This window comes from Amphritea opalescens (assembly GCF_003957515.1).
GTDB lineage: Bacteria > Pseudomonadota > Gammaproteobacteria > Pseudomonadales > Balneatricaceae > Amphritea > Amphritea opalescens.
The window spans coordinates 403699-461369 of record NZ_RQXW01000001.1; the positions used below are offsets into that span (position 1 = coordinate 403699).

45 protein-coding genes and 2 pseudogenes (2 of these 47 only partly in view) are annotated in these 57671 nt (G+C 49.7%); 21 read left to right on the forward strand and 26 right to left on the reverse strand.

The window, feature by feature from the left end; translation table 11 throughout:
• From purB to EH243_RS01780, 4 genes are all read right to left on the reverse strand, one after another.
• Positions 1 to 378: the 5' portion of an adenylosuccinate lyase gene (purB, locus tag EH243_RS01765; protein WP_126156911.1), read on the reverse strand. The gene continues 987 nt to the left of window position 1, outside the view; the window shows 378 of its 1365 coding nt (coding positions 1–378); the start codon lies at positions 376 to 378; its stop codon lies off the left edge, out of view.
• Positions 379 to 483: 105 nt separating this feature from the next.
• Complete coding sequence (hflD, locus tag EH243_RS01770; RefSeq protein WP_126156912.1) at positions 484 to 1155, reverse strand: high frequency lysogenization protein HflD; 672 nt, start codon at positions 1153 to 1155, stop codon at positions 484 to 486.
• A gap of 18 nt (positions 1156 to 1173) precedes the next feature.
• Positions 1174 to 2286 carry a tRNA 2-thiouridine(34) synthase MnmA gene (gene mnmA, locus EH243_RS01775; RefSeq protein ID WP_126156913.1) on the reverse strand — a complete coding sequence of 371 codons (1113 nt, stop codon included), beginning with the start codon at positions 2284 to 2286 and terminating at the stop codon, positions 1174 to 1176.
• 71 nt (positions 2287 to 2357) lie between these two features.
• On the reverse strand, positions 2358 to 2816 hold the full coding sequence (locus EH243_RS01780; protein ID WP_126156914.1) for an NUDIX hydrolase: 459 nt from the start codon (positions 2814 to 2816) through the stop codon (positions 2358 to 2360).
• A gap of 127 nt (positions 2817 to 2943) precedes the next feature.
• Here EH243_RS01780 and moaE point away from each other — a divergent pair, with 127 nt between their 5' ends.
• Positions 2944 to 3399: a molybdopterin synthase catalytic subunit MoaE gene (moaE, locus tag EH243_RS01785; protein WP_126156915.1), complete on the forward strand. Its 456-nt coding sequence runs from the start codon at positions 2944 to 2946 to the stop codon at positions 3397 to 3399.
• 6 nt (positions 3400 to 3405) lie between these two features.
• On the opposite strand, the gene EH243_RS01790 is transcribed toward moaE, so the two are convergent.
• The gene (locus EH243_RS01790; protein ID WP_126156916.1) at positions 3406 to 4059 is read right to left on the reverse strand and encodes a pseudouridine synthase; all 654 of its coding nucleotides are present in this window, start codon (positions 4057 to 4059) and stop codon (positions 3406 to 3408) included.
• Positions 4060 to 4161: 102 nt separating this feature from the next.
• Between EH243_RS01790 and icd the strand changes: the two genes are divergently transcribed.
• Positions 4162 to 5415, forward strand: coding sequence for an NADP-dependent isocitrate dehydrogenase (gene icd / locus EH243_RS01795; RefSeq protein WP_126156917.1), 1254 nt, complete (start codon positions 4162 to 4164; stop codon positions 5413 to 5415).
• 232 nt (positions 5416 to 5647) lie between these two features.
• On the opposite strand, the gene EH243_RS01800 is transcribed toward icd, so the two are convergent.
• Positions 5648 to 5884 (reverse strand): cold shock domain-containing protein, encoded by a 237-nt coding sequence (locus EH243_RS01800; RefSeq protein ID WP_126156918.1) that lies wholly within the window; start codon positions 5882 to 5884, stop codon positions 5648 to 5650.
• A gap of 243 nt (positions 5885 to 6127) precedes the next feature.
• On the opposite strand from EH243_RS01800, the gene clpS reads away from it, so the two are divergent.
• Together clpS and clpA are read left to right on the forward strand one after the other, a co-directional pair.
• Positions 6128 to 6484: an ATP-dependent Clp protease adapter ClpS gene (gene clpS, locus EH243_RS01805; RefSeq protein ID WP_126156919.1), complete on the forward strand. Its 357-nt coding sequence runs from the start codon at positions 6128 to 6130 to the stop codon at positions 6482 to 6484.
• Between the two features lie 13 nt (positions 6485 to 6497).
• Complete coding sequence (gene clpA, locus EH243_RS01810) at positions 6498 to 8756, forward strand: ATP-dependent Clp protease ATP-binding subunit ClpA (RefSeq protein WP_126156920.1); 2259 nt, start codon at positions 6498 to 6500, stop codon at positions 8754 to 8756.
• Between the two features lie 64 nt (positions 8757 to 8820).
• On the opposite strand, the gene infA is transcribed toward clpA, so the two are convergent.
• The 4 genes from infA to trxB all read right to left on the reverse strand — a co-directional run bounded on the left by infA (position 8821) and on the right by trxB (position 11658).
• Entirely contained in the window at positions 8821 to 9039 is a 219-nt protein-coding gene (gene infA / locus EH243_RS01815; RefSeq protein ID WP_091359137.1) for a translation initiation factor IF-1, read from the reverse strand.
• A 244-nt stretch (positions 9040 to 9283) separates the two neighbouring features.
• On the reverse strand, positions 9284 to 9994 hold the full coding sequence (locus tag EH243_RS01820) for an arginyltransferase (protein WP_126156921.1): 711 nt from the start codon (positions 9992 to 9994) through the stop codon (positions 9284 to 9286).
• Entirely contained in the window at positions 9991 to 10704 is a 714-nt protein-coding gene (gene aat / locus EH243_RS01825) for a leucyl/phenylalanyl-tRNA--protein transferase (RefSeq protein ID WP_126156922.1), read from the reverse strand. The genes EH243_RS01820 and aat overlap by 4 nt, the downstream gene beginning before the upstream one ends.
• Positions 10705 to 11658 (reverse strand): thioredoxin-disulfide reductase, encoded by a 954-nt coding sequence (trxB, locus tag EH243_RS01830; protein ID WP_126156923.1) that lies wholly within the window; start codon positions 11656 to 11658, stop codon positions 10705 to 10707.
• 324 nt (positions 11659 to 11982) lie between these two features.
• Here trxB and EH243_RS18850 point away from each other — a divergent pair.
• From EH243_RS18850 to serS, 6 genes and pseudogenes are all read left to right on the forward strand, one after another.
• Positions 11983 to 12591: pseudogene (locus EH243_RS18850) on the forward strand (DNA translocase FtsK 4TM domain-containing protein); the annotation flags it as partial.
• A gap of 696 nt (positions 12592 to 13287) precedes the next feature.
• Positions 13288 to 14769, forward strand: a pseudogene (locus EH243_RS18855) (DNA translocase FtsK); the annotation flags it as partial.
• A gap of 2 nt (positions 14770 to 14771) precedes the next feature.
• Entirely contained in the window at positions 14772 to 15428 is a 657-nt protein-coding gene (lolA, locus tag EH243_RS01840; protein WP_126156925.1) for an outer membrane lipoprotein periplasmic chaperone LolA, read from the forward strand.
• The gene (locus EH243_RS01845) at positions 15428 to 16771 is read left to right on the forward strand and encodes a replication-associated recombination protein A (RefSeq protein WP_126156926.1); all 1344 of its coding nucleotides are present in this window, start codon (positions 15428 to 15430) and stop codon (positions 16769 to 16771) included. The genes lolA and EH243_RS01845 overlap by 1 nt, the downstream gene beginning before the upstream one ends.
• 3 nt (positions 16772 to 16774) lie before the next feature.
• Positions 16775 to 17149, forward strand: coding sequence for a fluoride efflux transporter CrcB (crcB, locus tag EH243_RS01850; protein WP_126156927.1), 375 nt, complete (start codon positions 16775 to 16777; stop codon positions 17147 to 17149).
• A gap of 22 nt (positions 17150 to 17171) precedes the next feature.
• Positions 17172 to 18443 carry a serine--tRNA ligase gene (gene serS, locus EH243_RS01855; RefSeq protein WP_126156928.1) on the forward strand — a complete coding sequence of 424 codons (1272 nt, stop codon included), beginning with the start codon at positions 17172 to 17174 and terminating at the stop codon, positions 18441 to 18443.
• 130 nt (positions 18444 to 18573) lie between these two features.
• Here serS and EH243_RS01860 read toward each other — a convergent pair whose 3' ends face one another.
• Complete coding sequence (locus tag EH243_RS01860) at positions 18574 to 18798, reverse strand: hypothetical protein (protein WP_126156929.1); 225 nt, start codon at positions 18796 to 18798, stop codon at positions 18574 to 18576.
• A gap of 268 nt (positions 18799 to 19066) precedes the next feature.
• A complete protein-coding gene (gene metH / locus EH243_RS01865; RefSeq protein WP_126156930.1) occupies positions 19067 to 22780 on the reverse strand; it encodes a methionine synthase in 3714 nt (1237 codons plus the stop codon).
• Positions 22781 to 23185: 405 nt separating this feature from the next.
• Here metH and panD point away from each other — a divergent pair, with 405 nt between their 5' ends.
• The 3 genes from panD to EH243_RS01880 all read left to right on the forward strand — a co-directional run bounded on the left by panD (position 23186) and on the right by EH243_RS01880 (position 26774).
• The gene (panD, locus tag EH243_RS01870) at positions 23186 to 23620 is read left to right on the forward strand and encodes an aspartate 1-decarboxylase (protein WP_126156931.1); all 435 of its coding nucleotides are present in this window, start codon (positions 23186 to 23188) and stop codon (positions 23618 to 23620) included.
• Between the two features lie 345 nt (positions 23621 to 23965).
• Positions 23966 to 25855, forward strand: coding sequence for a propionyl-CoA synthetase (locus EH243_RS01875; protein WP_126156932.1), 1890 nt, complete (start codon positions 23966 to 23968; stop codon positions 25853 to 25855).
• Between the two features lie 316 nt (positions 25856 to 26171).
• Positions 26172 to 26774, forward strand: a complete 603-nt coding sequence (locus EH243_RS01880) for a hypothetical protein (RefSeq protein ID WP_126156933.1) — start codon at positions 26172 to 26174, stop codon at positions 26772 to 26774.
• 48 nt (positions 26775 to 26822) lie between these two features.
• Here the strand turns inward: EH243_RS01880 and EH243_RS01885 are convergent, their stop codons facing one another.
• Both EH243_RS01885 and EH243_RS01890 read right to left on the reverse strand, forming a co-directional pair.
• A complete protein-coding gene (locus EH243_RS01885) occupies positions 26823 to 27665 on the reverse strand; it encodes an SDR family oxidoreductase (protein WP_126156934.1) in 843 nt (280 codons plus the stop codon).
• Between the two features lie 143 nt (positions 27666 to 27808).
• Complete coding sequence (locus tag EH243_RS01890) at positions 27809 to 31069, reverse strand: EAL domain-containing protein (RefSeq protein WP_164549019.1); 3261 nt, start codon at positions 31067 to 31069, stop codon at positions 27809 to 27811.
• 347 nt (positions 31070 to 31416) lie between these two features.
• On the opposite strand from EH243_RS01890, the gene fahA reads away from it, so the two are divergent.
• On the forward strand, positions 31417 to 32727 hold the full coding sequence (gene fahA / locus EH243_RS01895) for a fumarylacetoacetase (protein WP_126156936.1): 1311 nt from the start codon (positions 31417 to 31419) through the stop codon (positions 32725 to 32727).
• Between the two features lie 62 nt (positions 32728 to 32789).
• Here fahA and EH243_RS18505 read toward each other — a convergent pair whose 3' ends face one another.
• Both EH243_RS18505 and EH243_RS01900 read right to left on the reverse strand, forming a co-directional pair.
• Positions 32790 to 32960: a hypothetical protein gene (locus EH243_RS18505; RefSeq protein ID WP_164549020.1), complete on the reverse strand. Its 171-nt coding sequence runs from the start codon at positions 32958 to 32960 to the stop codon at positions 32790 to 32792.
• Between the two features lie 45 nt (positions 32961 to 33005).
• On the reverse strand, positions 33006 to 34094 hold the full coding sequence (locus EH243_RS01900) for a site-2 protease family protein (RefSeq protein ID WP_126156937.1): 1089 nt from the start codon (positions 34092 to 34094) through the stop codon (positions 33006 to 33008).
• A gap of 778 nt (positions 34095 to 34872) precedes the next feature.
• Here EH243_RS01900 and EH243_RS01905 point away from each other — a divergent pair.
• The 3 genes from EH243_RS01905 to fadB all read left to right on the forward strand — a co-directional run bounded on the left by EH243_RS01905 (position 34873) and on the right by fadB (position 40433).
• A complete protein-coding gene (locus tag EH243_RS01905) occupies positions 34873 to 36513 on the forward strand; it encodes a fatty acid--CoA ligase (protein WP_126156938.1) in 1641 nt (546 codons plus the stop codon).
• A gap of 412 nt (positions 36514 to 36925) precedes the next feature.
• The gene (gene bktB / locus EH243_RS01910) at positions 36926 to 38110 is read left to right on the forward strand and encodes a beta-ketothiolase BktB (RefSeq protein WP_126156939.1); all 1185 of its coding nucleotides are present in this window, start codon (positions 36926 to 36928) and stop codon (positions 38108 to 38110) included.
• Between the two features lie 196 nt (positions 38111 to 38306).
• Positions 38307 to 40433, forward strand: coding sequence for a fatty acid oxidation complex subunit alpha FadB (gene fadB, locus EH243_RS01915; RefSeq protein WP_126156940.1), 2127 nt, complete (start codon positions 38307 to 38309; stop codon positions 40431 to 40433).
• A 377-nt stretch (positions 40434 to 40810) separates the two neighbouring features.
• On the opposite strand, the gene EH243_RS01925 is transcribed toward fadB, so the two are convergent.
• The 3 genes from EH243_RS01925 to EH243_RS01935 form a co-directional block, all read right to left on the reverse strand.
• Entirely contained in the window at positions 40811 to 41179 is a 369-nt protein-coding gene (locus tag EH243_RS01925) for a hypothetical protein (protein ID WP_126156941.1), read from the reverse strand.
• 69 nt (positions 41180 to 41248) lie between these two features.
• Positions 41249 to 42118, reverse strand: coding sequence for a hypothetical protein (locus EH243_RS01930; protein WP_126156942.1), 870 nt, complete (start codon positions 42116 to 42118; stop codon positions 41249 to 41251).
• Between the two features lie 294 nt (positions 42119 to 42412).
• Positions 42413 to 43810, reverse strand: coding sequence for an aminotransferase-like domain-containing protein (locus EH243_RS01935; RefSeq protein ID WP_126156943.1), 1398 nt, complete (start codon positions 43808 to 43810; stop codon positions 42413 to 42415).
• A 114-nt stretch (positions 43811 to 43924) separates the two neighbouring features.
• Between EH243_RS01935 and ccoG the strand changes: the two genes are divergently transcribed.
• Both ccoG and EH243_RS01945 read left to right on the forward strand, forming a co-directional pair.
• Positions 43925 to 45298, forward strand: coding sequence for a cytochrome c oxidase accessory protein CcoG (gene ccoG, locus EH243_RS01940; protein ID WP_126156944.1), 1374 nt, complete (start codon positions 43925 to 43927; stop codon positions 45296 to 45298).
• A 46-nt stretch (positions 45299 to 45344) separates the two neighbouring features.
• Positions 45345 to 45995 (forward strand): glutathione S-transferase, encoded by a 651-nt coding sequence (locus EH243_RS01945; protein ID WP_126156945.1) that lies wholly within the window; start codon positions 45345 to 45347, stop codon positions 45993 to 45995.
• A 549-nt stretch (positions 45996 to 46544) separates the two neighbouring features.
• Here EH243_RS01945 and umuC read toward each other — a convergent pair.
• From umuC to EH243_RS01965, 4 genes are all read right to left on the reverse strand, one after another.
• Positions 46545 to 47813: a translesion error-prone DNA polymerase V subunit UmuC gene (gene umuC / locus EH243_RS01950; protein WP_126156946.1), complete on the reverse strand. Its 1269-nt coding sequence runs from the start codon at positions 47811 to 47813 to the stop codon at positions 46545 to 46547.
• Between the two features lie 3 nt (positions 47814 to 47816).
• Positions 47817 to 48254: a translesion error-prone DNA polymerase V autoproteolytic subunit gene (gene umuD, locus EH243_RS01955; RefSeq protein ID WP_126156947.1), complete on the reverse strand. Its 438-nt coding sequence runs from the start codon at positions 48252 to 48254 to the stop codon at positions 47817 to 47819.
• Between the two features lie 791 nt (positions 48255 to 49045).
• Positions 49046 to 50494 carry a TrkH family potassium uptake protein gene (locus tag EH243_RS01960; RefSeq protein WP_126156948.1) on the reverse strand — a complete coding sequence of 483 codons (1449 nt, stop codon included), beginning with the start codon at positions 50492 to 50494 and terminating at the stop codon, positions 49046 to 49048.
• Between the two features lie 185 nt (positions 50495 to 50679).
• Positions 50680 to 51480, reverse strand: coding sequence for an ion transporter (locus EH243_RS01965; protein WP_126156949.1), 801 nt, complete (start codon positions 51478 to 51480; stop codon positions 50680 to 50682).
• 165 nt (positions 51481 to 51645) lie between these two features.
• Here EH243_RS01965 and EH243_RS01970 point away from each other — a divergent pair, with 165 nt between their 5' ends.
• Entirely contained in the window at positions 51646 to 52557 is a 912-nt protein-coding gene (locus tag EH243_RS01970; RefSeq protein WP_126156950.1) for a dienelactone hydrolase family protein, read from the forward strand.
• Positions 52558 to 52768: 211 nt separating this feature from the next.
• Positions 52769 to 54010, forward strand: a complete 1242-nt coding sequence (locus EH243_RS01975) for an MFS transporter (protein ID WP_126156951.1) — start codon at positions 52769 to 52771, stop codon at positions 54008 to 54010.
• Between the two features lie 114 nt (positions 54011 to 54124).
• On the opposite strand, the gene EH243_RS01980 is transcribed toward EH243_RS01975, so the two are convergent.
• The 3 genes from EH243_RS01980 to EH243_RS01990 all read right to left on the reverse strand — a co-directional run.
• Entirely contained in the window at positions 54125 to 54790 is a 666-nt protein-coding gene (locus EH243_RS01980) for a carbonic anhydrase (protein WP_126156952.1), read from the reverse strand.
• 106 nt (positions 54791 to 54896) lie between these two features.
• A complete protein-coding gene (gene oadA, locus EH243_RS01985; protein ID WP_126156953.1) occupies positions 54897 to 56702 on the reverse strand; it encodes a sodium-extruding oxaloacetate decarboxylase subunit alpha in 1806 nt (601 codons plus the stop codon).
• 68 nt (positions 56703 to 56770) lie between these two features.
• A protein-coding gene (locus EH243_RS01990; RefSeq protein ID WP_126157012.1) for an acetyl-CoA carboxylase biotin carboxylase subunit crosses the window boundary here: on the reverse strand, positions 56771 to 57671 show its 3' portion. 515 nt of this gene lie beyond the right edge of the window; only the last 901 of its 1416 coding nucleotides appear in the window; the start codon falls outside the window, past its right edge; the stop codon is at positions 56771 to 56773.

A 57671-nucleotide genomic window follows, 5' to 3' on the forward strand; every position in this document is an offset into this window, starting at 1 on the left:
AATATCTTCAGAGGTGCAGGCAAAGTGAACAAACTCACTGACGGCGGCGAGTTCAGCGTTGTCTGCAATCGACTCTTTAATCAGGTATTCAACCGCTTTCACATCGTGGTTGGTGGTGCGCTCAATCTCTTTTACGCGGTTAGCCTGTGCTTCGCTAAAGTTATCAACCAGCGCGTCAAGCACAGCGTTAGCGGCCGCGCTGAGTGGTGGCACTTCTGTAATTTGCGGGTGTTCGGCAAGTTTCTGCAACCAACGAACTTCGACCGTTACACGGGCGCGAATCAGACCAAACTCGCTGAAGATAGGGCGTAGATCAGCGGTTTTGCTACCGTAACGACCATCAATAGGGGAGATCGCAGAAAGAGACGTAAGATCCATATCGAGTAAATACCTGACTGGGTTAAATTTTGAGGGCGGATTATAGCTAAAATAGGGCCGCAGGGAAAATCTGGCGGCTATTTATTTGTCGCTGCTGAATTAAGACTAGTTGCGACCGGTGATCAGCTTAACGGATGGTCGTAGTCGAGATTTGAAAAATAACAGATGCCAGCGCTTCCCACCGACTTGGCGCCACAGCATCGCAGCCCGAACGCCAGCCAGTAACAGAGCACGAATTTTGGCGGCATTTTCGGCATTTTGTAGATGGCGGGGTTCGCCCGTTACCTGAATGCGAAAGCTGAAGGTGCTCAGCGTATCCTGATAGAGGCTGGCAATGTTAGCGACCACTGTAGGATGCGTGAAAGCGGCGGGATTATCTTTTAAATCGGTGCCTTCTTCAGCGAAATAACGGGCTTGCTGGGTAATCTTGTCGAGCCGTTCACCAATGTTCTGTAACAGGTCAGGCCGTTTATTCAGCTTGCGTTCCAGATGAATAATGCTAAGGCCGTAACGAATCACATCTTTATTCTGCTCGGCTTTGCTTTTGTCGAGTAGTTCATTGAGGCCACGAAACCCCTGACTCAGATTGATCGGCAGGTCATGTACGCCGCCATAGATCTCTTCAGTCGTGTCGGGGTTGGTGACGAAAAGGCTGGCCAATGAGGTTTCGAAACTGTTCTGTGGCACCATACCGCGGGTGGCAATTTGCTCCACCAAACTGGCTGCCTGAAACAGGCCTGCCAGCGCGATAGCTTGTTGATCTTCTGCTCTAGACATATGTGTGAATCGCTCTACTTACGCTTTTCCGGTCGTTTCGATGACACCACCGCCGAGGCAGACTTCATCACAATAGATGACGACTGACTGGCCGGGGGTGACGGCTCGTTGGGGTTGCTCAAATTCGATGCGATAACCGTCACCATCGGCGAATACGGTACAGCCTTGATCGGACTGACGGTATCTAACCTTAGCACGGCAAGTGAGCGGTAGGGTGGGTTTCTCACCACTGATCCAGAAGATATCGCTGGCGGTAAGCCAGTGGCTGAATAATAGTTCATGTTGCTGACCTTGGACCGCGACCAAGACATTACGGTCGAGATCTTTTTCGGCCACAAACCAAGGCTCTTCTGGGTAATCTTTTAAGCCACCGATGCCGAGACCTTGGCGCTGACCAATGGTGTGGTACATCAACCCTTGGTGCTGGCCGATAATATCACCGTCTGGGGTTTCTATATTGCCGGGTTGGGCTGGCAGATACTGTTTCAAGAAGTCGGTGAAACGGCGTTCGCCGATAAAACAGATACCGGTGCTATCTTTCTTGTTGTGGGTAATCAGATCGTGTTGTTCGGCGAGACGGCGAACTTCAGGTTTTTCCAGTTCGCCAACAGGGAAGAGGGTTTGTGACAACTCTTCAGCGCCGACCTGATGCAGAAAGTAACTTTGGTCTTTGTTGTTGTCGAGCCCTTTTAGCAAGGTGGCTTTGCCGTTAGTCTCGCCTCGGCGGACATAGTGACCGGTGGCGATCTTATCGGCGCCTAGCATTTTGGCGTATTCGAGAAAGGCTTTAAATTTAATTTCCCGATTGCAGAGGATATCTGGGTTAGGGGTGCGACCGGCCTTATACTCCTCAAGAAAGTGCTCGAAGACATTATCCCAGTATTCCGCCGCAAAATTAGCGGTGTGCAGCTTGATATTGAGTTTGTCACTCACCGCTTGGGCGTCCGCAAGATCATCCATCGCGGTGCAGTAATCAGTGCCGTCATCTTCATCCCAGTTTTTCATAAACAGGCCTTCCACCTGATACCCCTGTTGCTGCAGTAGCAGGGCTGAAACGGATGAATCCACACCGCCGGACATGCCGACAATGACTTTGGTTGTTGCAGGGGTAGTGTTAGCGGCGTCTGACATGGGAACTGTATATGACCTTAAAACTGACAATGTTTAGTGTATATGCGACCAGAGTCACAGATTTCAATGCTTTAGTGCTGTTCGGGCTCAACGATAACCGATAATGGAAAACGGATACCGGCCAGATAATCATCAATGCAACGGGTGACCATCGGGCTGCGTAGTTGATTCTGCCGCGCGTCGAGCTCGGCACGGCTGAGCCATAGGGCGCGTTCAATCCCGGTATCGAGTGGCCGTGTCGGATCATGGCTGTCGGCTTGGGCTGCAAAACAGTAGCGATGATAGGTGATACCGTTAGCGGGTGCGGTGTAGACATAAATACCAATCAGCGCTGTCGGTGTTACGTGCCAGGCGGTTTCTTCTAAGGTTTCTCTGACCGCCGCCGCGACGAAACTTTCATCTGCTTCGATATGGCCCGCTGGCTGATTAATCACCAGCTGCCCTTGAGAGACTGATTGCTCTTCTACGCAGAGAAATTTGCCATCCTGCTCAATAATGGTTGCCACGGTGGCATGGGGTGTCCAACGCATTTCTCATCCCGTATATTAAGGGCAGATGATCCGCCCATTGAGTTTAACTGCCTGCGATTTACGCAGTGTCCTATGGCGGGCAATCTTACCATTTTTGACCGCATTTGGCTGTATTTTGGAGTGACCTTTGTATAAAGATAGTGTTTCGGTTCAGGTTGAAGATTTTTCCATCGCCCACCTGTGTCAGCAAATCCGGGCTGATGACGTCAGTAATGGCGCGATTGTTACCTTTACCGGTATTGTTCGAGAATTATCGGATGATCCTAAGCTAAAGGCGATGTATCTCGAACATTACCCCGGTATGACGGAGAAAGCCCTCGCCAATATTATCGCTCAGGCGCGTCAACGCTGGACGCTGGGAAATGTAGTGGTGGTGCATCGCATAGGGCATCTGCTGCTGAACGATAATATTGTTTTCGTTGGTGTTGCTAGTGCCCATCGTGTCGCCGCGTTTCAGGCGGCTCAATTTATCATGGATTATCTCAAACGGGATGCACCGTTCTGGAAAAAAGAGATTACTACCGCTGGGGAGTATTGGGTTGAGGCGAAGCAATCAGACCTCGATGCCGCCGATAGTTGGTGAGCGCGCTTAGCGTTGCGGGTTCCGTTTGCCGCGGGGCTTATGTCGATTCGTCGAGCGGTTGCGGCTGGGTTTTTTTGGCTGGGCTTTTTCGCCGCGGGCAAGGGCTGGGGCCGCAGGGAGTTCAACCTGTTCTGTGCGATATTCCCCCGGCTTAAGCTGTTCTAATGACCAGTTACCGATCGCTGCGCGGATCAGCCTGAGTGTTGGAAAACCGACGGCAGCAGTCATGCGTCTGACCTGGCGGTTTTTACCTTCGCTAATTTTAAGCTCTACCCAGCTGGTCGGTTGGTTTTGCCGTTGCCGTATCGGCGGCGTGCGTGGCCAGATTGAGGGTTCGGGGATTTTTTTCGCCTTGGCTGGGCGAGTCACGCCATCCTTTAATGTGACCCCTTTGCGCAACTGCGAGAGCGCGTGGTCATCGATATCACCTTCAACCTGCGCCCAGTAGGTTTTTTCAAGTTTAAACTTGGGGTCGGCTAAACGGTGCTGTAGCTGGCCGTTGTCGGTCAGAATTAGCAGACCTTCAGAATCATAATCGAGCCGTCCCGCCGCATAAACACCTTTACGCTTAATATAATCCCCGAGAGTGGGGCGGCCTTCACTGTCGGTAAACTGGGTGAGTACCTGAAACGGTTTGTTGAACAAGATTATTTCTGACATTAGACTTTTCCGACAGGTCATCTGAATTGAACGGGCAGGCAGGTTATCAGCGTCTATACTGTGTCTGCAAGGTCAGAGTCTTAGAAAATGTTGGAGCAGAAAATGGCATACAAAAAAATCACGGTGCCTGAGGGCAGTAAGATTACAGTGAATGATGATTACTCGCTGAATGTCCCAGACCATCCCATTATTCCGTATATCGAAGGCGATGGTATTGGTGTTGATGTTTCGCCGGTGATGCTAGAGGTCGTCGATGCCGCCGTCAGTAAAGCCTATGCGGGAACGCGTAAAATTGCTTGGATGGAGGTCTATGCAGGCGAAAAAGCCACCGCGGTCTATGATCAGGATACCTGGCTGCCAGAAGAGACGATGAACGCTTTCAAAGAGTTTGCGGTGGGTATCAAAGGGCCGCTGACGACACCGGTGGGCGGTGGTATTCGCTCGCTGAATGTGGCGCTACGTCAGGAACTAGATCTGTATGTGTGCCAGCGTCCTGTCCGTTGGTTTACAGGGGTGCCTAGCCCCGTCAAACATCCCGGTGATGTGGATATGGTGATCTATCGGGAAAATTCCGAAGATATCTATGCCGGTATTGAGTGGCAGGCGGGCAGCCCAGAGGCCGACAAGGTGATTCGGTTTCTAAAAGAGGAGATGGGCGTTACTAAAATTCGCTTTGATACCCAGTGTGGTATTGGTATCAAGCCGGTCTCGGAGGCGGGAACAAAGCGGTTAGTCAGACGAGCGCTCCAATATGCCATCGATAATGACCGTGAATCCCTGACCTTAGTGCATAAGGGCAACATCATGAAGTTTACCGAGGGTGCTTTTAAGGATTGGGGCTATGAGGTCGCTAAAGATGAGTTTGGTGCGCAGCCACTCAACGGTGGGCCTTGGATGAGCTTTGTTAATCCGAATAATGGCAAGCAGATCGTGGTAAAGGATGTCATCGCTGATGCGATGCTGCAGCAGATTTTACTGCGTCCGGCTGAATATGATGTGGTCGCCACGCTTAACCTGAATGGTGATTATATTTCCGATGCTTTAGCGGCTGAAGTGGGTGGGATTGGTATTGCCCCTGGGGCGAACTTATCAGATAAGGTCGCTATTTTTGAGGCGACTCACGGTACGGCACCAAAATATGCGGGTAAAGACAAAGTGAATCCGGGTTCGATCATTCTCTCTGCCGAAATGATGCTGCGGCATATGGGTTGGCTTGAAGCGGCCGATTTGATCATTAAGGGGGTAGAAGGCGCTATTGCGGCTAAGACCGTGACCTATGACTTTGAACGTTTGATGGAGGGGGCTCAGTTACTTAGCTGCTCAGCCTTTGGTAAGGCGATTGTTAAGCATATGTGAGTGTCGCTGTTTTGCGGAGCACGCTTTTAGGTTGCCTGCATTAGCTGATGTTGAGGTATTTAGCGGTATTGAGTAGAGGCATTAAAGAGAGGGCTTACAACAAGAACTTATAACAAGAGCTCATAACAAGAGAAAGGCAGTACATCTGCCTTTCTCTAATTTTTACAATCAATGTGCAGTGCGGTCACTGCAAACTCCCACGTCGACAGACTGGGAGTCTGGGTCTGTCCTATCAGCTGAACTCCTTTACTTCTTCTTCCGGCACTGTTAACAATCGAATGTTAACCGCATGTATCCCTTTAGGGCCGGGGGTTGTGTCAAACTCAACCGCCTGTCCTGCTTTTAGGCTCTTATAACCTTCTGACTGAATGACAGAATAGTGAGCAAATAAATCTTCGTCAAAATCCGGTGAAACAATAAAGCCAAAACCTTTAGCATTATTGAACCATTTGACTTTCCCTGTGTGCATTGGCATCCCCCCAATATCCGAATTACTTCGACCTGAACGACTCTAGGCCTGTTGCCACGACAAACTCTCTTGTTACAATGCTCAGACAAGAGAAAATGCCTGTAGTTAAAATGCAGGGACATCCGATACAACACATACTCTTAACTCCTGCAGATACATTATAGCATTAGGCTGGAGAGCCTATCGGGTATGGTTTGCCCATAATGGGATGTAAATAATTGATTCTTCTTTCAGAGATATGATATGTGGCAAGTAGTTTGTGATATAAAACTTTCAGGTGAGCCAGATGATTTTGCTGACCACAATGATACCGGTGTCGTAACGGAGGAGGCGAAGCCTGAGTTAAAAAGGCCTTCGATGTATCGGGTGGTATTGCTAAATGACGACTATACTCCAATGGATTTCGTTATTCAGGTTCTGATGGGGTTCTTTGGTATGAATCAGGAAAAAGCGACACAAGTGATGTTAGCAGTCCATACTCAAGGTAAAGGTGTGTGCGGTGTGTTTACCCGCGATGTGGCAGATACGAAAGCTGCCTTAGTTAATCAATGTGCCAGAGAGAATCAACATCCTCTTCTGTGTGACGTAGAACAAGCCTAGCGGAGCGTTAAGTATGTTAAATAAAGAGCTTGAAGATACGCTTAGCATTGCCTTTAAAAATGCGCGCGCTAAGCGACATGAATTTATGACCGTTGAGCATCTGCTATTAGCGTTGCTTGATAATACAGAGGCCCGTGCGGTATTAGATGCCTGTGCGGTCGATCTCGATAAGATGAGGCAGTTGCTGAGTACTTTTATTGACGATACGACGCCACTGTTGCCAGACAATATTCCCGATGCCGAAACGCAGCCAACGCTGGGCTTTCAGCGAGTCTTGCAGCGGGCGGTGTTTCATGTGCAGTCATCGGGTCGTGCTGAGGTGAATGGGGCCAATGTCTTGGTCGCCATTTTTAGTGAACAGGAAAGTCATGCGGTCTATGTGCTGAATCAGCAAGGTATCGAGCGGATCGATGTCGTTAATTATATTTCTCATGGGATCTCTCGGGTTGAGGAAGACGATAGTCGCCCGGCGGATGAAGGGTTGCTAGAAGGCGAGCCTGCGGCAGAGAAAGAGAAGAGCCCCTTGGCTAACTTTGCCGTTAATCTTAATGAGCAGGCAAAGGCAGGGCGTATCGATCCGCTCGTTGGTCGTCATTCGGAGGTTGAGCGGGTCGTGCAGATACTCTCTCGGCGTCGTAAAAACAACCCGTTGCTGGTCGGTGAAGCTGGGGTGGGTAAAACGGCGATTGCGGAAGGCCTAGCTAAGCTGATCGTTGAAGGGGAGGTGCCGGATGTTATTGCAGAGAGCATTGTCTATTCTCTCGATCTGGGCGCATTGCTAGCCGGTACTAAGTATCGAGGCGACTTCGAAAAACGCCTGAAAGGGCTTTTGAATGAGATTAAGGAGCAGGAGCACGCGATCCTGTTTATTGATGAAATTCATACCATTATCGGTGCTGGTGCAGCATCCGGTGGTTCAATGGATGCATCGAATCTGCTGAAACCTCTGTTAAGTTCTGGCCAGTTACGCTGTATTGGTTCGACAACCTTTCAGGAGTTTCGTGGCATTTTTGAAAAAGATCGGGCGCTGGCCCGTCGCTTTCAAAAAGTGGATGTCTTGGAGCCTTCCGTTGATGACACCTATCGAATCCTGCAAGGGCTGAAGAGTCGTTTCGAAGATCATCACCATGTGACCTATACCGATGAGGCTTTACGAGCGGCCGCTGAAATGGCTGATCGTTATATCAATGATAAGCATATGCCGGACAAAGCGATCGATGTAATCGATGAAGCTGGGGCTTATCAGCAGCTGGTATCGTTAGAAGAGCGTAACTCGGTGATCGATGTGGCTGAAGTTGAGATCGTGGTGGCTAAGATTGCCCGAATTCCGGCTAAGAGCGTTTCCGTCTCGGATAAAGAGCAGCTGAAGAAGCTCGATAGTAACCTTAAAATGGTTGTGCTGGGGCAGGATGAAGCGATCAATACCCTATCAGCGGCGATTAAGCTGTCCCGTGCGGGTCTTAATGAACCGAATAAGCCGGTTGGATCTTTCCTGTTTGCTGGCCCGACAGGGGTGGGTAAAACCGAGGTGACCAGTCAGCTTGCTCGGATTATGGGGATTGAGCTGATTCGCTTCGATATGTCGGAGTATATGGAGCGTCACACGGTCTCACGGCTCATTGGTGCGCCTCCTGGCTATGTCGGCTATGATCAGGGTGGTTTGCTGACTGAGGCGGTTACTAAGTCGCCTCATGCGGTATTGCTGCTAGATGAGATTGAGAAAGCTCATCCAGAAGTCTTTAATCTATTGCTGCAGGTGATGGATAACGGCACCCTGACCGACAACAATGGTCGTAAAGCTGATTTCCGTAACGTGATACTGGTGATGACAACCAATGCCGGTATCGAGCAGATGACCCGCGCATCGATTGGCTTTAGTCATCAAGATCATACAACGGATGGTATGGAGGCGATTAAAAAGCTCTTTACGCCGGAGTTTCGTAACCGTTTGGATGGCATTATTCAGTTTAAAGCGCTGTCGCCAGAAGTGATTACCGGTGTGGTTGATAAGTTCTTAACCGAGTTGCAGGCACAATTGGATGACAAGAATGTTGTGCTGAACATCGATAATGCCGCCCGTCAGTGGTTTGCTGATAACGGTTATGATGCCAACATGGGGGCTCGGCCAATGAAACGCTTGATTCAGGAAAAGCTGAAAAAGCCGTTAGCCGAAATGATTCTGTTTGGTGAGCTTGCCGATGAAGGGGGTGAGGTGGATATCACCGTTAACGCGGATAATGATATTGAGATTCATGCGGAGGTGGCGGTTTGACCGTCATCACGCAAAAATGAGATATAAAAAAAGCGACCCTTGGGTCGCTTTTTTTATAAGCTGCTTACCGTGCGCGGTAAGTGATACGGCCTTTAGTCAGGTCGTAAGGTGTTAATTCAACCTTAACCTTATCACCGGTCAGGATGCGGATATAGTTTTTGCGCATCTTGCCAGAGATGTGCGCTGTAACAACATGACCGTTTTCCAGTTCTACCCGGAACATTGTGTTAGGCAGTGTGTCGGTCACAACGCCTTCCATTTCAAAGCTGTCTTCTTTAGACATTCAGTACCTACCTAAGTTGATTAGTTGCAATACTACATTTTGCAGCGCAGTATTTTGCCTTATTTTGTTAATTATATCAAAGAGATTTGCCGGATTTAATCAAGTAATCGCCAAAACGGGTTAGAACTTATATGGATCAGCCGGGTGTTGCTAGCAGAATCATAAGGTGAATGCCGCGATAATAGTCCTTTGTGACGCAGCCTTACAGCGCGCTGGCGATGTTTTGTGACGCTGAGTTATCGAGTCAGTCGACAACAACCCATTGTCCGTTAAGCAGCATCTCAAGGGGCGTATAAGCGATTTTATAGGACATCTTCTGGCACTCCTGTATCCAATAGCCGAGATAAAGATACTCCAGTTCTAATCGCTGCACCTCTTTAAGTTGCCAAAGAATTGCGTAACTGCCCAAACTGCGTGACGCCTCTTGTGGATCAAAAAAGGTATAAATAGCCGACAAACCCTGCACCAAGTAATCGGTGACGGCTAGCGCGACAAGTTTGCCACTCGGGTCGCGAAATTCGTAAAAGCAGCCTTTCTGTTCACCTTCAATCAGAAAAGCGCTGAACTGTTCCGGTGTCGGTGGATACATATCACCATCACTGTGACGAGCATTGATATAACGCTCATAGAGTGAGTAATACTCATCGGTGAACTGTGGCGGGGCGGTGGTCACCTGCAGATCTTTGTTTTTATTAATAATACGCTTCTGGCTTTTGCTTGGAGAGAATTCTCGAGCATTGACCCGTACAGAGATGCAGGCCTGACAGTTGCTGCAGTAGGGGCGATAGATATGCTTGCCGCTGCGGCGAAAGCCTAAGTCAGATAGCTGACTGTAGGCGTCAAAATTAATGACTTCCTGAGGGTCAACAAATAGCGTTTTGGCTTCCAGCCCTTCGAGATAACTACACTCGTGTTCCGGTGTCGCATAAAAATGCAGGGTTCTCAGATTACTCACTCAGTTCGTACCACGTCTTCTTTATCAATATCAAACTGCCACGGATGATCCAATGTCGTGGTCAGGTGTTGTGCTAGATATTGTTGAAATTCGATTCTGGGAATGCACTGGGCACCCAGACTGGTCAGGTGACTATTTTCAACCTGACAATCAATTAAAGCATAGCCCCATTTTTGCAGCTGCTTAGCGAAGTAGGCAAATGCGATTTTTGAGCTGTTGGTCGAACGACTAAACATCGATTCACCAAAAAACAACCGCCCCATGGCAATGCCGTAAAGACCACCAGTGAGTTCGCCGTTTTGCCATAGCTCTACCGAATGGGCAACGCCCCGTTGATGCAGGTCGATATAAGCGTTCTGTATCGGCGTGCTGATCCAGGTGTCTTCGCTATAGTTTCTTGGTGCTGCACAAGCTTTGATGACATCACTAAATGCTTGATCAAAGCTGATGTCAAACGCCGTATGACGAATCGCTTTGCGCAAACTTTTTGAGATGTGAACCTGTTCCGGCACCAAGGTGCAACGGGGATCGGGCGACCACCACAAAATGGGCTCGCCGGGGTTGAACCAAGGAAATATTCCTTGTCGATAGGCGGCTATTAGTCGTTCAGCACTGAGATCCCCGCCGGCGGCTAGCAAACCATTAGGGTCGTCTAGCGCCTGACTAATTGGGGGAAATGCAGTGCTGTTTGGGTCTAACCAAGGCAGCATTTAGGCTTGATCATCCAGATAACGCTCGGCATCCAGTGCGGCCATGCAGCCAAAGCCTGCTGAGGTAATCGCCTGACGGTAGATATGATCAGCCACATCGCCGGCGGCAAAGACGCCTTCAATCGATGTTTGTGTCGCATTACCATGGGTGCCTGTTTGAATGCTAAGGTAGCCATTTTCCATCGCAAGTTGATCACCAAAGATCTCTGTATTCGGTTTATGGCCGATGGCAATAAAGACGCCTTGCAGTTCCAGTGTTTGCATAGCGTCATCTTCAGTGCTCTTGATGCGGATGCCGGTGACGCCCATATCATCGCCTAACACTTCATCAAGCTGGTGATTCCAAATAATATTGATATTGCCATTTTTGGCCCGCTCAAAAAGCTTATCTTGCAGGATTTTCTCTGAGCGTAGCGAGTCACGACGGTGAATCAGGGTGACTTCAGCAGCGATGTTCGATAGGTAGAGCGCTTCTTCGACAGCGGTATTGCCGCCACCGATAACCGCCACTTTTTGGCCACGGTAGAAGAAACCATCACAGGTCGCGCAGGCGCTCACGCCTTTGCCCATAAAGGCTTCTTCCGATGGCAAACCGATATACTGGGCAGATGCGCCGGTACAGATAATCAAAGCATCGCAGGTATATTCCGCCATATCGCCTTTTAGACGAAAAGGGCGGTTCTGTAGATCGGTTTCACTGATATGATCAAAGATAACTTTGGTGTCGAAGCGTTCGGCATGGGCTTGCATTCGCTGCATTAGCTCGGGGCCCTGTACGCCATCGACATCTCCAGGCCAGTTATCGACATCAGTGGTGGTGGTTAACTGGCCACCGGCTTGCATACCGGTGATCACGATAGGGTTCAGATTGGCGCGGGCCGCGTATACTGCAGCAGTGTAGCCAGCGGGGCCGGACCCAAGGATAATTAATTTATGGTGCTGTGTTTCGCTCATGATTCGTTCTCTGTTCACGCATGGTATTGAGGGCTAATATTGACGCCTCATCTTGAGGTCTATTATTGAGATCTATTATGCCCCTTTAGCGAGGCGGACAAAACAGGGATTGAGGTTGAATTTTTTAACTTGCTGCGGGTCTGAGAGGGTTTGTCCCTTTTTAAATCATATCTGACAGGATAATTAGCCCTGTTGTAGCACTAAATAGCGCCTAGGATTGTTCAGTTCCTGCTCAGTCTGAGGGGGTATGCTGAATAAAGCGGGTAAAAGTCCGCTTTGTGTCTGGGGAGTAGGGCCTAAATATGTTATTTTTCAGGCCATTTTATGGATAGTTGTAAGGATATTTTCTTGTCGCATCGTAGCCAAACAGATAGAAACCAGACTCGAAGCCAAGCTAAGAGTCATGATGCGGGCGTTAAAGCCCGTTCGGGAGAGGACAAAATCGTCTCTTTTTCTGATCTACTCGCACGGATTGCAAAAGAGGGCGGACTGATTCTAGTGATCGGTTTCGCGCTTTTTTTGCAGTTGGCGCTGTTTGGCTATGATCATCGGGACCCAGGCTGGTCCCATTTGGGTTATCAACCGCTGGCGCATAATTTCACAGGGCTGGTGGGTGCTTGGTTAGCTGATCTGGCGTTGTCGATATTTGGTGTGGCCGCTTGGCTGATCCCGTTGATGTTGTTGATTCCGGCTATTCGCTTTATGTTACGCCGCGGTATCTCTTTATTGGATGGCATCCCTTTTATGATGCTGCGCTTTACGGGGGCCGTATTGTTGTTGCTCTGTCTGGCGACGTTTGCTGCGATTCACCTCTCGAATGCTGCAGGGCATCTGCCGTTTAGTATGGGGGGGCTGGTCGGCCAAGCGTTGGCTGATGTTGCGGTCTCTTTGTTTAGTCTGATCGGTAGTTCCATTGTGTTGGCCACGGCGATGCTGTTTGGTATGACTCTGATGTTTGAACTGTCTTGGTCTCAGTTACTCGAGCGGTTAGGTCGCAGTTTGTTTGCATTAGTGCATCGAGTTAAGACTAAAGCTCAGCCGCGTGAACCTGAACATCAACGTGAATATCAACGCGAAAGAGTAACACCCGTTTCTGACCCCTATGCGGCGGCGGATGAAGAGAAACGGCATCTGCTGCGTGCGGCAGCCCGTCATGGCGTTGCAGCCGACGCGGTACAGGCGGATGCGGCGACCGTTAGTGCGCTACAGGTACCGAATGTGCGGCGAGAGCCGGTATTTGAACAGCCAGTCGAGCAGCCTCCGGCTTATGAGCCATTGGCTGAACCTGCGGTGGAGTGGGAACATTACGATGTTGACCAGTTAAGCTCTGTCGAGAGAGGGCAGGATATTCCGCTGGTCACTGAACGTGCCGACCAAGAGTTTGCTAATCCAACAGATGTACCTCAGCGTCCCGTTGCTGCGCCTCAGCAGGAGGTACAGCACAACGCTGCGCCGCGTACGGCTCGGTCACCAGTTGAGCCGATACCTGCTCAACAAGCTGCGGAGATGGATCGTAAAGGCGTCAAAGTGGTGCCTTTATCGGAAGCCCACACGCCGATGAAAGATAGCGAGCTCGGACTTGATCATCAATCGCAGGCGGTTGTGCGCCGAGAGCCTCGTCGACGTATTCCTTCATTGGATCTGCTGGATCCGCCTGAACTGAAACAGGGGCACTGCTACAGTGATGAGCAGCTCGAAGATATGTCCCGCTTGTTAGAGAGTAAGCTGAAAGATTTCGGCATTGTCGCCGAGGTTGTAGAGGTCAATCCTGGGCCGGTAATTACTCGTTTTGAGATGCAGCCCGCTCCCGGCGTGAAAGCCAGTCGAATCACCAATTTGGCCCGCGATTTAGCGCGTTCCATGGCGGTCATGAGTGTCCGGGTGGTGGAAGTCATTCCGGGTAAATCGGTGATCGGGATTGAAATTCCGAACGAAGAGCGCCAGATGGTTCGCCTCAGCGAAGTGCTCAACTCAAAACCCTATAAAGAAGCGTCTTCTAAGTTAACCTTGGGGCTTGGTAATGATATTGCCGGTAACCCAGTGGTGGCCAATTTGGCCAAGATGCCTCACTTATTGGTGGCGGGTACCACAGGTTCTGGTAAGTCGGTGGGTGTTAATGCGATGCTGCTGAGCTTGCTCTTCAAAGCAACGCCGGACGAAGTTCGCCTGATGCTGGTTGACCCGAAAATGCTAGAGCTCTCGGTCTATGAAGGCGTGCCTCATCTGTTGGCGCCGGTTATTACCGATATGAAAGAAGCCGCGGGTGGATTGCGCTGGTGTGTGGCTGAGATGGAACGTCGCTATAAGCTCATGTCGAAAATGGGCGTGCGGAATATCGCGGGCTATAACGATAAGGTCAAAGCGGCCCGCAATAAAGGTGAGCCTTTGCTTGATCCGCTCTGGAATCCAGAAGAGATGGGCTTGCCGGCGGATGCGCCAGCACCTTACCTGGAAACATTGCCCTATATCGTCGTTTGTATCGATGAATTTGCCGATATGATCATGGTTGTCGGCAAGAAAGTAGAAGAGTTGATCGCCCGAATTGCTCAGAAAGCGCGGGCGGCGGGTATTCACCTTATTCTCGCGACTCAGCGCCCCTCTGTGGACGTTATTACTGGTTTGATTAAGGCTAACATCCCGACACGTATCGGCTTTCAGGTCTCCTCTAAGATCGACTCCCGCACGGTGCTAGATCAGAGTGGTGCTGAACACCTACTCGGTAACGGTGATATGCTCTATCTGCCCGCGGGTAGTAGTCTGCCTAACCGAGTACATGGCGCCTTTGTCAGTGATGATGAAGTCCATCGCGTGGTCGAGGCTTGGAAGAAGCTCGGTGCTCCTGAATACCTGATCTCAGACCTGTCTGAAGTGGTTGAAGGCGCCGGCATGATGGGCGAGAGTGATGATGAGCAAGATGCGCTCTATGATGAAGCGGTTGCCTTTGTGACACAAACCCGTAAAGCGTCGATCTCTTCAGTACAGCGTAAGCTTAAGATTGGCTATAACCGGGCTGCCCGGATGATTGAATCAATGGAAGCGGCGGGGGTTGTTTCTACCGCTAGCCACAACGGTGCCCGTGAAGTGCTGGCACCACCACCGCCTAAGGATTAAACATGGTATTTAAAAAGATAGCTGCGGTTGCCTTGCTCGGTTGTTCACTGAGCTTTTCAGCGTTAGCCGAGATTCAAGAAGGGGCCGGTGAGCGGCTGAACAGTCTGCTGGCCACCTTTGATAGCTTGAGTGCTGATTTTGATCAGGTGTCCGGTAGCGATGATTCCCGGCGAATGGATAGTTCCCGCGGAACCTTGCTGCTAGCGAAACCTAACCGCTTTAGATGGATTGCCAAAGAGCCGTTTCCGCAGACGCTGGTCAGTGATGGTGAAACATTATGGATCTATGATCCTGATCTTGAGCAAGCCACCGAGCGTAAGGTTTCAGAAGGTGATTCTGGGGTGCCTGCGTTGATTTTGAATGGTCAGATTGAGCAACTTCAATCGCAATATAAGATCCGTTTACTGCAGGAAAAGGATGATAGTCAGCTGTTTGAGCTGCTGCCGTTAAAAGAAGCAGAGGTCTTTACCCGCATTCGTTTACTGTTTACCAAAGGGGTGATCAACGAGTTGCAGATGGAAGATTCGCTAGGGCAGAGAACTTCGATACTATTTAAAAATCAAAAGCTTAATCCTAAGTATGAAGAAGATACTTTCACTTTTACACCACCGGAAGGAACCGATGTAATTGTCGAAAGCAGCCCGGAGTCTAGTGAATAATGGCCGATCTGTTTGATGAGCTTCAGCCCGACTACGAGCCCTTAGCGGCGCGGATGCGGCCGCAATCGTTAGAGGAGTATTGTGGGCAACAGCACCTACTAGCTAAGGGTAAGCCACTACGTAAAGCGCTGGAGCAAGGCTCGGTGCATTCCATGATTCTGTGGGGGCCTCCCGGTGTGGGTAAAACTACCTTGGCCCGCTTATTGGCCCATCAGGTTGATGCCCATTTTATTATCCTTTCTGCGGTCTTATCTGGGGTAAAAGATATTCGCGCCTCGGTGGATCAGGCTTTGCAGGTGAAAGCCCAATCTGGACGTAAAACGATTCTGTTTGTCGATGAGGTGCACCGTTTTAATAAGTCACAACAGGATGCTTTTCTGCCCTATATCGAGGATGGAACCTTCCTGTTTGTCGGCGCCACCACGGAAAACCCTTCGTTTGAACTGAACAACGCATTGTTATCCCGTGCGCGGGTCTATCTACTGCGTAGCCTAGAGCAAGCCGATATCGAAGTGCTATTACAGCGGGCCTTGAGTGATAAGGCTCGAGGGATTCCGCAACAGCCGTTGGTCTTTGCCGATGGTGCCCTAGAACAGTTGGCTGCAGCGGCCGATGGTGATGGCCGGCGTGGGCTTAACTTGCTGGAGATCGCCGCCGATTTAGCCGATTTCGATGGCACTGAATATAAAATAGGCCCGCACATTATCGAAGAGGTGCTGAAATCCAGCGCCCGCCGTTACGATAAGCAGGGTGATCTGTTCTATGACATGATCTCTGCTTTCCATAAATCGGTACGGGGTTCATCCCCGGATGGAGCGTTATATTGGTATTGTCGCATGCTTGATGGCGGCTGCGATCCGCTCTATATCGCTAGGCGGCTGGTGGCCATCGCTTCGGAAGATATCGGTAATGCCGATCCACGAGCGATGCAGATGGCGCTTAACGCTTGGGATGCATTCGAGCGGGTTGGTCCGGCAGAAGGTGAGCGGGCGATTGCCCAAGCGGCCATTTATTGCGCCAGCGCCCCTAAGAGTAATGCGGTGTACCAAGCATTTAATCAGGCGATGGCGGATGTTCGCAGTGAGCCTGGCTATGATGTGCCGGAACATTTGCGTAATGCCCCCACCAGCCTGATGAAGGATCTTGGTTATGGGGCTGAATATCGTTATGCTCATAATGAGCCCGATGCCTATGCGGCTGGAGAATGCTATTTGCCGCCGGAGATTGCGGATCGGCAGTATTATCACCCGGTCGCGCGGGGCCTCGAGATTCGTATTGGTGATAAGCTTGATCACCTCAAAGCACTGGATCAGTCCAGTGACAAGCAACGATACAGGGAATAGCCCATGCTGCACCTTATTTCAGTCGCCGCTGGCGGCGCTGCTGGCGCGTTAGCCCGTTATTGGGTGAGCGGGATTTTGATCAGCAATGCTCAGTTCAAACTGCCATACGGCACAATGATCTGTAATGTATTAGGGTCTTTTCTCATGGGTGTTTTCTTTGTTTTGATTATGGAAAAGGCGCGTATTAGCCCAGAATTACGGCCATTATTGATGGTGGGCTTTTTGGGCGCTTTCACGACTTTTTCCACCTTCTCGCTGGAAGCCGTGACCATGCTGCAAGAAGGGCATATAATGTCCGCCGCAATTTACATATTAATGAGCGTAGTGCTCTGCATGGTCGCCCTGTATAGCGGCTTATGGTTTACTCGCCTGTTCTGACTTTAAGGTTGTTTCTGACATCATGCTAGATCCTAAATTTATACGTTCTAATCCAGAAGAAGTAGCTCAGCTACTGGTCAAAAAGGGTTACAAGTTCCCGGTTGACGAATTTAATGCCCTAGAAAACCAGCGTCGAGACGTGCAGGTTGAGGCCGAGCGTTTACAGAGTGAGCGTAACACTCGCTCCAAAAATATCGGTAAAGCCAAATCGGCCGGTGAAGATATCGCGCCATTGCTGGCTGAAGTCGGCACCCTAGGTGAACAACTCGATGCCGCTAAAGAGCGGTTGACCGTTGTTCAGGACCAGATGGACGCGTTGCTGATGGGGATGCCTAACCTGCCGCATGAGTCTGTGCCAGCGGGTGTCACCGAAGATGACAATATCGAAATTCGCAAATGGGGCGAGCCTACGCAACTGGGTTTCGAAGCGAAAGACCATGTTGATCTAGGCGAGCAGAATGGCGGCTTAGATTTCGGTACCGCTGCTAAAATCACCGGCGCTCGGTTTGCTGTACTGCGTGGCGGTATCGCGCGTATGCACCGAGCTCTGATTCAGTTTATGCTGGATACCCACACAGCGAAACATGGCTATGAAGAGACTTACGTCCCTTATCTGGTCAATGCCGATTCGCTACGGGGCACTGGGCAGCTACCTAAATTTGAAGAAGATCTGTTTAAGGTGCCGGGTGAGCGTGATTATTACCTCATTCCGACAGCCGAAGTACCTGTGACCAACATTGTTCGCGATGAAATTATTGATGCAGCCCAAATGCCGCTGAAATTTGTCGCGCACACGCCTTGTTTCCGTAGCGAAGCGGGCAGTCATGGTCGCGATACCCGCGGTATGATCCGTCAGCATCAATTCGAAAAAGTTGAGCTGGTCCATATTGTTGAGCCAACCAAATCTTGGGAAGCGCTGGAAGAGTTGATCGGCCATGCAGAAAAAATCCTGCAGATGCTGAACCTGCCTTACCGTGTAGTGACCCTCTGTGGTGGTGATCTGGGCTTCAGTGCGGCGAAAACCTACGACATTGAGGTTTGGTTACCTGGTCAGCAGAAATACCGTGAGATCTCCTCTTGCAGTAACATGGAAGACTTCCAAGCTCGTCGGATGCAAGCGCGCTGGCGTAACCCTGAAACCGGTAAGCCCGAGTTGGTGCATACCTTGAACGGTTCTGGTTTGGCGGTAGGGCGTACCTTGGTGGCGATTCTTGAAAACTACCAAACCGCTGATGGTCATGTGAAAGTGCCAGAAGTGTTGTTGCCTTACATGGGCGGCATTACTGAACTGTAATTACTGCGCTTAAATATCCGTGCTGAGCACTTTTCCTAAGTTCTTTGTTTAAGAGCTTTTTTAAGGGCTTAGCCAGATACAAAAAAACCGCTACAAAATGGCTGAACATTGCCGTTTTGTAGCGGTTTTTTTATGATTCCCGTAGGATGCGGTGAGCTTCGCGAACCGCACCGAAATGCCAGAAGCCTCTGCAGTTATTTGCCTTAGCCTCATAATATCGCCGCCAGAGGCGGCTCCTACAGAGGGTTTTGGCGGCGTGGTTGGCCACCAGTGTGGGAGCCCCTTCTAGGGGCGATAGGATGAATGTTGGCCACAACACAAAGCCAGCATCTGTCGCGGCAATGGTGCGGTTCATTCTTCACCTCACCCTACACCTTTCCGTAGGTTGTGGTGAGCTTTGCGAACCGCACCGAAATGCCAGAAGCCTCTGCAACTATTGGCCTTAGCCTTATAATATCGCCGCCAATATCTGTCTCGGCAATGGTGCGGTTCATTCTTCACCTCACCCTACACCTTTCCGTAGGGTGTGGTGAGCTTCGCGAACCGCACCGCTAATACCAAAAACCTTTGCTATCGGTGCAAGTCATGGTGCGGTTCATTCTTCACCACACCCTACACAACACTTAACTATCATCCGGCTCATAGCCAAGGTTAGGGGATAACCAGCGCTCGGCGACGGTTTTTTCCATGCCGGTACGTTTGGCATAGGATTCCAGCTGATCTTCGCCGATCTTCGCTACACCAAAATACTGTGATTCTGGATGGCTGAAATACCAGCCGCTGACCGAGGAGGTCGGCAACATGGCAAAGCTATCGGTGATGGTCATGCCGATGCGTTCTTCAACATCCAGCAGCTTCCAGAGTCGTGCTTTCTCGGTATGTTCGGGACAAGCGGGATAACCGGGAGCTGGGCGAATACCCTGATACTTCTCTTTGATCAGTGCTTCATTGTCTAACGCCTCATCGGCGGCGTAGCCCCAGAATTCACGACGGGTACGGGCATGCATATACTCGGCCAGCGCCTCGGCGAGACGGTCAGCCAGGGCTTTGACCATGATGCTGTGATAATCATCATGGTCGGCTTCATAGGCATCAATCATCACCTGATCACCAAAGCCGGTACTCACCGCGAAGGCGCCAAAGTAATCGGCTTTGCCGCTCTCTTTCGGTGCAATAAAGTCGGTTAAGCACATGTTGGACTTATCTGCGGTTTTCTCGACCTGCTGACGCAAATGGTGCAAGGTCATCAGAACTTCTGAACGGCTGTCATCGGTATACAGTTCGATATCGTCATCATTGATGCTATTGACTGGGAATAGACCGATAACGGCGCGGGCTTCTAGCTTTTTGTTATCAATGATATCCGTCAGCATCGCCTGTGCATCGGCGAACAGCTTTGTGGCCTCTTCACCGATGATTTCGTCGGTGAGAATACGTGGATAACGCCCAGCCAGCTCCCAAGAGTGGAAGAAGGGGGTCCAATCGATATAGTCACGCAGCGCGTCCAGTTCGATATGCTCGAAGGATTGAATACCCAGTTGAGCCGGTACCGGCGGGGTGTAGTTACTCCAATCGATCTTGTATTTGTTCGAGCGCGCTTGAATCAGTGACACTCGGCGAGCTTGGCTCATCCGATCTGCATAGCGTTGTCGAACCGCGGCGTAGTCGTCCTGTATCTCTTTCACATAGGCGGGTTTTCGCTCGGCGGAGAGTAGGGTGCTCGCCACGTTAACAGCACGGGAAGCGTTAGTGACATGCACCACCTGATCCCGCTTGTAGGCTTTATCGATTTTAACCGCCGTATGGGCCTTGGAAGTGGTTGCACCACCAATCATCAACGGAATATCGAAACCCTGTCGCTCCATCTCTTTTGCTACATGCACCATCTCATCGAGTGATGGGGTGATCAAGCCGGACAGACCTATAATATCGACATTTTCTTCACGGGCCGTGCGCAGGATTTTCTCTGCAGGCACCATCACGCCGAGATCAATAATCTCGTAGTTATTACATTGCAGCACGACGCCAACGATGTTTTTACCGATATCGTGAACATCACCCTTAACCGTGGCCATCAGAATCTTACCGGCGGTTTCGCTAGCCGCACCGGCTTTTTCGGCTTCGATAAAGGGCATCAGGTAGGCGACCGCTTTTTTCATCACCCGGGCGGACTTAACCACCTGAGGCAGAAACATCTTACCGGCACCGAATAGGTCCCCAACAACGCCCATACCGTCCATCAATGGGCCTTCGATCACTTGTATCGGACGCTCAAATTGATGACGGCACTCTTCGACATCATCGTCGATATATTCGGCGATACCTTTAACCAGTGAGTGAGAAAGCCGTTCCTTAACAGGTAGGCTGCGCCATTCTTGGGTTTTCTCCTCAACTTGGGCACCATCACCGCGGTATTTCTCTGCGATCTCCAAGAGGTTTTCGGTGGCCTCATCGGAGGTGTTCATGATGACGGCTTCAACGGCGACGCGCAGTTCTTCCGGCAGGTCATCGTAGATGGCCAGCTGTCCGGCGTTAACAATACCCATATCCATACCCTGCTGAATAGCATGGTAGAGGAACACGCAGTGGATCGCTTCACGTACCGGATTATTACCCCGGAAAGAAAAGGACACGTTGGAAACGCCGCCAGAGATCATGGCATAGGGGAGATTCTTCTTGATCCAGCCCGTAGCGCGGATAAAGTCCACCGCATAGTTATTGTGCTCATCGATACCGGTCGCCACCGCAAAGATGTTAGGGTCGAAGATGATATCTTCCGGAGGAAAGCCAACCACTTCGGTGAGCACTTTATAAGAGCGGGCACAGATCTGTGTTTTACGTTCTTCGGTATCGGCTTGGCCATCTTCATCAAAGGCCATTACCACCACGGCTGCACCATAACGGCGGAGCAGGTTGGCTTGATAGATAAACTTCTCTTCACCCTCTTTGAGGCTGATAGAGTTAACGATACCCTTACCTTGGATACACTTAAGACCGGCCTCGATCACTTCCCATTTAGAGGAGTCGATCATAATCGGCACACGGGAGATATCAGGCTCAGAGGCGATCAGGGTGAGAAAGCGCACCATGGCGGCTTCCGCATCCAGCATCCCCTCATCCATATTGATATCGATAATCTGGGCGCCGTTTTCAACTTGCTGACGAGCCACATCGAGGGCGGTTTCGTAATCACCTTCTTTAATCAGACGTTTAAACATCGCCGAGCCGGTGACGTTAGTCCGTTCGCCGACGTTAACAAAGAGGGTGTCTTTATTGATATTTTGCGGCTCAAGGCCGGACAAGCGACACTCAATGGGGATGTCTGGAATTTGTCGTGGTGCCGATTCATTCGCGGCTTTACCCATCGCGGTAATGTGCGCAGGTGTGGTGCCGCAACAACCACCGATAATGTTCAGGAAGCCTGCTTGAGCCCACTCGCGGATCTCGGCGGCCATCTGTCTTGGTGTTTCATCATAGCCACCAAAGGCGTTCGGCAAGCCAGCGTTCGGGTGGGCAGACACATAGGTATTGGCAATACGGGAAAGCTCTTCCACATACTGACGTAGTTCGTTTGGCCCCAAGGCACAGTTAAGGCCGATAGAAAGTGGCTTAATATGGCGAACCGAGTTCCAAAACGCTTCGGTGGTTTGGCCAGAGAGTGTGCGACCAGACGCATCGGTAATGGTGCCGGAGATCATCACCGGTAGACGCATCTGATGATCTTCAAAATATTGATCAACGGCGAAGATTGCCGCTTTAGCATTCAGGGTATCGAAGATGGTTTCGATCAGAATAATATCCGCGCCACCATTCACCAAGCCGTCGATGGATTCGGTATAGGCTTCGACAAGCTGATCGAAGCTGACATTACGAAAGCCGGGATCGTTAACATCGGGCGAGATAGAACAGGTACGGTTGGTAGGTCCTAAAACCCCTGCAACATAGCGGGGTATACCGGTTTCCGCGCTAACCTCATCGGCTACTTCGCGTGCTAACCGTGCCGCCACCAAGTTGATCTCATGGCTGAGGGATTCCATTGAGTAATCGGCCATCGCGATCGAGGTGGCGTTAAAGGTATTGGTCTCAATGATATCCGCGCCTGCTTCGAGATAAGCGCGATAGATACTGCTAATAATTTTAGGCTGGGTGAGCACTAATAGGTCATTGTTGCCTTGCAGATCAGTTTCCCAGTCAGCAAAGCGGTCACCGCGAAAGTCAGCTTCATTCAGTTTATGGTCCTGAATCATGGTGCCCATGCCGCCGTCAAGAACCAGAATGCGTTCTGCCATGGCTTGCTTAAGCTGCTCGGTCTTGTCTGTCTGAATTACTGCTTGCACGCTAAAAACCTATTATAACCTGTTGTAAAGGCGGCTATTTTATAGCAAAAATTCAGCGTTTGGGTGACTTAGCTGCATATCGTCATGAAAATCCTTGGAGTTAAAGGCGCAGCACAGGGTAATACTGCCTTAGGAGGAGGCCTTTCGGGCTAGTATGAGCAATATTTATCTCAGCATTTGCTTGATTAGGTCTTAAATTTTTAACGGTTGCTGATACAATGGCCAACGCTTAAAGGTAAGTTATTTTATAACTAAAGATATAATATAGATTACCTATAAGTAGGGGCCACTAGGTCTATGTCAGTGATCGCTGTGGTTAGGATGATTGACAGAGAGAGGCTGAAGCTATTTTCAGCTGTGTGAACGTCCGGCTTGTCCGGCCAATGAGAGACTTAGGTCATTAATATGTTGCAAACATTCTTAAAAACTAAATTGCACCGCGTTACCGTTACCCATGCTGAACTTTACTATGAAGGCTCATGTGCCATTGATGGCGTATTGCTTGAGCGTTCCGGCATTAAAGAGTACGAACAGATTCATATTTATAACGTCAACAATGGCGAACGCTTTACGACTTACGCGATTCGTGCCGAAGATAACAGCGGTATCATCTCGGTGAATGGTGCTGCGGCTCACCGTGCATCGAAAGGTGATCTATTGATTATCTGCTCTTATGTGCAACTCGATGAGCAGGAAGCTGAAGGCTTTAAACCCACCCTGTGTTACTTTGAAAACGCTAAGAACGAAAATGACGCCCATCGGGTTCCCCAAGAAGCGCTGTATGAGCGCAATGTGATGACCGGTATTAAAAACAGTATTAAGGTGCAGCGTAGCGATTGATCTATTGGTTGCCAGCGTCACGCTATTTATCAAAAAGCCGCCTTCGGGCGGTTTTTTTTGGTTTTTTTGCAAGGGCGTTAGATAAATAGTGGAGTACAGGATTGTCGACAATTGATGTAGATCATTATTTTAGGCGGGCTTAAATGATCTAAATAGCAGGTTTTATCAGCTATTCATCGCGACATCGTAGACAATATAGCCTTTTGTAGTAGTTCCATTTACCCGCATCTCGGTTAGAGTGTGCCTCAAGTGGTTCACGCCGGCGTCGTCGCATAATTGAGTTAAATTAAGCGGATATGGTCGGTTTGACACATATAATAAGGGTTACACCGAAGGACCAGTGCTATGTCATATAAAGAAGAATACAGAAAATCAATTGAAACGCCGGAAGCCTTCTGGGCAGAAAAAGCAGAAGCACTCAAGTGGTTCAAGAAGCCAGAGACCATCCTGAGCAAGGATGAAAATGGCATTGATCGCTGGTTTGCTGATGGCGAGATGAATACCGCATACCTAGCGCTGGACTACCATGTTGAAAGTGGTCGAGGCGATCAAGATGCGTTGATTTATGATTCTCCTGTGACGGACACGAAGCAGCGCTATACCTACTCAGAACTCCGTGATGCCGTGGCTAAATTTGCTGGTGTTCTAAAAGCTCAGGGCGTTGAGAAGGGCGATCGAGTGGTTATCTATATGCCGATGATCGCGGAATCTGTGATTGCGATGCTAGCAGTGGCCCGTCTCGGTGCCATTCATTCGGTGGTCTTTGGTGGCTTTGCTCCCCATGAATTAGCGGTACGTATTGATGATGCCGAACCGAAAGTCGTGGTTACATCCTCTTGCGGTATCGAGATTGAAAAAGTAATTGCCTATAAGCCGCTATTAGATGAAGCGATCGAGAAATCCGCTCATAAACCGGATAGCTGCATTGTCTTCCAGCGCCCACAGGTTAAGGCTGAGATGATGGCTGGCCGCGATATCGATTGGGCCGATGCTGTCGCGACGGCTGAACCTGCTGATTGTACGCCGGTGAAAGCGACGGACCCGCTCTATATTCTGTATACCTCCGGAACCACCGGTAAGCCTAAAGGGGTGGTACGTGATAATGGTGGTCATGCGGTAGCGCTGAAATACAGTATGAAAGCGATCTACAACATGGAACCCGGTGAAGTATTCTGGGCGGCATCGGATGTCGGCTGGGTAGTGGGTCACTCTTATATCGTTTATGGCCCCTTGCTCGCCGGTTGCACCACCATTGTGTATGAAGGCAAGCCGATTAGAACACCAGATGCGGGCGCTTTCTGGCGTGTCTGTGATGAATATGGCGTTAAAGCCTTGTTTGCGGCCCCAACCGCTTTTCGGGCGATTAAGAAAGAAGATCCAGAATCTGACATGCTTAAGGCTTATGATCTTAGTAAACTGGAAACAGTCTTTATGGCCGGTGAGCGCCTCGATCCACCGACTTACCACTGGACCAAAGAAATACTGGGTAAGCCGGTTATCGATCACTGGTGGCAGACTGAAACCGGTTGGGCTATTTGCGGTAACTTAACCGGCGTCGAAATGCTTGAGCCTAAGCCTGGTTCATCAACGGTACCGGTAACCGGATTTAATATTAAAATTCTCGACCATGAAGGTAATGAGTTACCGAATGGGGAGCAGGGGAATATTGCGATTAAGCTGCCTTTGCCACCGAGTTGCTTGCCGACGGTATGGGGCGATTTTGAGCGTTTCCGTACCGGTTATCTATCCGAGTTTCCGGGATATTACTGTTCCGGTGATGGGGGCTATAAAGATGATGATGGTTACATCTTTATCATGGGCCGTACCGACGATGTGATCAATGTTGCGGGTCATCGCTTGTCGACGGGAGAGATGGAAGAGATCGTTGCGGATCACCCATCCGTGGCTGAGTGTGCGGTTATCGGTATTAATGATCCGTTGAAAGGACAGCAGCCGATCGGTTTGGTGTTGTTGAAAAACGGTGTTGAGACCGACGAGGCGCAGATTGAAGCAGAGTTAGTCGCGATGGTGCGTAAAGAGATCGGTGCCGTGGCCTGTTTCCGACGTGCCATTGTGGTTCAGCGTTTACCGAAAACCCGCTCCGGTAAGATTCTGCGTAAACTGTTGCGTCAGATCGCCGATGGCAAAGAGTACAACATTCCCTCAACGATTGATGATCCGGCTTCTTTGCCTGAAATTGAAGAGATCATGGGCCGTAATGGCTTGGTGAGTTAAGGCTTTGGCTATTGATGGTGCGGTTCGTTCCTCACCGGCACCCTACGAATCGACTCCTGTAGGGTGCCGGTGAAGAATGAACCGCACCACTGACGAGATGAATCGCTACACCGCAATGACTGAGATTTCTCGATCGTAAGCTCTCCGACATCTTATCGCCCTCGAAGGGGCTCCCAAATCGCTGGTAAAACGTGCATCCAAACTTTCTGGTAGGAGCCGCCTCTGGTGGCGAGATGGTTGCATTGCCGCTGTGATCGATAAAACTGGTGCGGTTCGTTCCTCATCTGCACCCTACGCGAAAAGTGGCTCCCACTAGATGAGCCACACTATGGTTTATTTGGGTATTCATCATCTATCGGTTCGGTTAAGCTGGCAGCAAGCTTCGTTGGGCACAATGGCCATTCCTAATCGCTCGATCTATCCATGGGTTTCTATGCTGCACATAACCACTTTACCTCTGCTTGCCTTCTTGATCTCTTTGTCTACTGCGGTTCAAGCTGATGAGCCAAACGCCTTCAAACAGGCCGATATCTACGGCCGTTGGCATTGTGAGCATGCAATGGTTGATGGGCCGACGCGGATGAATATTGATTACAACGTCGATTACTTGGCGGATGGACAGTCAAATGGCTTAGGTACACTGGTGCTTAAAATACCTAACTTTCCTGAGATGGAATATGGTGTTTCTCATCAATCTCGCTGGGCAATGAAAGAAGGGACGCTGACCTTTACCTCGCCAGCACTAAGGTTGATCAATCGAAGTCACCCTCAGTTAAATAGTTTTCTTGATTTAGAAAACCTGTTTCCTCCTAAGCAGGTAGAATCCTCGACGATACTCGAGTTGACTCAGACAAAGCTTGTCGCTCGGTCTGATTCCTATGGTGGCGTTTATGCGTGTGCCAAGGTGGCAGCCCGTTAACCCGTCTGTTTAATCCTGCTGCGGTTGCGGTATTAAGAAGACTAGCCCTTATTTGTTTTCTACGCTGGATGCCTTTAGCAGTATCCAATCAAGCAATCGAGTGGACAATATCCGTCGAAGAAACCCAAAAAGATGGGTGGGAAAGGTTACGTAATAACGGGCTTTAGGCCGCTTACTCTCCAGCGCATGGATCACTTTGTCCAACACCGCCTCAGGACCTAGGGTGAAGGGGTCGTCGCCTTTGTCTTCGGTACTTAATCGCTGCAGTACTTTTTTATAACTCTTGCGAAAGGGGCTGGCCTCCACATCAATATTCGCCTTGAAGGCTTTTAAGCCATTGGCTCTAAATTGACTCTTAACGGGGCCGGGCTCAATCAGTGAGATATGGATGCCAGTGCCGGTGAGCTCTTGTCGTAGGGTGTCCGTATAGCCTTCTAGGGCAAACTTGCTGGTGTTGTAAGCCCCACGAAAACGCATCGCAATCAGCCCCAATACGGAACTGTTTTGAATAATCCGCCCGAAGCCTTGCCGCCGCATCAGTGGTAGCACTCGGCAGGTGAGTTCGTGCCAGCCTAATAGGTTGATCTCAAGTTGCTGTCTGAGCACCTCTCGGCTTAGGTCTTCGATGGCGCCAGGCTGACCATAGGCACCATTATTAAACAGCGCAAAGAGCTCACCGCCGGTTTGTGTTTCAATCCAATCCATCGCCTGTTGAATCGACTCAGAGTATTGGAGGTCGAGCTGGATTGATTCCAATCCTTGTTGTTGCAAGCGTTCGACATCCTGCTGTTGCCGAGCGGTGGCGATCACCCGGTAGCCCCGTTGTTGCAGGCCAATAGCAACATGATAGCCAATGCCGCTGGAACAGCCGGTAATCAGTACTGTTTTCATAAATGTATTTTCATTGTTATCTGTTGGTCGGTGAGCTTGCGGTTATTCGTTAATATCCGCGTTGATACTATGGCTGGGCATCTTAGCATGGTTGGCCAGCCCTAACTTGAGGGCTGGTCGTTAATGAGCGAGCAGGGACTAGACTAGTGTCTGTTTAATAACGCCAGAAACTCTTCTTCGGGCACGCCTTTGCTGAATAAAAACCCTTGAGCGTAGAGGCAGCCTTCATCAATTAGAAATTGTCGCTGTTGCTCGGTCTCCATGCCTTCGGCGATGACTTCTAATCCAAGGCTATTGCTGAGGGCAATCACGGCACGGGCGATGGCTTGATCATTCTGATCTTCAGGAATATCTGTAATAAATGAGTGGTCGATCTTTAAGCGGTCGAGAGGTAGGGATTTTAGGTAGCTGAGGGAGGAGTAGCCGGTGCCAAAATCATCGATCGCCAGGCGGATACCCATATCACGTATCTGCTTAAGCTCTTTTCCTGCTCGGGCGGGGTTGTTCAGAATCACCCCTTCGGTAATTTCCAACTCGATCATGTCGCTGCTGCATTGGTTGCGCTTGAGTATGGTTTCGACGTCGCTAGGTAGGTTATTCGTACCAAAGTGGCGGGCTGAAATATTGACCGAAATGCGGGGAACCTGATACCCCGCTATTTGCCATTGACGAATATTGCGGCACACGGTGTCCAGTACCCAAAGATCAATGATTTTAATCATGCCGTTTTTTTCGGCGAGGGGAATAAAACGATCGGGAGGAATGAGGCCGAGTTGTGGGTCTTTCCAACGAATCAGCGCCTCTGCGCCAATAATACGGTTATCGGTGATATCAATCTGTGGCTGATAATGCAGGATAAACTGATCATGTTCTATGGCGTTACGCATGGCGCCGAGCATCATTATGCGTTCTAAGGCCTGATCGGTCATCTCATGGGTGTAAAACTCATAGCGGTTTTTGCCAGTGGATTTCGCGCGGTACATGGCAGTATCTGCATTGCGAACTAAGTCTTCAGGCTGCTCGGCATCATCGGGGAAGACGCTGATACCGATACTTAAGCTGATATGCAGTTGCTGCTCTTCCAGTATGATCGGTTCATTGAATGCGGTTTGCAGGTTTTGCGCAATGAGAGCGAGATCGTCCGGGTGTTGGATATCTTCGACGATAATGGTGAACTCATCGCCGCCGAGGCGTGAGATCGTATCGTAATCACGCACATGGTGCTGTAAGCGTTCGGAGACCTTGATCAGTAGTTGGTCGCCTAGGTTGTGGCCAAAGCTATCATTGATCCCTTTGAATTCATCAAGGTCAATAAACAGTAGGCCGACGGTTTTGTCTAAACGTTTCGCATGTAGCAGTGCTTGTTTGAGCCGGTCATTAAAGAGTAAGCGGTTCGGTAGTTTAGTCAGGGTGTCGTGATGCGCCAAGAAATCGAGGCTTTTTTCTTTTTCCTGCAATGATTTTTGTATAGCGATATGGTCGGTAATGTCTCGACTGGATTCAACCAACCCGGTGATATTACCCTCGGTGTCATAGAGAGGGCTGGCCATTAGCTCAAAGGTACGGGTTTCGCCATTTGCCAATGCGTGCTCGTGAATACGGGTGGTGGGTTTTTGGCTTTCCATGACATCCGTCAGCGGGCAGATGTCACAGGGGGAACCATGCTGATCGACAGAGCGGTAACAGGGTTTATCGTCCTGCTGGAGGCAGTGGTAAAAGTAATCATCCGCGGCGCGATTGGATTTAATGACTCGGTAGTCTGTACCGATCACCGTCACGGGGTCGCCGATACAGTCGATGACAGCTTGTAAAAAGTCACTTTCCTGACGGGATCTCTTTTCGATTAATTTACGTTCCGTGATATCTCTGACCGTGGATAATACGATCTGTTCGCCATCGAGATTGAGCACGGTTGAGCTGATCTCTACCGGTACCTCACGACCATCGACGGTGCGATGTACCGATTCAAATATACTGTTTTGGGTATTCGACAGAAGTATTTTTAAAATGCGCTGCCAGCTGTCTAGATCTTGGTGTGTGGCGCTGAAGTCGATGACGCGTGTGTTTAATAGTTGCTCTCGGCTATAGCCTAAATAATCGCAACTCGCCTGATTGATATCGATAATACGGGCGGTTTTAGCGTTGATGACAAAGAGCGCATCATTACTGTGGTCGATCAATTGGCGAAATAAACGCAACTGAGCATCGACTTTGTGTTTTTCGGTTAAGTTGGTGAGCAGGCAGTGGGTTTGGGCAAAACCAGTGGCTTCATTATGTACGACCCGGCCATCAAGCTGAACATCTACCCGATCGCCACTTTTAGTGACTAGACGGTAGTAAACGTTTTCAATATGACCCTGTTGTATAAACTTAGCGAAATTGAGTTTGAATTGTTGTTCCTGCTCCGGCTCCAATACAAGCAGAAAGGATTTGCCAATCACTTCGCTATTTTCATAGCCCAATAATGTTCGCCAGCAGGCGTTAATTTCAAGAAAGTTACCCTCGGCATCTAGCGAGTGGTAGGCCAATGGCGAGCTCTCAAAAAAGCCGTGATAGTGTTCCGCTCTGTGCTGGCTAATCAGTAGTTTTTGATTAAGGGTTTCGAGGGCATTACGCATGACCTTAACGAAATGGGTTTGCAGCTTATCTAGTAGGTGTTGGCGGGTTAATAGACCAACAATATGGCCCTCGGCATCACTCACCAGTAATCGTCGAATCGATTGGGTTTGCATGATCTGTCGCGCTTCGAGTAATGACTCTTTGGCGTCAACGATAGTGACAGGCGTGCTCATATGTTGCTCGACGGTGGTATTAAGATCGATCTTGTCGTCGAGCAGTCGTATCACATCCCGTTCTGTCAAAATACCATCGGCTTGATGATGTTCACCCACCACCACACAGCTGATCATGTTTTGGTTCATCAGGGTAAATGCTTGGCGCAGTGTCGCCTGTGGCGAGATAAACTGTACCACCCGTTCCATCACCGCATCGACATGTTTTATTTCGGCTAAATACTCTACCCCAAGGTGCTGAATAAAGTCTGTTTCGGTGGCGATGCCGTTGAGGCTGCCATCCCGATTAATCACCACGATGTGACGCAGATTATCCCGTTGCATCTGTTCGTAAGCTTGTTGAAAGTCACAATCACTCTGCATGGTTTTAACGGGGGAGGTCATGATATCGGCAGCGGTGAGGGGGGCGAGGTCCTGTTTTGCGCTACTGACTAATCGGAGTATGTCTTTTTCGGTGATGATGCCCAGCGGCTCTTGATGATCCATGATGACAATAGAGCTGACATTTGATTGGCGCATCCGGTGCAGGATATGCAATGCCGCATCCGTGGGTTGAGCGTGTAAAACCGCTTGGCTACAAATGCTCTCCAACGAGACAATTGATTCCGGCATATGATTGTGTCCTTTTCCCATATCCTTAATAAGCCCTTATCGGGGGTAACGCTTTCGTTCCATTCATCAGGTTATACATTCCGTTGCGGTGGCCTATAACGGATAGATTAACCTACCATAAGGCGGGGAATAATGTATTTAGGTGATGAGTTTAGGTCACCATTTAGTGTATTTTTAAGCATTATTTACCTAATGGAATTAATGTATTTATCCCTTACACCTTGATGCACGTCGGGCTTCTGCTACCGTACGGGTGAATAATAAAAAACTACATCAGACTTTTGTCGCGCTGAGGATGAAAGCGCCGCTGATGACTAATCAATAGTTGAGAAAAGCCGAGAGTAACTATGCCTGTATTAAATGAAACGCATCATTCTGATTTACGTAGCTGGGTAAGTAGTGCAAACGATGCGGACACTGATTTCCCGATTCAAAATTTACCCTTTGCTGCGTTTCGACGTAAAGGTTCAGATGAAGCGTTTCGGGGGGGCGTCGCGATTGGTGATCAAGTATTGGATTTAGCCGCCGTTGATGGTGTGTTCTCGGGTGATGCCGCCGTTGGCGTGGCCGCCTGTGCTCAGCCAACGCTAAATCATTTCATGTCATTAGGCTCCACGATTTGGTCGGCGTTGCGTTTAGCGTTATCAAGGGCATTGCGAGAAGGTGCGGCTGAGCAAGGCGCGTTAGAAAGCTGCTTGGTAGCACAGAGTGACGTTGAGTATAGCCTGCCGTGTAACATTGGTGATTACACCGATTTTTACACCTCAGTCTTTCATGCTACCCGAATAGGGAGCCTGTTCCGGCCGGACAACCCGTTGTTGCCGAACTATAAATGGGTGCCGATCGGTTATCATGGTCGCAGTTCCTCAATTGATGTCTCGGGGCAAACCTTCCGTCGTCCGCAGGGGCAAACCAAAGCGCCGGACGCTGAATCGCCCAGCCTGAATGCCTGTCAGCGGTTGGATTATGAACTAGAGGTGGGGATCTACATCGGCAAAGGGAATGAGCTCGGCGAGCCGGTTGCCCTCGATGAGGCGGATCAACATGTGTTTGGTTATTGCTTGTTTAATGATTGGTCTGCCCGTGATATTCAAGCGTGGGAGTATCAGCCGTTAGGGCCGTTTTTAGCGAAAAACTTTGCCTCTACCGTATCCCCTTGGATTGTGACCAATGAAGCACTGCTGCCATATCGTCGCGAATTTAAGCGGGATGCGCAGGACCCACAGCCACTGCCTTATTTAGCATCGGCGAAAAACAGCGAAGAAGGCGCGTTAGATATTAAATTAGAGGTGCTGCTGCAAACACAGCAGATGCGAGAGCAGGGTGAAGCCGCCGCTCAATTATCGAACTCTAACTTTGTTTATTCTTATTGGACAGTGGCGCAGATGGTTGCCCACCACACCGTGAACGGCTGTAATCTGCGCCCTGGGGACTTCTTTGGTTCTGGCACCCAATCGGGCCCAGAGCATGAGCAGGGCGGCTCACTGCTAGAGCTGAGTCGTGGCGGCAAAGAGGCGATCAGCCTACCCAATGGCGAACAACGTACCTTTTTGGAAGATGGCGATACCGTAGTGATGCGGGGTTATTGTCAGCAACAGGGAAGTGTCCGTATCGGCTTTGGCGAGGTTGCCAGTACGGTGTTGCCTGCTAAGGGATAATGTAACGACGATCGATGAGTGTGAATAAAGGCAGCCTAGGCTGCCTTTATTGTTGAGCGTCATTACTTTTTAGGTTTTTTCTTGAAGAGGTTGAGTAGCTTTTTTTTCGGGTCCTGCTCTTCGGTGGGCAGGGCTTTCTCAAACAGGCTTTTCATCTCGTTTAACTGCTTCTCTTTACGCTTATGGCGCAGATCATCCCGCTTGCTATTGATATCGACTATTTTATCGCTCATATACACGACTCTTTATTGGCAGCTTGTTGGAAGTGATACCGCAGTTTAGCTTTGCAATATCTTAAGTGGAAGCCCCAGCAGTGCATCCCCCATCCCATGAAAATACCAGATGATCGCAATCAAGCCTGCAACGGTAAGGATATACCAGAGTGCAGAGATTATTTGGCCATAACGATCTAGGGGTAAGAGTAAGCTGTGGTGTCGGCCTCGCCATTCAAAAAATACCTCAACACTTCCGATGATTAAGAGAAAGCCGAGCAACGCTAAACCAAACTCATAACTGAGCCAGATACCACCAGCGGCGGCGGCGCCACAGAGTAACAGCCCTAACAGTGAATTCATGGAAAAGGCGATGCTCTTGAGGATATGCCCGCCATCCAATGGCAGAATCGGCAGCAGGTTAAACAGGTTTAGCAGCGCATTGAAGGCGCTTAATCCGGCAAAAAACATCGAACCGGTCACCCAGTAAGCCACTAGACTGAGTAGGGATAAGCCAAAGCCAAAAAACGGCCCCATCATCGAGATGCAGACATCCTGCCAGCGGGTGTTAATGCGGGCATCACTCAGAGCCAAGCCACCGACGAATGGGATCAGGTAGATCCCTTTGGTTTTCATGCCAAAATGCTTCATCGCACGAATATGACCATACTCATGCACCACGAGGCAGAAGATCAGGGCGAGGGCAAAGGGCAGCGAGAAAAACCAAGAGTAGGCCGCTAGGCTAGCGCCGGCCATGACCACCTTGATGATCTTGGCGCTTTTCAGCAGTTTTAGCCCTAACGCACCGAGCCCGATGATGCTGAAAGCGCGTTTTTCTTGGCGTATCGGCCCTTGAGGTACCTGTTTCTCCATGATTTCGCGGCCATGTTCGCCACTGCTGATCAGCTTTTCACCCATATAGAAACGGTAGGCGATGTTGACAGGATCCCATTGCACTTCGGTTTCTAACCGACACAGCAGTGTTTCACCCTGCTGATTTTGCAGTTCAAAATGATGTTCACTGACACCATCGAAATCGCCGGCGGCATCACATCGGGAAACCGGTGTATTGTTCCAGTACAGGAGTTGCCAACCCGCCATCGAGCCTTCAAGACGTAGGCTATGGTCTTCACAGTCCAGATTTAATAATTCCACATCGGTTCCTTAAAATAGTTACCGGCGCATAGTTGCATAACTTGATGGCAGTTTAAAGCGGCTTGTTAGCTGAAAAGCGCGGTGAGGGTATTGCCGGAGAATCAGGCGGTTTCATCGATTTGGCGATAGAGAGCTTAGATGATCTTCTTTCCTCAATTGAAAGTGACGTCTGGAAAGTGGCGTCTGGTTGAGTGGCAACCTGGTCTTTTAGCTCACCATTCGTCTCAGAAACTGGATGATGTCAGCCCAAACCGGTGTCTAGCTACTATTTATGTTATTTGCTGAACTTAATGGCCATCGTAATAACTAACTCTGCAATGGAATGCTCCGGATACTCCCTTAGCAGAACTGTCCGATCAAGTAATGGTTTGATCGTGGTGCAGTGAAATATGACGAACGCAGTAGGGCGAATAGACAACTTGTTACGGTTTGGATAATGGCCTAACCCATTAAACAATAAAGCCAATGATGAGTTTCATTTGAATTCGTCGTGCTGCATGAAAACATCGTTTTTTTGAGACGACTGTCCGTATATGTCAACTAATGAGCTTTTTTTGTCATTGTTCCCTTTGATTATTCAATGGAGAATGAAATTCATTAGAATGTACTAAAGGGTTATGGATCAAACCGCGTCAGTGATTGATCATGATGACTGGAGATAACCAATCGAATAGTAAGATGTAAAGTGCTCAGCGATGTGCGTACGACAATCAATAACCTGCGTTATTGATTCAGTTGAACAAGGCATCTGCAGAATTTTCAAACCTAAGGTGTACCTATGCAAACAAAAATAATTAAACCTGCAGCAAATGCTCACGATTTTCCTCTACTCATTAAAAGTCTCTTGTCCTCCGGCATGCGTTTTCAGCCTGATAACGAAATTGTGTATAGTGACGTGCTTCGCTATGACTATCGCACCCTGTACAAGCGTGTCTGCAAACTGGCGAATGTGCTCACCAAGGCAGGTGTTAAGGCGGGCGATACTGTTGCCGTGATGGATTGGGATAGCCATCGTTATCTAGAAAGCTACTTTGCCGTGCCGATGATCGGGGCTGTTTTACACCATGTGAATATTCGCCTGAGTGTCGATCAAGTCGGCTACACCATGAACCATGCTGAAGATAACTTGGTGTTGGTGCATGATGACTTCACCGTAATTGCTGAACAGCTAGCCGATCAACTACCCAGCGTGCGTGGCTATATCCGCCTGAGTGATGATCAGAAAACATCGCCGACCAGCCTCAATTCGCTGGGTGAATATGAAGCCTTGTTAGCGGAAGCATCCGATGAATATGACTTCCCTGATTTTGATGAAAATTCCGTCGCCACACTGTTCTATACCACCGGCACAACCGGCAACCCAAAAGGGGTGTATTTCAGCCATCGACAACTAGTACTGCATACGTTAAACGGTGCAAGTATGCTGGGTTCTTTTGAGGGGCAGCCATTGTTGCGCTCCGACGATGTCTATATGCCGATGACACCGATGTTCCATGTGCATGCCTGGGGCGTTCCCTATATCGCCACCATGCTAGGAGTGAAACAGGTATACCCAGGCCGCTACGAACCTAATAAATTACTGCGCTTATTCCGTAAGGAGGGCGTCACGTTCTCCCATGGTGTGCCGACCGTGCTACAGATGATTCTTAACTGTGATGAAACCGAAGCGACGGATATGAGTCGCTGGAAGTTGCTCACCGGTGGCAGTGCGGCTACTCCGGCGTTGGCAAAACAGATGGTGGACAAAGGTATCGCATTGTTTACCGCTTACGGTATGTCGGAAACCTGTCCGTTAATCAGTGCGGTGTTCCTCAAGCCTGCTGAACGTGAACTGGAGCTGAGTGAACAGATACCGCAGAGGATCAAGGCGGGTGTACCCATTGGTCTCGTCGATCTGAAGATTGTTGACCCTGAGGGTAACGATGTCGCGCACGATGGCGATGCCGTAGGAGAAATTGTGGTCCGCTCACCTTGGCTGACGCAGGGATACTACAAAGATGAAGCCAAAGGTGAAGAGCTTTGGGAAAATGGCTGGTTGCATACCGGTGATGTCGCTTCGATCAATGAAGATTACGTTATTCAGATTAAAGATCGCATCAAAGATGTGATTAAAACCGGCGGCGAGTGGATCTCTTCACTGGAGCTGGAAAACCTGATTAGCCAGTATCCTGCCGTATCCGAGGTCGCCGTGATTGGTGTACCCGATGAGAAGTGGGGCGAGCGTCCCTATGCCTTAGTGGTTGGGAAGCCTGGGGAGGAGATTGATGGGGCGGCTATTCAGCAGCATCTACTGACATTTGTCGCCAGCGGCCATATTAATAAATGGGCCGTACCACAGGATATTAAGATTGTGACCGATATCCCTAAAACCAGTGTTGGCAAAATTAATAAGAAAGTGATTCGCACCCAGGTTAGTTAATCTCGGGGCGAGACTTAAGGGTATTCAAATAAGGGAGCATTGAGCTCCCTTTTTTCATCTTGAATGGCTCTTGTCCGATACGGTAATAATTTCTCATATAGCATCTCTTTATTATTTCATCTAGGCGATGACTCACCGTCTTTCCCTTTCGGTCAAATTAGACGGAATACAGCGTCTATTAAGATGTTTGTTTTTTAGAAGGCTTCTATTAAGGTCAACTAAGGCTGACAGCGTCTGCTAACCAAATATGGTTCACTCTGTCCGATTTGATCAAGTAATATGCTTTTTTAGACATTGTTACATCGCCCTATTCGATAGAGAATGAAGGCATTGAAGTGCTAAAGCAGAAAGATGCACCCTAATAAAATGCGTTATCGGCCCTGCGTGGCCAGCTAAAACAAGAGAGAATTTTATGAAAAAGCGTGAAGTAGTTGTCGTCAGTGGTGTTCGTACAGCAATCGGTAGTTACGGTGGTAGCCTGAAAGGTCATAAGCCAACGGAATTAGCCGGGGCGCTGGTGGCCGAAGCGGTTAAACGTGCGGGTATTGACCCTGAATCGGTTGAGCAGAGCGTGTTTGGTAATGTGATCCATTCCGAGCCTGCGGATATGTATATGGGCCGTGTGGCGGCGATTAAGGGTGGGTTATCGGAAGAGACACCATCTCTCACGCTAAACCGTCTGTGTGGTAGTGGTTTACAGGCAATTATCAGTGCTGCTCAGCAGATTGAATTAGGGGTCTGCGATACGGTGGTTGCCGGTGGTGCTGAATCCATGAGCCGCGCGCCTTATCATCTGCCGACTGCGCGCTTTGGTCAGCGTATGGGTGACGGACAGATGGTTGATCCTATGGTGGCGGCATTGCATTGCCCCTTTAACCATATTCACATGGGTGTGACGGCAGAAAATGTGGCCGAGCAATACGGTATCAGCCGTGAAGCCCAAGATGAGCTGGCGGTGCTAAGCCATAACCGTGCCCAGCATGCGATCGAACAAGGTTATTTTAAAGACCAGATTATGCCGGTTGAGCTGAAAAGTCGTAAAGGCGTGAAGCTATTTGATACCGATGAGCATGTGCGGATGGATTGCACCCTCGAAGAGATGCAAGCGCTGCGTCCCGTGTTTAAAAAAGATGGCACGGTTACCGCGGGTAATGCGTCTGGCTTGAATGATGCCGCCGGTGCGGTGGTCATGATGGAGCGTGAAAAAGCGGAAGCGGAAGGTCGCCGGACGCTGGGCCGACTGGTTGATTACGCGATAGTGGGTGTTGATCCTAAGATTATGGGTATCGGTCCGATCGGTGCGATACAGCAACTGTTTGATCGTAACCATCTATCGGCCAATGATATCGATGTCTATGAAGTCAACGAAGCGTTTGCGGCCCAAGCACTGGCGGTAGCGCAAGAGTTAGACTTACCCCGTGATCGTTTGAACCCGAACGGCAGTGGTATCTCACTTGGTCATCCGATCGGTGCTACCGGTGCGGTAGTAACCATTAAAGCGTTATACGAGCTGAACCGGATTAAAGGTCGCTATGCGGTTGTGAGCCTCTGTATCGGCGGCGGGCAGGGCATTGCAGCGCTGTTCGAGCGCATTTAAGGCTAGTTTTCTAGCTTTAAATCCAAGCTTAAAAATATAAGTTTAATCATTACCTATCATCGTCAGTCGATGATAGGTCCTCATTGTTTTCTGTTGTTTTTCGGTTGTCACAAACGCTTAGTCAGCATTAACGCTGGCTAGGCACCCCTGTGGGTGTGAGTTGTGCGGCGGCCGCTTAAAGAGTCGAGGTATTAGGATGTATCAAGGTCAGGCTGTATGCCTAAATAAATTGGATGCCGGATTAGTTGAACTGGTGCTAGACCTGCAAGGGTCGTCGGTTAATAAACTAAACCAGCAGACCCTGAGTGAGCTGACGGACGCCGTTGAAGTATTGGCGAACGGTTTAGGGATTAAAGGACTGCTGATTCGTAGTGCTAAACCCGCCTTTGTGGTCGGTGCCGACATTACTGAATTTGTCGCTAATTTTACGATGACGGCTGAACAGTTGACGGCCTGGGTCGGCGATACCAACCGTCTATTTTGTGCCTTAGAAGATCTACCTTATCCGACGGTCGCGGCGATTAATGGTCTAGCACTGGGCGGCGGCTTTGAGTTGGCGCTGGCGGCTGATTTCCGAATATTAGCGGAGAGTAGCAAGGTTGGCTTCCCTGAAGTAAATCTAGGCTTGTGTCCGGGTTGGGGTGGTACGGTACGTCTGAGTCGTTTAATTGGCACGGCCGATGCGTTGGAGTGGACCGTCCGTGGTCGACCTCAGAGTGCCGCCAAAGCGCTGCTCAGTGGTGCGGTTGATCGGGTGGCGAAGGACTCTTTAGTCGATGAAGCCCTTGCACTGCTTAAAGAGGCGGTTAACGGTGATCTTTGCTACACCACGAACAGTGCCCGTAAGTTTGATGAGTGCGCCGATGCCCTCAGCCTTGATTCATTAAAGCAATCGTTTAGTCGTGAGCTGCGCCCGGGTTATCCTGCCGCAGGCAGTATTATTGCGGCGATGAGTGAGCATAGCCGGTTGCCTTTTGCCGACGCATTAGCGGTCGAGACGGCTTGCTTTGTTAAGCTAGCTAAGAGTGATGCGACCCAAAGCCTTGTCGGCTTATTTCTTAACACTAATGCGCTGAAAAAACAGGCGGGGGCCTGGGTTAAACAAGCCCAGCCGGTGACTCAGAGTGCGGTCTTAGGGGCGGGTATTATGGGCGGTGGCGTTGCTTATCAATCAGCATCGACCGGCACGCCGATCATCATGAAAGATATCAACGAGGTGGCGCTAACGTTAGGTTTGACTACAGCCACTCAGTTGCTGGATAAGCAGGTCGAAAAAGGGCGCTTAGACGATGCGGGTAAGGCGAAGGTGCTTGGCGCTATCGATGCGTCACTGACTTATGAGGGTTTTGATAAGGTCGATCTGGTGGTGGAAGCGGTGGTTGAAAACCCTGCCGTCAAAGCCGCGGTGTTGGCGGATGTTGAAAAGCATGTGCCGGCGACCGCCGTATTAGCCTCGAATACATCAACGATCTCGATCAACCTATTGGCCGACAGTCTGCAGCGTCCAGAACAGTTTTGCGGTATGCACTTTTTCAACCCCGTGCATCTGATGCCATTGGTGGAAGTGATCCGTGGTCGTAAAACCAGTGATGCCACCATCGCGAGCACCGTCGCCTATGCTACCTCGATGGGCAAGACGCCGATCGTGGTGAATGATTGCCCCGGCTTTTTGGTCAATCGGATTCTGTTTCCCTATTTCAATGGCTTTAATCGTCTATTGAAGCAGGGTGTTGATTTCCGTCGTATCGATAAAGTGATGGAGCAGTTTGGTTGGCCGATGGGGCCAGCTTATCTCGCCGATGTGATTGGTATCGACACAATGGTGCATGCCGATGCGGTGATGCAGCAAGGCTTTCCAGAGCGCATGTCCCATGACGGCAGCGTGATCATGGAGTTGTTGTTGGCGGATGATTGTTTAGGGCAGAAAAACGGTAAGGGCTTCTATCAGTATGGCGTTGATGAAAGCGGTCGACGTTATAAAGAGGCCTCTGGCCCGGTGATGGAGATGATCGCCGCTGAGGTGACCGACAAGGTGGAAGTAACAGATCAGGAGATTATCGATCGGATGATGATCCCGTTATGTACTGAAGCGATGCGCTGCCTCGAAGATGGTATTGTCGAAACGCCGGCAGAGGTGGATATGGGTTTGATTCTGGGGCTGGGCTTCCCGCGCTTCCGTGGTGGTCCACTGCGTTATATCGATACCCTCGGGTTGGATCAGTTTGCCGCCATCGTCAAACAGCACCAAGCACAGGGTCCGCTATATCAGCTCACAGGCGGTTTTGTTCGCCGCCAAGAGCGCGGGGAGAAGTACTTCGCCTGATCGGTGTTTGGTCGCTGAGTGATAGCGAATGATTAAGCATCGGCCTTTTTATTGGGTTCGTTGAGCGTCGTTCGATGCGACTTCGTCGCTTGTCCGAACATCGCTTCGCGACTTGCTCGAAACATAGGACACAACCGCCGTCATCAAAAAGGCTTCTGAGGTGCTTTCCCCGCGGCATGACATGTTTCTAGGTAATCAGTAACGGCTTCTTCAAATGCTGCTTTTAGCTCAGAAACCGTTTCACCATGAAAGCCGATCACGTCTTTTATGCCGGCATATCATGACAATGAGTTCTTATGCTTGATACGGCTTCCCTGAAAAAGAGCATGAGAGTGCAGTCTGCAGTTACATCCTATTTTAAACACCACTGTCACTTGTTAGGCATTTTTAATCCAAATATCACCGTAGCCCCATATAAGAGTGCCTAGAGCTATGATTAAAAATGAGAAAATATTTAGATTTGCAGGATATTTTAGGTACTTTGCCCTTGCTTCATTAATCCCAGTTTCTGCAAAGCCTGCAGGATTTAGAATAAAAAAGCAGTTGATTGCTTTGGCCTCTGCAAGCAGGCCAAACACAACCATTGCAGAGCCGCTTCTTTGAAACCAAGTAAATATAGATTCATTTTCTGGCATATAAGGAATGAAAAGAGCGACCAGCGGAGAAATGAATGCTAAAACTGAAAATATAGCGTAATACTTAATCTCTTTCTTGAGTGCAGCGGCATATATATTTATTTTAGTCATTTATATTATACTATTTATAGATTTAAGCGCTTGGTTTAGGTGAGTCGTAGCCTTCACTTACACTTCGTGTTAGCCATTTTTATCTTTGTGTTGATGGAAGTAATCGCGAAGCCATACGTACCGTAATTCCAGTTTAGAATTCTTATTATTTTTGTGTAATTCATATTGCTCACAAATAAATTTATAAGCTAATTTAAATAACATTATACTATCCGAACCAGTTACGCTCTCAGTAAATGCATCACCTAAATAGTCAATAATATGGTAACCATCTTGATCAATAGCTGTCATGTTAAGACACAGTTGAGCGCAGCTACGATTATAAAGTGCTAATTTATCTGTTGTATCAGAAGGTGCTTCAATATGTGCATTGAGGTAAGCCATCGTTTTTTCACCTACGACAATTCGAGGGTATTGGGCTACTTCGCTTTCTAATACATAACTATTAGCGACTACAGCGCCATATAATTCATTTTCATGTAATTCAACACCCCAAGCTGTTTCTACAGCTCCACGGATAGGCTGTTTCTGAGCCAACCCCAAAAAGCAAAGAGTACCTGCTAGCATGAATATTTCTATAACGGCATTCATTGGGCATTTGTTATGTTCAGTATCAAGTGAACTATAATAGACTAAGCCGTCGGACCATCGTTGTTGCTTTGCTACATGGCTCTTCATTTCATCGTATAGTTCTTTTTCTTCGAGGTTTAACTGATCTCTTACAGAGTAAGCGTCTTGTTTTCCTTGCCTAAAGCTTTGGGCTTGCTGTTGCAGTCGTCCTATTGCACCAACTGATTGCCTAACAATATTTAAAAAGTCATTTTTTTCTTTCTCAGTCGTTAATTCTGGCATAACACTTTGATCATTTAGTGCATCTTTTTGTCCAAGCAAATCAATAAAGCAAGCGCAATAATTTGATAGTTGTAATTTTTCGTCCATCGAACTCTCCACTTAGTACATGCGTTACAGTTAGTTGGTACTTTGACTTCCAGCTACTGTCATACTGAAAACCCGACAGACCAAAGCCATTTTTATCATATATCAGCAGATTAGCGAGCATTGAGAGAGGTGTTTTACAGAATCATCCTGTCTGTAGGGGCTGCGTCCTTGCCATCAATTTGTCTCAATCATAATACCCAGATGCCGTTAAATCAAAGCGCTAACGCAATAAAGTCATGGTTGTGAGTATGGTCTTATCCTAGAGCCTGAAAGTCGTTATAAAGCTCAGCGGCATTAGCTTAATAACTCACCCAGCTGTTTTAGCGCTTTGCGGCGTCGCTCATCCCAGGGGTGGGCAAAGCTGATGCGTAGGCAGTGATTAAACTGCTCGGAGACCGAGAACAGCGGGCCGGGGGTTATTACCACACCTTGCTCTAGTGCCTGAGGGTAACGTTGCAGGGTATCAATGTGATCGGCCAGTTCGACCCACACGGCGAGGCCGCCTTGCGGTAGGCTGACGCGGATATCGCCGGGCCAGGCTTGCAGTTGGGCGATTAATTGGTCACGTTGCTCACGCAGTTCCTGACGTTGACGGCGAAGGTGGGTGGTAAAGCTGCCATCGGCCATAAACTCCGCGACACCCTGTTGTAGATAGCGGCTGCTGGCTAACTGGGTCACCAGTTTTAGGCGGATGATCTGTGCATGCCAGCGGGCACCGGCGATCCAGCCTAAACGGAGATCACGGGATAGGCTTTTTGAAAATGAGCTACAGAGTATCACGCGATTCTGACTATCGAGTGCTTTGAGTGGGTCAGGGGCCATGCCGAAGGCGGTGTCGGCATAGATGTCATCTTCAATGATGGCTAGATCGTAGCTCTCTGCCAAGGCGAGCAAGCGATGTCGAGCAATCTCTGGCATGACACTGCCGGTAGGGGTCGAGAACGCCGGTGATACGATGCACGCTTTTACCGGCCATCGCTCTAATACCTCCTCAAACGCATCCATATCCATGCCGCCGGTGATCGACGCGGGGACTTCAACCACCTGCAGTTTGAGTTGTTCCAGTAACTGTAACGCACCATAAAATCCGGGGGATTCAACCGCGACCACATCGCCCGCTTGGCAACTGGCCATCAGCGCGAGAAAGAGGGCGTGCTGACAGCCGGAGGTGATACAGAGCTGATCGGTATCGACCGGCCAGCCACGGCGGGCCACATGCAGTGCCAGCTGTTGTCGTAACGCGAGATTACCTTCGGGCTCGTCATAATATTGATAATCTTCGCCTCGTTGACGGCGTAACGCCCGTGCCACCGAGCGGTTAAGGGTGACGATACTGGCGGGGAGTTCGCCGCCGTGTAGGTCGGGTAGTAGGTCAAAGGCGGCGCTGCGACGCATGATGTCCAGTAACAGCTCGCTGACCGTTGCCGGACGAGGCGGATCAATACGTGATCGGCTAAGAGGCTCAGCGACGGGGCTGCGCAGGGCAACAAAATAGCCTGCTTTGGGGCGGGCTTCGAGGAGTCCTTGGGCTTCTAACCGTTGCAAGGCATGCTGTACCGTCGCTTTCGATAAGCCGTGCTGTTTACACAGTTCCCGAATGGAGGGGAGCCGCTCACCTGTACGCCAGCGCTGTGCTTGAATGCCTTCGAATAGCCAGTTTTCGAGTTGCTGATATAAGTAGTCTGAAGTCATGGCGGCTCTTGTCACTTGATTAACTGTACCTATTATATATGATTTTTTTATGCCTGTTCCTATTGTCGTTGTCGCCTTAACCTACTCGCATCAAAAATTGAGTAGATTTACAGCATGCAAAAAATCCCTGTACGGCAAGAACCAACCGCTGCCATCTCAGTCACGCCATTTGCAAAAGATGGTAAATTTCATGTGCGCCTAACCGAAGGCCGTTTTCAAAATATCAGACGTTTAACCACTTGGCCTTTAATTGCGCTGTTCTTTGGCCTTGCTTGGGTGCAGATAGATGGTCAACCGATTCTCTTTTTCTCGTTCGAGCAGCGCAAGATAACCCTGTTTGGCAGTGCGTTGTCGTGGCATGACCTGCCTTTGCTGGCGGGGCTGATGATCGCGGGATCGACCCTGTTATTTTTTATGGCCGTCGCTTGGGGCCGTGTATGGTGTGGTTTTGCTTGTCCGCAAAGTATCTGGACCTGGTTGTTTATCCGTATTGAAACGCTAACCGAAGGGCGGGCGAGCCATCGGGCTAAGTTTGAAGGGCAGCCTTTAACCGGCTGGCGGCTGGTGCGACGGGTTGTTAAGCATCTGTTATGGATAGCGCTAGCGTTGCTCACGGCGGCGACCTTTACCGGTTATTTTGTGCCTATTCGTGAGATGCTGGCGGATGCCTTACAGCTGAACATGTCGATGACCATGGTGGGTTGGTTGGCGATTATGGCGGCATTGACCTATGCGAATGCAGGTTTGGTGCGGGAGAAGATCTGCTTGCACGCCTGTCCTTATTCGCGCTTTCAGAGTGTTATGTTTGATCAAAACACCTTGACCGTCAGTTACGATACCCAACGCGGCGAGCCGCGGGCGAATCGTCGCAACAGCTCTGAGAATAGCGGTGACTGTGTCGATTGTGGTCTCTGTGTGCAGGTTTGCCCAACCGGTATTGATATCCGTGATGGCCTGCAAGCGGCGTGTATCGACTGCGGTGCCTGTATCGATGCCTGTGATACGGTGATGGATAAGTTGCAGCGTCCTCGAGGGCTGATTCGGTTTGCCTCAGAACAGCAGCTAGAGGGTAAGTCGTCACCCTTTTTACGTGCTCGACTGGCCGGTTATGCGGCGATCATGCTCTGTGCCTTTGGTGTTGTTGCCTATGGCTTTACCGAGACCGAAGGGTTGCTCGTTGAGATTCGGCGTGATCGGACCAATCTGGTAACACGGCTTGATCAGGATACCGTCTGCAACCTCTATCGGGTCAAAGTTGAAGGCTTTGCTAAAGAACAGACGTTGGTTAATGTCTCGCTCGCTCAGCAGGGACAGTATCAACTGCATGGCCCTACCGAGATCGACCTAAGAGAGAGTAATTCGGTTTGGTTGCCGTACCGTATCTGCGGTAGTGAAGGGGGTGCACAGAATACCGCGGTGGAGCTGGTCTTCAATGGTAACGGTGTGCAGACATCGAAGGCGACGACCTTTTTAACGCGGTTGATGTAATCAAGACCCATGGGACGGCGGTTAGCATCTGAGGTACACTGGCGCGATGATGACTCAACAACCCATACTTTACTCTTTCCGTCGTTGCCCCTATGCGATGCGCGCCCGACTAGCCATTACTGGCAGTGGTCAGTCGGTAGCGCTCCGCGAGGTGGTGTTAAAAGATAAACCCGCTGCCATGTTGCAAGCGTCACCAAAGGCCACGGTGCCGGTGTTGGTGCTGCCCGATAGGGTAATCGACGAAAGCCGCGATATTATGCGCTGGGCGCTTCGCCAGAGCGACCCGCATAACTGGCTGTGTGCCGACGATCCTGATCAACTGTGGCAGATCGAAGGGATGATTCAAGAGAATGACGCTGTTTTTAAGCAGCACTTGGATCGCTACAAATACTTTGAGCGTTATCCGGGTCATTCCCAAGAGTATTATCGCCAGCAGTGTGAAGTTACCTTGGCGCGGCTGGAAGCGTCGTTACAGCAGCATGATTTTCTGGTGGGCGATCATGTTAGCTTGGCGGATATGGCGATCTTTCCTTTTATTAGGCAGTTTGCCCATGTGGATCGAGATTGGTTTTATACCGCCCCTTATCCAGCACTGCAACGCTGGTTGGATTATCACCTTGAGTCGGCGCTGTTTAGTGCCATTATGAAAAAATATCCTCGCTGGGAAGAGGGCGATGCAGTAGTGAGCTTTCCCTGATCTGTCCTTAACAGATTAAAACATAACACTGCTGGCCTCTCTCTGAACAGCCTCACCTTAACCGTCAACTTGATGCCATGGATTCGGCAATCAACTGACGGTTTTTTTTTCGCGCGATGAGGGGCGATTTCAGGTAAGCTTTGGGGCGAAAGTGAGTCAGATTTACGGCTGTTTCTGATGGGCCTTAAATCTGTTGTAACTGCTGAAGTGGGCTTTGATCTAAACACTTAAATAAGGGCTAAAATAAGAGCCGTTATAAGGGAAGAGGTAAGAGCTGGTGTCCGGTGTTTTCGATTATGAATACCCGCCAGCGATCGATGGAATGAAGTTGCTAGGCGTTGTTTATATCGGTCATAAAGCCTTATAACGGGCTCGATATCGCTTGCTCATAACGGCTGTTTATTCATGCTTCATCCAGAGGAAATTGTTTTCCTTAACCTCGCAACAGTGTTTTTCCACCTTCTTTTTCTTTATTCAATGCATTAAGTTATCTTCATAATATATTGATTAAAAAGTATTTATTATTTTCCATAAATTGTCGACAATATTTTAAGCCTTTACTATCGGGAGCTGATCCCAGTGGGTGGTATAGGCGGGAGAGAGTCGATTGCGCTGCATCTGCCAGCCGGTACTCAACATCTCTCCAGCAAAACGCACCCGCCCTCGACCTCGACCTCCCTGATTAATCTGATCGACGGCTTGCATTAAGCGTGCGGCGGCAGGTGATTCTGCCGGCTCAAAAAGCGATGGCTGGAAGTGTCCTGGGGAGTATAAATCGGACAGCATAATGCCGGCTTTCATATAACGAAGATTGGGTTTCCATAACGTCTGTAGCAGCGTCTGTGCGATGGTATTAAGTTGACGGGAATCGGCGCTGGGTGTCGCAAGCATTCGGCTAGCGCTTTGGCTGTAAAATGTCTCTTCGGTAGCGTGGGGATTGGTGCGAATAAAAACGGTGACGACACGCGCCAATGCGGATTGTTGTCGCAGTTTCTCAGCGGCCCTTGAACCGTATTGTGCGATCGCGGAGCGCATATCGGGCAAGGCGGAAATGCGTCGTGCAAAAGAACGGCTACAGAGAATTTGTTGCCGAGGAGGCGGGCACTCCTCCAAGCTCATACAGGGCTGGCCGTTTAGTTCCCTTACGGTGTTCGCTAGGGTGATGGAATAATGGTTACGAATCCATGCAACATCACAGTCGGCCAACGCCTGTGCCGAGCGGATACCCTGTTGTTCCAAACGTCGGCTCAGGCGGCGACCGACCCCCCAAACCTCGAGTAGCGGCATCAGAGCAAGCAGTCGGCGTTGTCGGGCGGGGTCGGTCAAATCAACCACACCTTGTGTCGCTGGATACTGTTTAGCGGCATGATTGGCGAGTTTGGCCAGCGTTTTGGTCGGTGCGATGCCGACGGAAACATGGATGCCGGTATGCTGATAAACCAATTGCTTTAGCTGCTGCCCATACTCTGTTAATGAAAAGTGGCTATCGAGACCACTCAGGTCCAGAAAAGCCTCATCAATGGAGTAAACCTCGATCGCCGGTGCTTGTTGTTCCAGTACCGTCATGACGCGGGCGGAGATATCGCCATAAAGGGCGTAGTTAGAGGAGAATATCGCGATGTTCTCCCGATCAATCTGTTCCTGAACCTGATACAGGGGCACGGCCATTTTAATGCCTAAGCGCTTGGCTTCCGCGCTGCGGGCAACGATACAGCCGTCATTGTTGGATAGCACCACGATAGGCCGGCCAGCTAGATCGGGCCGAAACAGTCGCTCACAACTCGCATAAAAGTTATTACAGTCCACCAGCGCAAACATCGATTAGCCCCGCTGACGAACAGAGTGAATGACCGTTGTCACCACGCCAAACAACTCTAGCGTGTTATCCGGGCCAAACTGAATGGGCGCATAAGCAGGGTTGTGCGCTAAGAGTTGCAGTGTTGGGCGGGTGCGCAGCTCTTTGACGGTAAATTCACCATCAACACAGGCAATGACAATATCGCCATGAGCCGCTTTGAGCGAGCGGTCGACCACCAGCACATCGCGGGAGAAAATACCGACCCCTTGCATCGAGTCACCTTCGGCGCGGACAAAGTAGGTAGCCGAGGGATGCTGAATGCAGAGATCGTTCAGATCTAGGGTGCGCTCAATATAATCCTGTGCGGGAGAGGGAAACCCTGCCGGCACGGCATTCATAAAGAGCGGTAGCGCGATGGAAGTAGTGGGGCATCGATAACGACCCAAAAATGAAAGCTGCATACAAGGCCTTTAGTTTTACTATAACTGTACATATATACAGTTATAGTACAGTCGAAGATTATACGAGTAAAGGTAAACTCCATATGTACTTTTAATACATAATACATATTGTGTTTTATTTGATTGGTGATATCGGCGATTCAAGGGTTAAGGTTTCAATTGATGCTTGAACATCAGCGTTTCGTATTCAGATATTCCTGAGCGAAGAGGGCTGCAAAATGAACGCTGTTCTTAGTGGTAAGGGATTGGTGGCTAGGGAGGTGAATGTCTCGGGGACATTTGAAGACTGTTTCAACTGTGCTTTTTATATCGCTAGTTCAGGGTGTTGTGGCTAGGCAGTTCAAATGAGTGGTTCAACTGGGTTGTTCAAAATGAGGGTCGCCATGATGAGCATTATCAGGCATAGTGAAGGCTCTTTTATGCCCGAATCGCTCTGGCTTCTTGCGATAGCCTGCCTACATAAAGGTTGCTTTGATTCTGGATCGGCATGCCCAGCCTGCCTTCTTCCGAAAGGGGTAGATGAGGGCGTTTAGTGCTAAAAACCATCATAAATTAAAGCTATCAAAAGTTAATGCTATATATTAGGATTAAATCCTAATTATCTGTTTTTATTATTTTTTAAGATATTTATTATAATGATGGCTAATCGATTTTAAGCTGTTTTCAACTGTTCTTTCTCGTTACTCTTGCTGTTGTTAACGCTCCATATCAGTGAGGCTTGAATGCCCTGCGCTCTGCTTTTTACTTCGTCATACGAAGCTTTATTTCTTCTTTTTGAGTTGCCTTTCTGCTTAGCCTTTCCAGAAGGTGGGTGAAAATAACACCACGACAGTGAGCAGCTCTAAACGCCCTAAAATCATGGTAAATGCGAGCACCCATTTGGCTAAATCTGGCAGTGGCGCAAAGTTACCCGCTGGGCCTATGGTGCTGCCTAAACCTGGGCCAACATTGGTGAGTGCGGTTGCCGCTCCAGAGATGCTGGTAACGAAATCAATGCCGATCGCCGTTAGCATTAAGGTTGCAACCGCGAGGGTGAGGAAAAAGATAAAGGAGAACGCGACCGCCGATACAATAATGTCGTCATGTACCAGTTTGCCATTGTAGTGTATGGAAAATACACCTCGAGGATGCACTAGCTTACGAAACTGATCTTGTAGAAACAGAAACGCGAGCTGGAAACGAAACACTTTCATGCCACCTGCGGTGGAGCCTGAGCAACCTCCGATAAAGGTGACAATAAAGAATAGGGCAATACTAAACTGCCCCCACAGGGTGTAATCCGCAGAGGCATAGCCGGTGGTGGTGATAACCGATGTTAGATTAAAGGCTGTATGGGTCAGTGCGGCAAAAAAGGGCGTATCGCTGGTGAGTAGCCGCTGCGTGGTGAGAACGATAACAAGCCCTGCAACGATCATCAGAAACCCTTTCACTTGTTGATCTGCCAAGCTTTTAAGTGAAGGTTTTAGTAAAAAACGAATAAACAGGGTAAAGGGTAAGGCGCCCAGCAGCATAAAGAAGACGGCTATCCAGAGAATGGTTGGCCCGAAGCGTCCCATGGATCGGTCGTCGGTGGCATAGCCTCCGGTGGAGACCGTGGTGAAGGCATGGTTGATCGCATCGAAAGGGGTCATGCCAGCGAACCAATAACTCGCCGCGCAGCAACAGGTGATGAGTAGGTAGCTAAAAAGCAGGCTTCTGGCTAGCTCATTAAAGCGGGGTAGGGATTTCTCGGCCCAGTCAGAGGATTCGGTACGGAACAGTCGCATTCCCCCGATGCGGAGAAAAGGCAGTACGGTGACGGCCATACCAATAACGCCAAGCCCGCCGAGCCATTGCAGTAATGAGCGCCATAACAGCAGGCTACTGGGTAGTGTTTGCAATCCACTGATAACCGTTGATCCTGTGGTGGTGATACCCGAGACAGACTCAAACACCGCATCGGTGAGTGATAGCGGGTGGTGGCAGAGCATTAACGGCAGTGCGCCTAAAAAGGACACTAGCATCCAGCTACAACTCGTGAGTAGATAGAGTTGGCGAGAGGTTAGGGTGAATCGCGGGGCTTTGAACAGAATAACTAAGATAATGCCTAGCACCATGCTGAGTCCGGCAGAGGCCAGAAACGGGATGAATTCCGGATCATCATAGATAAACCCATATCCGGCTGGAATGAGCATCAACCCTGCCATAATCCATGTCAGTATCCCGCAGACATAGAGCACTGGCCGAAACAGCTTAATCATTGTCAGGCACCTTAATTACACTGTTTGTAATTATCCTCCTTAGCGGTGAAAAATCGACTCTCAATAGGGGGTTTTAGGTGGAAATAATAGATTAATCAGAGGGTATTAGAGGATGCATGACAGAAAGCGCCGAAACAGTGCGTTTAGCAGGCTGTTTCGGCGTTGTGACCGGTTTGGAGACGAAGCTATAGCTTGGCTTTGATAAGTTCTTTTAGTTCTCTGATTTCAAGATGCAGGGATTCGATCGTTGGCGTACCATCGGTCAGGGCTTGCTCCCGAGCTTCCTGGGCGTGTTCACCCTCCATGACGCTGACCACGATGCCAATGACCATGTTGAGAAAAGCAAAGGTGGTGAGGAAGATAAAGCTCAGATAGAAGATCCAGCTAAAGGGATATACCTCCATCGTTTCATACATCACGTCGGTCCAGTCCTCAAACGTCATCACCCTAAAGAGGGTCAGCATGGCGATACTGATATCTCCCCACAGCACTTCGTTGATGACGCCAAAAAATGAAGCGCCGACCGCCGCGTAGATATAGAAGATGATAAACATCAGAAGAATGACATAGCCAAGTTGCGGCAGGGCTTTAATTAGTGAGTTCAGTAGTAGGCGTAGCTCGGGAATGATGGAAACCATCCGCAGTACCCTGAAAATACGGATCAGTCGGCCAATCAGGGCCATTTCACTATCTTCAACCGGAATCAGGCTGATCACCACGATTAAGGTATCGAAAGTGTTCCAAGCATTCAGAAAGAAGCGTTTCTTTTCAGGCTCGCCAATAAAGCGCACCGAGACTTCCAGAAGAAAGAACAGCGTAATCGCCGTATCCATCCAGCCGATCAAGGTGAGAACATCAGCAGGAATATCGTAGGTTTTCGCGCCGATAACGAGGGCCGAGAATAGAATAATAGCCACCACAAATAGCTCGAAAGCCCGATTGTTGCGTAGCCGGAAGAACGCTGCCTGAAGTTTTGTGTAGTTCATAGGGTGCCGATTCAGATTGATCTAAAATGAAGGCAACTTTACTGTGCTTTGATAGAAATGTGTACTATCAATGGCCGCAGAGATCATAAGTTTTCACATGATAACGGTAACATGGGTTATATTGATTTAACGGCCCAATACTGGGCACTAGAATGAGGAGTCCTTATGCACCCGAATAACGATAAAAACAGGCCGTCAGCCATTGCCATTCCTCAGGAAGCCTTTGATTGGTATGACGAATATGCCCATGGAGATATCGATCGGCGCACCTTTATCAAGCGGCTGGCTACCCTCGGGGTGATTGGCTTGAGCCTGAGCGCGGTGTCCGGTGCCTTAATACCGAACTATGCGCAAGCTGAGCAGGTGTCGTTTAACGATGCCGATATTAAAGCCAGCTATGTCGAGTTTGATTCACCCGAAGGTTATGGCACCGGTCGCGGCTATCTTGTTGTGCCAGCGGGCGTCAGTGCTGAAGCACCGGCACCGGCCGTATTGGTGGCCCATGAGAATCGAGGCTTAAACCCCTATATTGAAGATGTGGCTCGACGCTTAGCTAAAGCGGGTTATGTGGCGTTTGCGCCAGATGCCCTGTATTCGTTGGGCGGCTACCCGGGCAATGATGATGAGGGGCGGGCGATGCAGAAAAGTCTGGATCGCAGTAAAATAGAAGCGGATTTCGCAGCGGCCGCGACCATGCTGAAGGCTCACCCATTGACGACCGATAAGCTTGGCATGGTTGGGTTCTGCTTTGGGGGTTATCTGACCAATCAGTTGGCGGCGATGCTACCAGAGGGGATCGATGCTGCCGTGCCTTATTACGGAACACCGCCACAAAGTCCTATCGGTAACATCAAAGCGCCATTACAATTGCACTTTGCTGAACTCGATAAGCGGGTGAATGGTTATTGGCCAGCATTTGAAACGGCCTTGGTTGAGGCGAAGGCTGATTATCGTGCCTTTATCTATCCCGGCGTGAATCACGGCTTCCATAATGATTCCACCGCTCGTTATGATGAACCAAGTGCTGAATTGGCTTGGCAGCGAACGCTTGCCTTCTTTAAACAGCACCTGAGCTAACCCTGATCGCCTACGGCGATTGGCATAGTCCTAAGCTTGCGTGGCTAATCAACTCAAAGCCCCTTAGATTAAGGGGTTTTGTCGATACTGGGGCACCCTTTAAATTCAAGCCTTCAAATAAAGCAGCTGTCTTCTTGGCGGTTTTATCTGGTGGAGTTATGTCTTCTCTCTGAAGACGCCTTTTTCATACACTGCATTTAAGACACTATAAATGACTAAACCGATAAAACTTCTAAGCCTGTTCGTTATCGCGGCTTGCCTTATTTTAGCCATTAACTTTGGTATACGCTCTTCGATGGGCTTTTTCATGGCCCCCATCTCTAATGAGTTTGGCTACGGGCGGGAGGTCTTCGCCCTGTCTTTGGCCTTACAAAACCTCTGCTGGGGCTTGTTTCAGCCGTTTACCGGTGCGTTCGCCGATCGTTTTGGTACCTTCAGAACGCTAGTGATCGGCACATTGGTTTATGCGTTGGGGATCTACCTTACGGCAACCACCGACAGTGTTTGGTCGCTGCATACTGGGGCGGGTATCTTAATCGGTATGGGCATTGCGGGTACGGGCTTTGGTGTTATTCTGCCCGCATTGGCCAGAATGGTGGCGCCGGAGAAACGGGCTTTCGCCTTGGGGCTGGGGACGGCGGCAGGGTCGGCCGGTCAGTTGATGGTTATTCCGTTGGCGCAATCCTTTATCGCCAGTTACGGCTGGCAAACCGCATTGCTCTTCATGGCGGGCGGGGCGTTATTGATGATCGTGCTGGCAACCCGTTTTCGGCATATAGAGGAAGTGGGTGAGTCGGATGAGAGTGCCACATCACAGTCACTCCCTGAGGCATTGAGTGAGGCTTGTCGTCATCATCATTATTGGCTATTAATTGCGGGCTTTTTTGTCTGCGGTTTTCAGTTGGCTTTTATCACGGTGCATATGCCGTCATTTTTAGCGGATAGCGGCTTTGATATGTCAGTGGCGGTGAATAGTCTGTCGTTGATTGGGCTGTTTAATATTGTCGGCTGCCTATTATTTGGTAGCTGGTCGGGACGTTATTCAAAGAAAAACCTGTTGGGTATTATTTATATACTGCGGGCCATCGTGATCACGCTCTTTATGTTGCTGCCGATCACGACGACAACGGTTTATCTGTTTTCGATGGCCACTGGCTTTCTGTGGCTCGCCACGGTTCCTGCAACCTCAGGGCTTGTCGCGCAGATGTTTGGCCTGAAGCATATGGGCACCCTTTATGGCATCGTCTTTTTGAATCACCAGTTAGGTTCCTTTGTTGGCGTATGGATAGGCGGCTATATGTTCGATAAGACAGGGAGTTATAACAGTATCTGGTGGGCCGCTGCTGCCTTAGCGCTGCTAACAGCGGTGATGCATATCTTTATTGATGAGCGGCCGGTAAAACGACTGCGAGAGAAAGTATTGGAAGACCGACGTTTAGCTGCATCGGCCTAACAAAAAAGTTGCGCTATTCGCCTGCTTGCTGCTCGATCAAATCGACATAGAGCTCATCGAGGTCTTTGAAGACCGAATCGTTATTTAGCCGCATCAGCCTAACAAAAAGTTGGGCTATTCGCCTGCTTGCTGCTCGATCAGATCGGCATAGAGCTCATCGAAGTCTTTGAAGACTGAATCGTTATGCTTGCAGCAGCGAATGGTGCCGCTTTTTATATCATAAACCCAGCCATGTACCTCTAGTTTGTTGGTGGCCAGCTTGGCAGCAACGGCAGGGTGGGTACGAATATGCTGCACCTGTTGCAGGACGTTTTCTTCAATCGCTTCGTTTAGATGTTCAACACCCACCGCATGATCGTGAGGGATATCATAACGTTCACGAACAATCTCCATCGCCGAGCGACAATGGCCCAGCCACTCTTTAACGTGGGGCAGGCCACGTAGAGCGCTGATGTCCAGTGCGCCTTTGATAGCACCGCAGTCGGTATGACCACAGATAATGATATGACGCACTCCTAACACCGCTACCGCATATTCGATGGATGCGGTCATGCCGCCGGTCTCGTTGCTGTGCGGTGGGATGATATTCCCCGCGTTACGGCAGATAAACAGATCGCCAGGGGAGGTACCGGTTAGGAGGTTAGGGTCGATACGTGAATCGGAACAGGTAGCGAACAGAATCTCTGGATTTTGACCATCAGCCAGTGTGCCGAACAGGTCTTTATGTTCTGGATAAACGTTTTGGCGGAAATTAAGCACGCCTTTTATTATTTTTTCCACGGCCGTTGTCTCTGTATCGGGCGTTAAGTAGAAGCAGCGGTGAACGGCTATGAGCTATATGCCCATAACCGTTCACCTATGCAGGCTTTATCAATCTAACGTTAGCTTACTCGATTTCAGCCAGTACTTCGCCAGGAATCACACGATCACCCTTAGCAACGTAGATGGCTTTAACGGTGCCGCCAATATTGGCATGGATCTCCATCTCCATTTTCATCGCTTCGGCGACTAAGATCGGCTGGCCCGCTTCGACGACATCACCCTCTTTGACTAACACCTCGAAGATGTTGCCAGGCATAGCGGTGGTGACATGACCGGGTTCGCTGGCTTTTTTGCGAGAGTCGCCACCTTCAGCAACAAATTCGTTGAGTGGCTCGAAAATCACCTCTTCTGGCACACCGTCCAGTGACATGTAGATTTTACGCTTACCGCTACCAAACTCACCAACACCGGTGACCGCGATATCATAGGCTTCACCATGTACTTCAATTTTAAATTCAGAAGCGGGGGCTTGGCCTAGTTTCATACCATTGCCAGCATCGATCGGTAACAGCTCTTCCGGTTTCAGAGTGCCGTCGGCGCGCTGCTGCAAGAACTCGCGGCCGAGGTCGGGGAACATGGCAAAGGTCAGAACATCCTCTTCTGAAGTGGCCAATTCGCCGATCTCTTCTCGCAGATTGTTTAATTCAGGGCTAAGCAGATCGGCAGGGCGGCCGACATCAACGCTTTCATTGCCGATGGCGCGCTTTTGTAGTTCTGCATCGACCGGTGCTGGAGCGGCACCATACCCCCCTTGAAGGTAGCGCTTAACTTCGTTGGTGATTGTTTTATAACGCTCACCCGCCAGCACATTATAAACCGCTTGAGTGCCGACAATTTGAGAGGTTGGGGTGACTAATGGTGGGTAGCCAAGATCTTTACGTACTTGGGGTATTTCAGCAAAGACTTCGCGGATTCTATCCAGTGCATTTTGTTCTTTCAGTTGATTAGCGAGATTCGACATCATGCCGCCGGGCACCTGATTGATCTGCACAGAGACATCTTCGCGGGTAAATTCACTTTCAAACTGGTGATATTTCTTGCGTACTTCGCGGAAATAGTCGGCAATCTCGGCTAACCGTTCCAGATCCAATCCGGTGTCATAGTCGCTACCCTTAAGCGCAGCTACCTGGGTTTCGGTGGCCGGGTGACTGGTGCCGCTGGCAAACGAGGAGATCGCCGTATCGATGCGATCAGCGCCCGCTTCAATAGCTTTAAGTTGACATAACGGTGCTAGCCCAGCGGTAGAGTGGCTGTGTACCACAATAGGGATGTCTAGCTCGGCTTTTAAGGCGCGCACTAAATCATAGGTGGCATAAGGTGTCAGCAAGCCGGCCATATCCTTAATGGCGATTGAGTCTGCCCCCATTTCACGCATGGCAATGGCCTGTTTCACAAAGAGCTCAGGGGTGTGTACTGGGCTGGTGGTATAGCAGATAGTTCCTTGGGCATGTTTACCGGCTTTTTTGACCGCCTTCATTGCCGTTTCTAAGTTGCGGATATCGTTCAGCGCATCAAATACGCGGAATACATCGATGCCGTTTTGGGCGGCTTTAGCCACAAAGGCTTCGACGACATCATCGGCATAATGGCGGTAGCCTAGAAGATTCTGGCCGCGTAGTAACATCTGTAAGCGGGTATTGGGCAACGCAGCCCGTAGTTGACGCAAGCGTTCCCATGGATCTTCTTTCAGGAAGCGGACGCAGGCATCAAAAGTAGCACCGCCCCAGACTTCCAGAGACCAGTAACCGACCTGATCCAGTTTTTCACAGATAGGCAGCATATCTTCAGTACGCATACGGGTGGCGATCAGTGATTGATGCGCGTCTCGTAAAATCACATCGGTGACTTCAATTTTTTTAGCTTGGCTCACAATGTTTCTCCTACAACGGCCATGGCCGTTGGTTGTAATTCATAGTCCAAAATACTTAAGGTGGCTGCTTACCAGCCGGCGTAGGCGGCCACTGCGGCGGCAACGGCTAGGGCTATCTGACTCGGATGGCGTTTGTCGGAATAGTTCAGCAGTTCCGGATGGTCCGGTACGAAACTGGTGTTAAAGTTGGCCGCTTGAAAATCAGGGTGCTGTAAAATCTGCTGATAGTAGTTCGCAGTTGTTTTCACGCCGTGTAGACGCATATCATCCAGCGCCCGTTGACCTCGGGCGACGACTTCTTCCCAGGTTAATGCCCATACCACGAGTTTGAGACACATGGAGTCGTAATAAGGAGGGATTTCATAACCGGTATAGATGGCGGTATCGACACGCACGCCTGGTCCGCCGGGGGCGTAGTAGTGGGAGATACGTCCAAAGCTAGGTAGGAAATCATTTTTCGGGTCTTCCGCGTTAATTCGAAATTGCAGCGCATAACCACGATAAGAGATATCTTCCTGACGGTAGCTCAGGGGTAAGCCCGATGCGATACGCAACTGTTCGCGCACAATATCGACGCCGGTAATCTGTTCAGTAATAGTGTGTTCTACCTGTACTCGGGTATTCATCTCCATGAAATACACCTGATTACCAGTGAGCAGAAACTCGACGGTCCCCGCATTCTCGTAACCGACCGCTTCCGCCGCTTTTACCGCTAAACCGCCGATATACTGACGCTGCTCTGGTGTTAGCTGAGGGCTAGGCGCGATTTCTATCAGTTTTTGATTGCGACGTTGAATCGAACAGTCCCGCTCATATAGGTGAATCACGTTGCCTTGGCTGTCTGCTAAGATCTGAACTTCGATATGGCGTGGGTTGACGATGCATTTCTCCATAAAGACTTCCGCCGAACCAAAGGCTTTGGTCGCTTCGGAAATGACCCGTGGATACTGCAGCTTCAATTCCTGCGGC

Excerpts from the sequence above, each read along its gene's own strand:
- panD (WP_126156931.1), top strand. The coding sequence starts at position 23,186 with ATGTTGCAAACATTCTTAAAAACTAAATTGCACCGCGTTACCGTTACC.
- bktB (WP_126156939.1), top strand. The coding sequence starts at position 36,926 with ATGAAAAAGCGTGAAGTAGTTGTCGTCAGTGGTGTTCGTACAGCAATC.
- ccoG (WP_126156944.1), top strand. The coding sequence starts at position 43,925 with ATGCAAAAAATCCCTGTACGGCAAGAACCAACCGCTGCCATCTCAGTC.
- EH243_RS01925 (WP_126156941.1), bottom strand. The coding sequence starts at position 41,179 with ATGACTAAAATAAATATATATGCCGCTGCACTCAAGAAAGAGATTAAG.
- EH243_RS01965 (WP_126156949.1), bottom strand. The coding sequence starts at position 51,480 with ATGAACTACACAAAACTTCAGGCAGCGTTCTTCCGGCTACGCAACAAT.
- crcB (WP_126156927.1), top strand. The coding sequence starts at position 16,775 with ATGCTGCACCTTATTTCAGTCGCCGCTGGCGGCGCTGCTGGCGCGTTA.
- aat (WP_126156922.1), bottom strand. The coding sequence starts at position 10,704 with ATGCTGCCTTGGTTAGACCCAAACAGCACTGCATTTCCCCCAATTAGT.
- EH243_RS01930 (WP_126156942.1), bottom strand. The coding sequence starts at position 42,118 with ATGGACGAAAAATTACAACTATCAAATTATTGCGCTTGCTTTATTGAT.
- mnmA (WP_126156913.1), bottom strand. The coding sequence starts at position 2,286 with ATGTCAGACGCCGCTAACACTACCCCTGCAACAACCAAAGTCATTGTC.
- fahA (WP_126156936.1), top strand. The coding sequence starts at position 31,417 with ATGCCTGTATTAAATGAAACGCATCATTCTGATTTACGTAGCTGGGTA.
- umuD (WP_126156947.1), bottom strand. The coding sequence starts at position 48,254 with ATGCAGCTTTCATTTTTGGGTCGTTATCGATGCCCCACTACTTCCATC.
- EH243_RS01890 (WP_164549019.1), bottom strand. The coding sequence starts at position 31,069 with ATGCCGGAATCAATTGTCTCGTTGGAGAGCATTTGTAGCCAAGCGGTT.
- EH243_RS01800 (WP_126156918.1), bottom strand. The coding sequence starts at position 5,884 with ATGCACACAGGGAAAGTCAAATGGTTCAATAATGCTAAAGGTTTTGGC.
- EH243_RS01975 (WP_126156951.1), top strand. The coding sequence starts at position 52,769 with ATGACTAAACCGATAAAACTTCTAAGCCTGTTCGTTATCGCGGCTTGC.
- EH243_RS01780 (WP_126156914.1), bottom strand. The coding sequence starts at position 2,816 with ATGCGTTGGACACCCCATGCCACCGTGGCAACCATTATTGAGCAGGAT.
- EH243_RS01935 (WP_126156943.1), bottom strand. The coding sequence starts at position 43,810 with ATGACTTCAGACTACTTATATCAGCAACTCGAAAACTGGCTATTCGAA.
- EH243_RS01880 (WP_126156933.1), top strand. The coding sequence starts at position 26,172 with ATGAGCCACACTATGGTTTATTTGGGTATTCATCATCTATCGGTTCGG.
- clpS (WP_126156919.1), top strand. The coding sequence starts at position 6,128 with ATGTGGCAAGTAGTTTGTGATATAAAACTTTCAGGTGAGCCAGATGAT.
- EH243_RS01905 (WP_126156938.1), top strand. The coding sequence starts at position 34,873 with ATGCAAACAAAAATAATTAAACCTGCAGCAAATGCTCACGATTTTCCT.
- EH243_RS01845 (WP_126156926.1), top strand. The coding sequence starts at position 15,428 with ATGGCCGATCTGTTTGATGAGCTTCAGCCCGACTACGAGCCCTTAGCG.
- EH243_RS18505 (WP_164549020.1), bottom strand. The coding sequence starts at position 32,960 with ATGAGCGATAAAATAGTCGATATCAATAGCAAGCGGGATGATCTGCGC.
- EH243_RS01945 (WP_126156945.1), top strand. The coding sequence starts at position 45,345 with ATGATGACTCAACAACCCATACTTTACTCTTTCCGTCGTTGCCCCTAT.
- EH243_RS01790 (WP_126156916.1), bottom strand. The coding sequence starts at position 4,059 with ATGTCAGAAATAATCTTGTTCAACAAACCGTTTCAGGTACTCACCCAG.
- infA (WP_091359137.1), bottom strand. The coding sequence starts at position 9,039 with ATGTCTAAAGAAGACAGCTTTGAAATGGAAGGCGTTGTGACCGACACA.
- hflD (WP_126156912.1), bottom strand. The coding sequence starts at position 1,155 with ATGTCTAGAGCAGAAGATCAACAAGCTATCGCGCTGGCAGGCCTGTTT.
- EH243_RS01860 (WP_126156929.1), bottom strand. The coding sequence starts at position 18,798 with ATGAACCGCACCATTGCCGCGACAGATGCTGGCTTTGTGTTGTGGCCA.
- EH243_RS01970 (WP_126156950.1), top strand. The coding sequence starts at position 51,646 with ATGCACCCGAATAACGATAAAAACAGGCCGTCAGCCATTGCCATTCCT.
- EH243_RS01960 (WP_126156948.1), bottom strand. The coding sequence starts at position 50,494 with ATGATTAAGCTGTTTCGGCCAGTGCTCTATGTCTGCGGGATACTGACA.
- trxB (WP_126156923.1), bottom strand. The coding sequence starts at position 11,658 with ATGAGCGAAACACAGCACCATAAATTAATTATCCTTGGGTCCGGCCCC.
- EH243_RS01885 (WP_126156934.1), bottom strand. The coding sequence starts at position 27,665 with ATGAAAACAGTACTGATTACCGGCTGTTCCAGCGGCATTGGCTATCAT.
- serS (WP_126156928.1), top strand. The coding sequence starts at position 17,172 with ATGCTAGATCCTAAATTTATACGTTCTAATCCAGAAGAAGTAGCTCAG.
- icd (WP_126156917.1), top strand. The coding sequence starts at position 4,162 with ATGGCATACAAAAAAATCACGGTGCCTGAGGGCAGTAAGATTACAGTG.
- lolA (WP_126156925.1), top strand. The coding sequence starts at position 14,772 with ATGGTATTTAAAAAGATAGCTGCGGTTGCCTTGCTCGGTTGTTCACTG.
- fadB (WP_126156940.1), top strand. The coding sequence starts at position 38,307 with ATGTATCAAGGTCAGGCTGTATGCCTAAATAAATTGGATGCCGGATTA.
- umuC (WP_126156946.1), bottom strand. The coding sequence starts at position 47,813 with ATGTTTGCGCTGGTGGACTGTAATAACTTTTATGCGAGTTGTGAGCGA.
- EH243_RS01875 (WP_126156932.1), top strand. The coding sequence starts at position 23,966 with ATGTCATATAAAGAAGAATACAGAAAATCAATTGAAACGCCGGAAGCC.
- clpA (WP_126156920.1), top strand. The coding sequence starts at position 6,498 with ATGTTAAATAAAGAGCTTGAAGATACGCTTAGCATTGCCTTTAAAAAT.